General features: G+C 62.2%; 60 protein-coding genes (1 of these 60 cut by a window edge). 28 read left to right on the forward strand and 32 right to left on the reverse strand.

The features are described from left to right. A partial coding sequence (locus tag BLV45_RS21665; RefSeq protein WP_208647884.1) for an electron transfer flavoprotein subunit alpha/FixB family protein occupies positions 1–213 on the forward strand: 213 nt, incomplete at its 5' end. Between the two features lie 103 nt (positions 214–316). After that, positions 317–1744, forward strand: coding sequence for a purine-cytosine permease family protein (locus BLV45_RS21670; RefSeq protein WP_090536376.1), 1428 nt, complete (start codon positions 317–319; stop codon positions 1742–1744). A gap of 556 nt (positions 1745–2300) precedes the next feature. On the opposite strand, the gene BLV45_RS27275 is transcribed toward BLV45_RS21670, so the two are convergent. The 9 genes from BLV45_RS27275 to BLV45_RS21710 all read right to left on the reverse strand — a co-directional run bounded on the left by BLV45_RS27275 (position 2301) and on the right by BLV45_RS21710 (position 12157). Continuing rightward, on the reverse strand, positions 2301–3038 hold the full coding sequence (locus tag BLV45_RS27275) for a DUF6875 domain-containing protein (RefSeq protein ID WP_143130462.1): 738 nt from the start codon (positions 3036–3038) through the stop codon (positions 2301–2303). Positions 3039–3227: 189 nt separating this feature from the next. Next, positions 3228–5081 carry a serine aminopeptidase domain-containing protein gene (locus tag BLV45_RS21675; RefSeq protein WP_245753467.1) on the reverse strand — a complete coding sequence of 618 codons (1854 nt, stop codon included), beginning with the start codon at positions 5079–5081 and terminating at the stop codon, positions 3228–3230. Between the two features lie 2 nt (positions 5082–5083). Further along, positions 5084–5341 carry an acyl carrier protein gene (locus BLV45_RS21680; RefSeq protein ID WP_090536380.1) on the reverse strand — a complete coding sequence of 86 codons (258 nt, stop codon included), beginning with the start codon at positions 5339–5341 and terminating at the stop codon, positions 5084–5086. An 8-nt stretch (positions 5342–5349) separates the two neighbouring features. After that, on the reverse strand, positions 5350–7014 hold the full coding sequence (locus BLV45_RS21685) for an amino acid adenylation domain-containing protein (RefSeq protein ID WP_090536383.1): 1665 nt from the start codon (positions 7012–7014) through the stop codon (positions 5350–5352). A gap of 1273 nt (positions 7015–8287) precedes the next feature. Further along, positions 8288–9049, reverse strand: a complete 762-nt coding sequence (locus BLV45_RS21690; protein WP_090536385.1) for an IclR family transcriptional regulator — start codon at positions 9047–9049, stop codon at positions 8288–8290. Positions 9050–9144: 95 nt separating this feature from the next. Continuing rightward, entirely contained in the window at positions 9145–9897 is a 753-nt protein-coding gene (locus tag BLV45_RS21695) for an amino acid ABC transporter ATP-binding protein (RefSeq protein WP_090536387.1), read from the reverse strand. Continuing rightward, positions 9894–10544, reverse strand: a complete 651-nt coding sequence (locus BLV45_RS21700; protein ID WP_090536389.1) for an amino acid ABC transporter permease — start codon at positions 10542–10544, stop codon at positions 9894–9896. The genes BLV45_RS21695 and BLV45_RS21700 overlap by 4 nt, the downstream gene beginning before the upstream one ends. Positions 10545–10566: 22 nt before the next feature. Next, positions 10567–11283, reverse strand: a complete 717-nt coding sequence (locus tag BLV45_RS21705) for an amino acid ABC transporter permease (RefSeq protein WP_090536390.1) — start codon at positions 11281–11283, stop codon at positions 10567–10569. Positions 11284–11323: 40 nt separating this feature from the next. Next, a complete protein-coding gene (locus BLV45_RS21710) occupies positions 11324–12157 on the reverse strand; it encodes an ABC transporter substrate-binding protein (RefSeq protein ID WP_090536392.1) in 834 nt (277 codons plus the stop codon). Positions 12158–12285: 128 nt separating this feature from the next. On the opposite strand from BLV45_RS21710, the gene BLV45_RS27280 reads away from it, so the two are divergent. Both BLV45_RS27280 and BLV45_RS27990 read left to right on the forward strand, forming a co-directional pair. Then, complete coding sequence (locus BLV45_RS27280; RefSeq protein WP_143130463.1) at positions 12286–12543, forward strand: hypothetical protein; 258 nt, start codon at positions 12286–12288, stop codon at positions 12541–12543. A 134-nt stretch (positions 12544–12677) separates the two neighbouring features. Beyond that, on the forward strand, positions 12678–13103 hold the full coding sequence (locus BLV45_RS27990) for a sugar ABC transporter ATPase (RefSeq protein WP_245753469.1): 426 nt from the start codon (positions 12678–12680) through the stop codon (positions 13101–13103). 131 nt (positions 13104–13234) lie between these two features. Here BLV45_RS27990 and BLV45_RS21720 read toward each other — a convergent pair whose 3' ends face one another. Next, positions 13235–13654, reverse strand: coding sequence for a winged helix-turn-helix transcriptional regulator (locus tag BLV45_RS21720; RefSeq protein ID WP_090536394.1), 420 nt, complete (start codon positions 13652–13654; stop codon positions 13235–13237). 288 nt (positions 13655–13942) lie between these two features. On the opposite strand from BLV45_RS21720, the gene BLV45_RS21725 reads away from it, so the two are divergent. Both BLV45_RS21725 and BLV45_RS21730 read left to right on the forward strand, forming a co-directional pair. Next, positions 13943–14815, forward strand: a complete 873-nt coding sequence (locus tag BLV45_RS21725; RefSeq protein ID WP_090536396.1) for an NmrA family NAD(P)-binding protein — start codon at positions 13943–13945, stop codon at positions 14813–14815. A gap of 116 nt (positions 14816–14931) precedes the next feature. Continuing rightward, positions 14932–15297: a DoxX family protein gene (locus BLV45_RS21730; protein WP_090536398.1), complete on the forward strand. Its 366-nt coding sequence runs from the start codon at positions 14932–14934 to the stop codon at positions 15295–15297. A gap of 142 nt (positions 15298–15439) precedes the next feature. Here the strand turns inward: BLV45_RS21730 and BLV45_RS21735 are convergent, their stop codons facing one another. Further along, entirely contained in the window at positions 15440–16183 is a 744-nt protein-coding gene (locus tag BLV45_RS21735; protein ID WP_090536400.1) for an SDR family oxidoreductase, read from the reverse strand. Between the two features lie 103 nt (positions 16184–16286). Here BLV45_RS21735 and BLV45_RS21740 point away from each other — a divergent pair, with 103 nt between their 5' ends. Then, positions 16287–17210: a LysR family transcriptional regulator gene (locus BLV45_RS21740; protein ID WP_090536402.1), complete on the forward strand. Its 924-nt coding sequence runs from the start codon at positions 16287–16289 to the stop codon at positions 17208–17210. 237 nt (positions 17211–17447) lie between these two features. Beyond that, complete coding sequence (locus BLV45_RS21745) at positions 17448–17846, forward strand: RcnB family protein (protein ID WP_090536404.1); 399 nt, start codon at positions 17448–17450, stop codon at positions 17844–17846. Positions 17847–17996: 150 nt separating this feature from the next. Here the strand turns inward: BLV45_RS21745 and BLV45_RS21750 are convergent, their stop codons facing one another. Continuing rightward, positions 17997–18905: an alpha/beta fold hydrolase gene (locus BLV45_RS21750; RefSeq protein WP_090536407.1), complete on the reverse strand. Its 909-nt coding sequence runs from the start codon at positions 18903–18905 to the stop codon at positions 17997–17999. A gap of 96 nt (positions 18906–19001) precedes the next feature. Between BLV45_RS21750 and BLV45_RS21755 the strand changes: the two genes are divergently transcribed. Next, the gene (locus tag BLV45_RS21755; protein ID WP_090536409.1) at positions 19002–19592 is read left to right on the forward strand and encodes a CGNR zinc finger domain-containing protein; all 591 of its coding nucleotides are present in this window, start codon (positions 19002–19004) and stop codon (positions 19590–19592) included. Positions 19593–19770: 178 nt separating this feature from the next. Further along, positions 19771–20172: a hypothetical protein gene (locus tag BLV45_RS21760; RefSeq protein WP_090536411.1), complete on the forward strand. Its 402-nt coding sequence runs from the start codon at positions 19771–19773 to the stop codon at positions 20170–20172. Between the two features lie 240 nt (positions 20173–20412). On the opposite strand, the gene BLV45_RS21765 is transcribed toward BLV45_RS21760, so the two are convergent. Continuing rightward, positions 20413–20967: a TetR/AcrR family transcriptional regulator gene (locus tag BLV45_RS21765; protein ID WP_090536413.1), complete on the reverse strand. Its 555-nt coding sequence runs from the start codon at positions 20965–20967 to the stop codon at positions 20413–20415. 210 nt (positions 20968–21177) lie between these two features. Here BLV45_RS21765 and BLV45_RS21770 point away from each other — a divergent pair, with 210 nt between their 5' ends. After that, a complete protein-coding gene (locus tag BLV45_RS21770) occupies positions 21178–22041 on the forward strand; it encodes an NmrA family NAD(P)-binding protein (protein ID WP_090536415.1) in 864 nt (287 codons plus the stop codon). Positions 22042–22361: 320 nt separating this feature from the next. Next, a complete protein-coding gene (locus BLV45_RS21775; protein WP_090536417.1) occupies positions 22362–22649 on the forward strand; it encodes a hypothetical protein in 288 nt (95 codons plus the stop codon). 47 nt (positions 22650–22696) lie between these two features. Here the strand turns inward: BLV45_RS21775 and BLV45_RS21780 are convergent, their stop codons facing one another. Further along, a complete protein-coding gene (locus BLV45_RS21780) occupies positions 22697–23086 on the reverse strand; it encodes a hypothetical protein (RefSeq protein ID WP_090536419.1) in 390 nt (129 codons plus the stop codon). Positions 23087–23356: 270 nt separating this feature from the next. On the opposite strand from BLV45_RS21780, the gene BLV45_RS21785 reads away from it, so the two are divergent. Together BLV45_RS21785 and BLV45_RS21790 are read left to right on the forward strand one after the other, a co-directional pair. Beyond that, entirely contained in the window at positions 23357–23932 is a 576-nt protein-coding gene (locus BLV45_RS21785; protein ID WP_090536421.1) for a carboxymuconolactone decarboxylase family protein, read from the forward strand. Between the two features lie 23 nt (positions 23933–23955). Further along, positions 23956–24801 (forward strand): helix-turn-helix transcriptional regulator, encoded by an 846-nt coding sequence (locus BLV45_RS21790; RefSeq protein WP_090536423.1) that lies wholly within the window; start codon positions 23956–23958, stop codon positions 24799–24801. Between the two features lie 107 nt (positions 24802–24908). Here BLV45_RS21790 and BLV45_RS21795 read toward each other — a convergent pair whose 3' ends face one another. The 8 genes from BLV45_RS21795 to BLV45_RS21830 all read right to left on the reverse strand — a co-directional run bounded on the left by BLV45_RS21795 (position 24909) and on the right by BLV45_RS21830 (position 33520). Beyond that, positions 24909–25865 carry a quinone oxidoreductase family protein gene (locus tag BLV45_RS21795; RefSeq protein WP_090536425.1) on the reverse strand — a complete coding sequence of 319 codons (957 nt, stop codon included), beginning with the start codon at positions 25863–25865 and terminating at the stop codon, positions 24909–24911. Between the two features lie 308 nt (positions 25866–26173). After that, a complete protein-coding gene (locus tag BLV45_RS21800; protein ID WP_090536427.1) occupies positions 26174–27607 on the reverse strand; it encodes a DUF1254 domain-containing protein in 1434 nt (477 codons plus the stop codon). A 209-nt stretch (positions 27608–27816) separates the two neighbouring features. Then, a complete protein-coding gene (locus tag BLV45_RS21805; RefSeq protein WP_090536429.1) occupies positions 27817–28182 on the reverse strand; it encodes a response regulator in 366 nt (121 codons plus the stop codon). A 29-nt stretch (positions 28183–28211) separates the two neighbouring features. Then, positions 28212–28751 (reverse strand): hypothetical protein, encoded by a 540-nt coding sequence (locus BLV45_RS21810; RefSeq protein ID WP_090536430.1) that lies wholly within the window; start codon positions 28749–28751, stop codon positions 28212–28214. Beyond that, positions 28748–29482: a methyl-accepting chemotaxis protein gene (locus BLV45_RS21815; RefSeq protein WP_090536432.1), complete on the reverse strand. Its 735-nt coding sequence runs from the start codon at positions 29480–29482 to the stop codon at positions 28748–28750. The genes BLV45_RS21810 and BLV45_RS21815 overlap by 4 nt, the downstream gene beginning before the upstream one ends. A 63-nt stretch (positions 29483–29545) precedes the next feature. Continuing rightward, positions 29546–31927: an ATP-binding protein gene (locus tag BLV45_RS21820; protein WP_090536434.1), complete on the reverse strand. Its 2382-nt coding sequence runs from the start codon at positions 31925–31927 to the stop codon at positions 29546–29548. Positions 31928–32135: 208 nt separating this feature from the next. After that, complete coding sequence (locus BLV45_RS21825) at positions 32136–32429, reverse strand: hypothetical protein (RefSeq protein WP_090536436.1); 294 nt, start codon at positions 32427–32429, stop codon at positions 32136–32138. Between the two features lie 269 nt (positions 32430–32698). After that, positions 32699–33520 carry an alpha/beta fold hydrolase gene (locus BLV45_RS21830; RefSeq protein WP_090536438.1) on the reverse strand — a complete coding sequence of 274 codons (822 nt, stop codon included), beginning with the start codon at positions 33518–33520 and terminating at the stop codon, positions 32699–32701. A gap of 211 nt (positions 33521–33731) precedes the next feature. On the opposite strand from BLV45_RS21830, the gene BLV45_RS21835 reads away from it, so the two are divergent. Continuing rightward, positions 33732–35087 carry a TAXI family TRAP transporter solute-binding subunit gene (locus BLV45_RS21835; protein ID WP_090536440.1) on the forward strand — a complete coding sequence of 452 codons (1356 nt, stop codon included), beginning with the start codon at positions 33732–33734 and terminating at the stop codon, positions 35085–35087. A gap of 73 nt (positions 35088–35160) precedes the next feature. Here the strand turns inward: BLV45_RS21835 and BLV45_RS21840 are convergent, their stop codons facing one another. Then, on the reverse strand, positions 35161–35481 hold the full coding sequence (locus BLV45_RS21840) for a DUF4148 domain-containing protein (RefSeq protein ID WP_090536442.1): 321 nt from the start codon (positions 35479–35481) through the stop codon (positions 35161–35163). A 227-nt stretch (positions 35482–35708) separates the two neighbouring features. After that, positions 35709–36734, reverse strand: a complete 1026-nt coding sequence (locus tag BLV45_RS21845) for a LacI family DNA-binding transcriptional regulator (protein ID WP_090536794.1) — start codon at positions 36732–36734, stop codon at positions 35709–35711. A 232-nt stretch (positions 36735–36966) separates the two neighbouring features. Between BLV45_RS21845 and BLV45_RS21850 the strand changes: the two genes are divergently transcribed. From BLV45_RS21850 to BLV45_RS21875, 6 genes are all read left to right on the forward strand, one after another. Beyond that, the gene (locus BLV45_RS21850) at positions 36967–38115 is read left to right on the forward strand and encodes an ABC transporter ATP-binding protein (RefSeq protein WP_090536444.1); all 1149 of its coding nucleotides are present in this window, start codon (positions 36967–36969) and stop codon (positions 38113–38115) included. Between the two features lie 158 nt (positions 38116–38273). Continuing rightward, positions 38274–39509, forward strand: coding sequence for an ABC transporter substrate-binding protein (locus BLV45_RS21855; protein ID WP_090536796.1), 1236 nt, complete (start codon positions 38274–38276; stop codon positions 39507–39509). A gap of 92 nt (positions 39510–39601) precedes the next feature. Next, a complete protein-coding gene (locus BLV45_RS21860) occupies positions 39602–40507 on the forward strand; it encodes a carbohydrate ABC transporter permease (RefSeq protein ID WP_090536445.1) in 906 nt (301 codons plus the stop codon). 18 nt (positions 40508–40525) lie between these two features. Further along, positions 40526–41377: a carbohydrate ABC transporter permease gene (locus BLV45_RS21865; RefSeq protein ID WP_090536446.1), complete on the forward strand. Its 852-nt coding sequence runs from the start codon at positions 40526–40528 to the stop codon at positions 41375–41377. A 28-nt stretch (positions 41378–41405) separates the two neighbouring features. Beyond that, the gene (locus tag BLV45_RS21870; RefSeq protein WP_090536448.1) at positions 41406–43370 is read left to right on the forward strand and encodes a beta-galactosidase; all 1965 of its coding nucleotides are present in this window, start codon (positions 41406–41408) and stop codon (positions 43368–43370) included. 97 nt (positions 43371–43467) lie between these two features. Further along, on the forward strand, positions 43468–43785 hold the full coding sequence (locus tag BLV45_RS21875; RefSeq protein ID WP_090536798.1) for a hypothetical protein: 318 nt from the start codon (positions 43468–43470) through the stop codon (positions 43783–43785). A gap of 153 nt (positions 43786–43938) precedes the next feature. Here BLV45_RS21875 and BLV45_RS21880 read toward each other — a convergent pair whose 3' ends face one another. Together BLV45_RS21880 and BLV45_RS21885 are read right to left on the reverse strand one after the other, a co-directional pair. Beyond that, positions 43939–44217, reverse strand: coding sequence for an HU family DNA-binding protein (locus tag BLV45_RS21880; protein ID WP_090536450.1), 279 nt, complete (start codon positions 44215–44217; stop codon positions 43939–43941). 340 nt (positions 44218–44557) lie between these two features. Further along, positions 44558–45262, reverse strand: a complete 705-nt coding sequence (locus BLV45_RS21885; protein ID WP_090536452.1) for a YceH family protein — start codon at positions 45260–45262, stop codon at positions 44558–44560. Between the two features lie 123 nt (positions 45263–45385). Here BLV45_RS21885 and BLV45_RS21890 point away from each other — a divergent pair, with 123 nt between their 5' ends. Both BLV45_RS21890 and BLV45_RS21895 read left to right on the forward strand, forming a co-directional pair. Further along, positions 45386–45775 (forward strand): cytidine deaminase, encoded by a 390-nt coding sequence (locus tag BLV45_RS21890; protein ID WP_090536454.1) that lies wholly within the window; start codon positions 45386–45388, stop codon positions 45773–45775. After that, positions 45772–46743 (forward strand): nucleoside hydrolase, encoded by a 972-nt coding sequence (locus BLV45_RS21895; protein ID WP_090536455.1) that lies wholly within the window; start codon positions 45772–45774, stop codon positions 46741–46743. The genes BLV45_RS21890 and BLV45_RS21895 overlap by 4 nt, the downstream gene beginning before the upstream one ends. A 35-nt stretch (positions 46744–46778) precedes the next feature. Here BLV45_RS21895 and BLV45_RS21900 read toward each other — a convergent pair whose 3' ends face one another. The 4 genes from BLV45_RS21900 to BLV45_RS21915 form a co-directional block, all read right to left on the reverse strand. Continuing rightward, complete coding sequence (locus BLV45_RS21900; RefSeq protein WP_090536457.1) at positions 46779–47462, reverse strand: alpha/beta hydrolase; 684 nt, start codon at positions 47460–47462, stop codon at positions 46779–46781. 19 nt (positions 47463–47481) lie between these two features. Beyond that, positions 47482–48123, reverse strand: a complete 642-nt coding sequence (locus BLV45_RS21905) for a DNA-3-methyladenine glycosylase I (RefSeq protein ID WP_176954227.1) — start codon at positions 48121–48123, stop codon at positions 47482–47484. Between the two features lie 105 nt (positions 48124–48228). Beyond that, positions 48229–49674 (reverse strand): NAD-dependent succinate-semialdehyde dehydrogenase, encoded by a 1446-nt coding sequence (locus BLV45_RS21910; protein ID WP_090536460.1) that lies wholly within the window; start codon positions 49672–49674, stop codon positions 48229–48231. A gap of 198 nt (positions 49675–49872) precedes the next feature. After that, complete coding sequence (locus BLV45_RS21915; RefSeq protein ID WP_090536462.1) at positions 49873–50829, reverse strand: LysR family transcriptional regulator; 957 nt, start codon at positions 50827–50829, stop codon at positions 49873–49875. 105 nt (positions 50830–50934) lie between these two features. On the opposite strand from BLV45_RS21915, the gene BLV45_RS21920 reads away from it, so the two are divergent. Both BLV45_RS21920 and aroQ read left to right on the forward strand, forming a co-directional pair. Next, on the forward strand, positions 50935–51990 hold the full coding sequence (locus tag BLV45_RS21920; protein ID WP_090536464.1) for a Gfo/Idh/MocA family protein: 1056 nt from the start codon (positions 50935–50937) through the stop codon (positions 51988–51990). 29 nt (positions 51991–52019) lie between these two features. Beyond that, a complete protein-coding gene (gene aroQ / locus BLV45_RS21925; RefSeq protein ID WP_090536466.1) occupies positions 52020–52460 on the forward strand; it encodes a type II 3-dehydroquinate dehydratase in 441 nt (146 codons plus the stop codon). Between the two features lie 22 nt (positions 52461–52482). On the opposite strand, the gene BLV45_RS21930 is transcribed toward aroQ, so the two are convergent. Continuing rightward, entirely contained in the window at positions 52483–53277 is a 795-nt protein-coding gene (locus BLV45_RS21930) for a hypothetical protein (protein ID WP_090536469.1), read from the reverse strand. Between the two features lie 132 nt (positions 53278–53409). On the opposite strand from BLV45_RS21930, the gene BLV45_RS21935 reads away from it, so the two are divergent. Beyond that, the gene (locus BLV45_RS21935) at positions 53410–54000 is read left to right on the forward strand and encodes a thiamine phosphate synthase (protein ID WP_090536471.1); all 591 of its coding nucleotides are present in this window, start codon (positions 53410–53412) and stop codon (positions 53998–54000) included. A 130-nt stretch (positions 54001–54130) separates the two neighbouring features. Beyond that, on the forward strand, positions 54131–54394 hold the full coding sequence (locus BLV45_RS21940; protein ID WP_090536473.1) for a DUF4148 domain-containing protein: 264 nt from the start codon (positions 54131–54133) through the stop codon (positions 54392–54394). Between the two features lie 77 nt (positions 54395–54471). On the opposite strand, the gene BLV45_RS21945 is transcribed toward BLV45_RS21940, so the two are convergent. Beyond that, complete coding sequence (locus BLV45_RS21945; protein ID WP_090536476.1) at positions 54472–54666, reverse strand: hypothetical protein; 195 nt, start codon at positions 54664–54666, stop codon at positions 54472–54474. Between the two features lie 361 nt (positions 54667–55027). Between BLV45_RS21945 and BLV45_RS21950 the strand changes: the two genes are divergently transcribed. Continuing rightward, a protein-coding gene (locus tag BLV45_RS21950) for a purine-nucleoside phosphorylase (RefSeq protein ID WP_245753471.1) crosses the window boundary here: on the forward strand, positions 55028–55129 show its start. The gene runs 1029 nt beyond the window's last position; the window shows 102 of its 1131 coding nt (coding positions 1–102); its start codon is at positions 55028–55030; its stop codon lies off the right edge, out of view.

Below are 55129 nucleotides of genomic sequence, written 5' to 3' on the forward strand. Positions count from 1 at the left end.
TACCAGGTGGGCCAGACGGGCAAGATCGTGGCGCCCCAACTGTACGTGGCGGTGGGCATCTCGGGGGCGATCCAGCATCTGGCGGGCATGAAGGACTCGAAGGTGATCGTCGCGATCAACAAGGATCCGGAAGCGCCGATCTTCAGCGTCGCGGATTATGGTCTCGTCGGCGATCTTCATGACATCGTGCCGTCGCTTGCGGCACAGATTTGAACGGCGCAAGCCGGTTTGTTCAACGCCTCGTGCGCCGCACCGCGATTCGCGGCGCGCATGGGCACGACCCCGCAGCAGTTCCCTTTCCGAGAGGAGCGCAACAATGGCCCGTACCGCATCACATAGTGGAAGAACCGCTCTGGTAGAGCGGCGTTCGATCGACTACATTCCCGACGCCGAGCGTCACGGCAACTTGTTTAGCCAGTTTACGCTCTGGTTCGGGGCGAACCTGCAGATCACAGCCGTGGTGGTCGGCGCGCTCGCCGTAGTGCTGGGCGGCGACGTATTCTGGTCACTGGTCGGGCTTCTGCTCGGGCAGATTCTCGGCGGCTCGGTCATGGCCTTGCACGGCGCGCAGGGCCCGCAACTCGGCCTGCCACAGATGATTTCGAGCCGCGTGCAGTTCGGCGTCTATGGCGCAATCATTCCGCTCGTGCTGGTCTGCGTGATGTACGTGGGTTTCTCAGCAGGTGGCACGGTGCTTGCCGGTCAGGCCATCGGTGAACTGCTGGAAGTGAACAATACCGTCGCGATCCTGATCTTTGCCGCCGTGGTGATCCTGCTCACCGGGCTAGGCTATCGAATCATTCATGCAATGGGTCGCGTATCGAGCGTCATCGGCACACTGGCTTTCCTGTATCTCTTCGCCACTCTCCTGAGCGGCCACGCATGGAGCACGCTCCTCGCCCACCGGCATTTCACCGTCGCCTCGTTCCTGCTCGCCGTTTCGCTTTCGGCGTCCTGGCAGATCGCGTACGGTCCCTATGTGGCCGACTATTCACGCTATCTGCCGAAGTCCACCTCGGCGCTCACGACCTTCTTCGCCGTATTCAGCGGCACAGTAATCGGTGCGCAGGTTTCGATGACGTTTGGCGTGCTCGCCGCCTCGCTCGCGGGCGACCGCTTCGCCGGGCACGAAGTAGCGTTCATCGTCGGTCTCGGCGCAACAGGTACCATCGCCGCGATCCTTTACTTTGCAATTGCGCTCGGCAAGCTCACCATCACGACGCTTAATGCCTATGGCAGTGTGATGTCAGTGGCGACGATCGTCACCGGCCTCGGTCAGCGCCGCGAAGTTTCCCCCCGTACCCGCCTCGTTTTCGTGATTCTCTCGGTGAGCGTATCGAGCGCTCTTGCGCTCGCCGGGCAGCATTCATTTCTGAAGGCGTTCTCGTCATTTCTGCTGTTCTTGCTGGTGTTCTTCACGCCGTGGAGTGCGATCAACCTCGTCGACTACTATTGGGTGACGCGTGAGCGCTACGACGTGCCCGCGCTCTTCGACGCGAATGGCCGCTACGGGCGCTGGAATCCCGTGGGCATAGCCGTCTATGTGGTGGGCGTGTTGGTGCAGATGCCGTTCGTCGCCACTGGTTTTTATACAGGGCGGTGGGTCGGATATCTTGGCGGCGTGGATATATCGTGGATCATCGGCATCATCGTGCCCGGCACGCTGTACTACATGGTGACCCGCTTCACGCCCTCACGCCTGCCAGACCAGCTCATCCTGCCAGATACGCTCGGCGACGCCTGAGAACACGAGCGCTTCGACATACGGGTTGTGTGTTCGACCGTCAACGATGACAAATCAAATGTCCGTTGTGCGGAAAGCTGGATGACCGCTCAGGGTCGGGTGCGGCCTCACGTATCGGGTAAAAATCGGCCAGTTGCGATCGCTCGTTGTTCCCAGGCAATGGACGTTCGCGCGTCCGTTCCACCTCCGAACCGGTCACTCAGTCGGCAGCGTATCAAGAGGCAGTGTTGAGGGACTCCAGCCGTCCGCATCAAGCCAAAGTTGGCAAGCCAGCCAGGCGCCGCCGATACTAACGACGAAAGTCGCCGCATGCGGGACATCGCGGTATGCGCCGGCTTACGCTCTGGCGATTGCTTCACCGTTTGGGCGAAACGTTGCTTCGCCAGCATGCGCATCGCCGCAGAACGCAGCGGCCGACGCGGCAGAGCCTGTACCTCACGAGCATCTTCCAGGCCAGAGCGACGACCACTGCTTCAACGGCACTCAATAGGTCGTCCAGCAACATCGAATGACGACCTCCGGCTAGGCTGGCCCGCTATTGGTACTGCCAGCGTGATCAACTTCGTCCTGCTATCGCCAGTCTCAGTTCTGCGATCCGTTTCTCAATTCTCAGGACGTCGTCTTTGGGCAGCGCGTCTCCAACCCATAATTTATAGTTCAATAGTTCGCGAAGACGTACTTCTGCGGGACTATCGTCTCTATCAATGAATATTGCATCATGAGGCGTTATCGCTCGCACAACAAAAGCTGGCCGGCTACTACGCATTGGCCGGAATGATTTTGAATGAACCCCTTTCGTCACGCTTAAAGGATGAAATTCACCAATCATCAATCCTGCCTCCATAAAAACGGGCTTCGACACCGAATGCGCCTCGTCTATATATTTCGAATATTGCTCTTCTTTCAGGCCATTCACGAATATGCACACCGAAAAAAGTCGCGATTTTCCATGCGTGCAGGCAAACAACCGATGGTAAAAAGCGGGCAGCCTGTTTAATACCGAGAGGAAAATTTCGAATGGTAGTTCTTTGACATCCCAGGCACAAAAGACCAACGATCCTTCGTCATGAACTGGCCTGGCAAAAGGGCAAACCGCCCCACGACGGCCCAGTTCAGCATGAGGCCTCATGATAAAGCCCGCAAGCCAGTCGAGACCCGATTCGAATACCTCTCTGGTGAATTCGTCCGGGACGGATTCGATGTCTGTAGACAGGCATGCCGATCGCTCTATTTTTTTAATTTCGGAATCAACAATCGAGAGCAAAGATTCACACACGTCAATATCGGTCACCATGATCTAAACCGTCGATTTATCTAGAAGAAAAAATGCATGATGTGCAGGCGGCGCGTGTCAGGATATCTGTCGCCTCAGTCATGCAACGAAGGGCTGTTTATTGCATGAGAATGCAAATTTCAGTCTCTTGCGTCCGGTCCGGTAGTCCGTGTTGCTGCGCGTCTTCGATGCAGGGGCGGAACTACGCCGTCATCGGACAGCTTTGCGCGGACCGGTCTGGATCCACATCCGTCGCAACGAACTCATGTGTAAAACCGCAGCGTCCAGGACGTCGGCGCGCCCGGCATCGAGAGTCCTCTCGCGCAAAAATTCCTCGAAATGAGCCATCACAACATCACGCGCTGTACGCGAGAACAACGAGTGATCCACTTTCTCCAGTATCTTCGCCGTAACGTTCGTCAGCTTTCCAAGTTCGCTGCCGTTCGGTCCAAAACGGATCGCCAGTTCATCGAGCCCCGCGTCGACCGGGCCGTATACCAGTGACGTTTGCACGCCCCTTCGCTCGAGGTCCATCAAGAGTTGGCGGATTGCACCTGTCGAAGTGTTGACGCCCAACCTGCCTTCGAACGGAGTGCTGGCGAGCGAAGTCAGGCGCACGTACCAGCGGCGTCCCAGTTCCACGGCGATCGCTCGCCCATTTGCCCGGCCGGTCAGCAGCCGGAGCCACTTACGGGGGTTGCGGATCGAACGCCAGTACACCTGACTGGATTCGATATGGTGGGCGCCCGGCTTCGTTTGCGGGCCCTCCCACAAGAAAAACGGCAGGTTGACCGACATGCAGCCCACCACGTGAGGATGCGCTAACGCCGTATGAAAACTGACGTATGCGCCCGTGCAGACGCCGAACGTGACAACCTGCGGATATCCGGCCGCGATCAGCCATTCCACTCCCGCCGTCGCGTCGATAACCGAATGACGGGCGTACACGGCTTCAAGTGTCGGCGAATCTTCGTAATGCAGACTATCGCCAAGGCCGCCCAGGTCCATGCGTAACGAAGCGATGCCTTGCCCCGCGAGCCGTCGCGCCATCAGTACGGCAAGCCGTCCGTCGCCGACGCGATGAGCACCGCCCGTATTGACGAACAGCACAGCGGGGGCGTGCTCCTGCGCGCAGCGAGGCCGGCAGAATACGCCGACATAGCGCCCGCCACCAAACACGACGGGCGTCTCATGACCTGCTGCAAAATCGATCCGGGCATCGGCGGCAGGTGCAAGTATCCTGGCCGCCGGCGTCGCCGGCGCGCCGGACTGAAAGCCGAGCCACTCGAGCACACTGTCGAAGGCTCGTCGCGGCGGCACGCTAAACCGTGGGTCGACCAGGAACTTGTCATACTCGGTAAAAATCTGCACATCCACGCTCGCGCCATGACCGCGATAACACTCGACCAGCTGGCTCATGGGTACGCTCTCGCAACTATCATGCAGCAGCACACGACGCGCGGCGGGCCGCCCGCGTTGTACGAGGTCGACGGCAGCGAGTTGCTCGAGCGTGTCGGCATACAGCTGGAATCCGAACGCGCCCACGGCTCGACCGTCGTCATCCGCCTGCGCGCTTTCACGGCCGTTTGCGGTCTTGAGCCAGCTCTTGTGCTGCATGCCCAGTTCCCGTATATAACGCTTGCCCGCTATGACGGGCGCCATCAAAACCAGGCTATCGACGCCACCCAGTTCTTCGGCCGCCAGGACTGCCAGCGTCGCCCCCAGACGCAAGCCGCACAGGATCAGGCGTGTCACACCGGTAGCGGCCCGCAGATACGCCGCCGCAGCCTTGATGCTGTCGATCCATGCGCGAAAGCGCTGCGGATCCTCCTCGTTGCCCTCCGAATCTCCCGCTCCCGGATAGTCGAAGCGCAGAACGGGAATACCGCCGGTCACCGTCACTCTTTCTGCAAAGTCGCGCCAGCCGCGATGCACGCATAGCGCGTCGTAGCCGAACGGGTTGCACAGCAACATACCCGTCGCGGCCCCGCCGCGTGCCGGCAGGTGCAGCGACCCGTAACAGCCAGCAAAGGTAACTGGCCTCATTGAAGGTTTCCCTTTCATGGCTATCCCCGCGTCACCGGCTCGTCCTGTACGAACGGTGCGAGCGCGCTCACGAACGAATCGATACATCGAAACAGGTCGAACGTAATCAACTCGCCCGGTATCTCGATGCCCAACGCGTCTTCAACGGCCAGCATCACACGAAACGTGCCGAGCGAGGACAATCCAGCGGCGTAAAGATTGTCGAAATCGCTCAAGGTTTCGACCGGCACGTCGAGGCATGCGGTTTCCGAAAGAATGCGGCGCAAATCGGCTTTCATTTGCTCCCCTATAACGCCTGCTTTTCCAGGCATGACATCAATGCATTCATGCGCGACGATGGCTGGCTATTCGTTGCTGGGGTCTGGCACAAATCTCGGGTAGAAAAAGTGCCACGTGCGCACTGTCCGGCGAGGGCCATTCTGTCGATCTTGCCGTTCACGTTAAGCGGGAACGCATCGATGGCAACGATCCGCTGCGGCACCGCATAGACCGGCAAGCGCTGCCGGCACGCCCGCAGAACCAGCGCGATCTCAACCTGCGCGTTCGTCACAAAGGCGACGAGACCGGTGGCTCGCCCGGCTTCATCAAGTGGCCATGGGATCACCGCGCACAGCGCAGCATGGCTGCACGTTTGCACGACGTGTTCGACTTCTTCCAGCTCGACCCGGTTGCCGAGAATCTTGACCTGCGTATCGAGACGTCCCTGAAACACGATGCCGTGTTGCGTCGTTGCACGCGCGGCATCGCAGCTTCGATACCAGCGTTGCTCGCGCCGGCCCGGATAAGTTTTCGCAACGAACCTGCCATTACCGGCTTCGTCAGGCGACAGATAGCCGCCGGCAAGCTGCGGGCCACCGATCAGCAACTCGCCCGTCTGCTCCGCGGCGACCGGTTCGAGCTCGGCATCCACGATCATCAGTTCCACCCCAGGAAGGGCCCAGCCGAGCGGCATGACCGTGTGCTGCGGATCGTCGAGGAATCCGGCGGTGACCTCGAAGCATGTGCAGGCGATGGTCGCTTCGGTCGGCCCGTACATATTCAGGACCCGGCTGTTCGGCGCGGCCTGCATCCACGCCAGAGCCAGCGAGCGAGGCAACGGCTCGCCACCGAACAGTGACAGTCGAACACTTGGGAAGGCACCCGGCGTCAGCTTGCGCATTTGCTGCATGAAGCCGGCCACGGAAGGCACGCTATTCCAGTGTGTGATCTCGTGACGCTTGATGAAGTCGGCGTTATAGACAGGATCGACGGTGTCAGGCACGTACAGGCAGCCGCCGTTGGCCCAGCAGACGAACATGTCGTGTACGGACGGATCGAAGCTCAGCTCGCAAAACTGCACATAACGCGCATCGCGCACTTTCCCGGCCAGCTGTAATTGCCCCGTGACATAGGCATCGGCATTCGCATGCGTGATCGGCACACCCTTCGGCGCTCCCGTCGAGCCAGACGTAAAAAGTATGTACGCGAGGTCATGCACGGTACCCTGGTGCCGCGCATACGGCGCGGCTGGCAGTAGCGGTGGAGCGGCGGCAACGGAGGGCAGGTGCGGTTCATCCGCGTCTTCGTCGAGCAGGAAGATCCGCGGACGTTCGTCGAGCAAGGACGGCACTTCATCAAGCGATGCGGCACAACGCCGGTCGACCAGCATCAACGGCGCACCGGACTGCTCGATGATGGCTGCGATCCGCGCAGCCGGCATCTTTGGGTTGAGCGGCACATAGGCCATACCGGCGTCGAGAATTCCCAGCACGCCAACATAGGCGGCGACGCTGCGATGCCCAAACAGCAAGCATCGGCGTGCGTCGCCGGTCCGTGCAACCGCTGCCAGTCCCGCAGACACGCGACGTGCCCTGGTTTCGATTTCGCCGTAGCTGTAAAGACGCTCATCGACCCATAACGCCGGGCTGTGCGACTGGCTCGCGGCAGAATCGAAGAAGAAGGTTTGCAACATCTGACTCCCTCCGTCATTCCCGGGAAGACCGGAACCGCCGCAATCACGGCACCAACGGTGTCTTCAGCATGCCACCCTGTCATCCGTCGACGAACCTCGCAGGTAAACTTCGCTGCCGACAGCCGGGCGGATCAATTGCTACGCATTAAGCATAGGGTCAAGCGGATATCATGGTCAAGACAGAGTCTTGTAACGAGATGTGAGTTGATTTATTACGGATTACGAAGCATATGCCCATACCTGCGTCAGCCGCCATTGCGCCACGCACTTTGAACGGGCCGTCTAGCTGGGACTCCGCCCCTTCGGCCAAGAGGGACGAACAAAGTGAACGCCACGATATAAGGGGACACGTGGAGTCTGGGTAAGATCGGCGGTTCAGCGTGCATCTGTCATCCGGCGTTCATGCACTTAAGCTCGCGGACGTGCCGTGCCGTTTGAGATGCTGCAGCCTCAAACGGCGGCAGTGGATCGGCAACGAGCGAGACCGCTCTGGTCACGCAGACACCTCTTGCACGACAGGGGTGTCGCACTCATGCTCAGTACGTTAGTACACCGATTGTTTACCCCAACGGCCCATTTTTTTTGAGGCGTTCCCTGGCGCCCTATGATTGATGTCTCCAGCCCAGCGCTTTCCCACTGCTGATCCGGTGCAACATGAGCGCCAGCATCGACATGGAAATCAGCATCAACCGACAGGCAAGCCGCATGCTGATTCCATCAACACGGCGAGCGCGATGCCGAGCCCCTGCACCCGATTTTTCGAACGCTGAGCAGTCGTTGTTCGAAATCGTTCGGATCGAGCGGCTTCAGATGAGCGTCAACTGTCCTCGTCCCGTAGCTTTCCTACGATGAAAGCGGGTTATTTTGCGGTCCAACCGGACCTGCGGCAAATACACCATAGCAGCGAAAAAATGAAAAAAAAGTCCTCAAATATTCCCCCGTGTTCTGTCTGCGCTGGGCGATTTAATTTTCTGGAAGATGAATTATTCATCGGTCGGACAATGCAAACCAGGGTACACCCGCAGCAACCAGATGAAGATAGCGGTGTACAACGGCGCGAGCGTGCCGACGCGTCGTGAGACAGGAAAGATGCCCGTCGCAATCGACATCCATGGCATCGCGTGGCCGGGAGGAAAGGAACGCCATGTGCGCACAACGGCGTCATTCAGGCCGACAGAGGGAAAATTCAGGTGCAGTTCCGGGTTGTAGCGCGGCCGCCGGAACGGCGAGCACCAGGCGGGAAGCCTGCCGCTCGCCCTATGAAATCCGCCACCTACAACCGGACATAAGGTTGCGACAACGCCTTCGACGACCTGATGAGATCTTCCAGCATCATCGCGCGCTTGTCCGGATCCGTGTCCCGGCTTGTCATGAAGCAGAGCGCCGCGGCGGGAAGACCCGTGCGGTCGCAGATAGGCGCCGCCATGCACAGCCGAAAAGTGTGGGATAAACCTTCGGTGCAACAGTACCCCTGGTCAGCGGCCCGTTCGACATCGGAAAGAAAGTCCTGAAATTCAATGCGCCTGCCGTTGTCGAGGATAAAGTCCTCGTCCGGGATCAAGCTGCGAATTTCCTCTGCCCGCATATGGGCGAGCAGCAGGCGGCCCGATGCGGTCCACGGAATCGGCACCTTCACGCCGATGTCGGAACTGATGTTGAAGGGTCGCGCGCTGTTCTCCGACAGCACCACGGTGTACTTGTTGCCTTCGAGCATGCACAACTGCGCGGTTTCGTCGTGCGTCCGGACAAGCGCAAGGATCGCCTGGTGGGCGCGGCTGATCAGATCGTTATGGACGGCATAATCGGAGCCGTAGTAGTGCATCTCGCGGCCGAAAAACACGTTCCCTTCCGCTGTTGTCTCGAGCCATCCGGCTTCAGTGAGCATGGTGACCAGTTCGTAGATACTCGAGCGCGGCGCGCCAGTCGCTTCGATCAGTTCGCGCATCGTCATCGGACGCCGCGCAATATGCAACTGCTTGAGAATGCCGATAACGCGATCAACTCCCCGGGCCCTCGATGATTCTGGTGCAGACATTCCTTCAACTCCGTCGACGATAGGAATCGCGATTTATTTTTTTGGGTGACGCGAGTTTAGCGCGTAAAGAGCGACGCTTCGACATTCCGGGATGCTCAATGATCGAGCACACGATGCAGGAACTGGCGCGTACGTTCGTTCCGCGGGTCCACGAAGATCTGCTCGGGTGCGCCCTGCTCCGCAATCACACCCTTGTCCATAAACACGACGCGGTCGGCGGTTTTGCGCGCGAAGCCCATCTCGTGTGTCACGACGACCATGGTCATTCCGTCGCGCGCCAGTCCGCGCATGACTTCGGTCACCTCGCCGACGAGTTCCGGATCGAGCGCGGACGTCGCTTCGTCGAAGAACATGATGCCAGGCTCGACGGCCAACGCCCTTGCGATCGCGACACGCTGCTGCTGGCCGCCGGAAAGCTGGCTGGGATAGTGCTCCGCCCGGTCAGCAAGACCCACGCGGTCGAGCGCGTCCATCGCACGCTTGCGCGCATCGGCCGCGTTCATCTTGCGTGCCTTGATCAGGGCAAGCGTCACATTGCCCAGCGCGCTCTTGTGCGGAAACAGGTTGAATTGCTGGAACACCATGCCGACGTGGCCCCGGATATCCTTCGCCCGGCGTGCATCGTGCAGCGGCACTTCGTTGACCCAGACCTCGCCTGTATCGGCTGTTTCCAGACCGCTCATGATGCGCAACACCGTGCTCTTTCCGGAGCCCGATGCACCGATCAGCACGAGCACTTCGCCCGACCGCACATCAAGGTTGATCTCCCTCAGGACCTGCGTGGCGCCGAACGACTTGCTGACGCCAGTGAGGTTGATGATGGGCTTCGACGTGGTGACAGTGGTCATGACAGCAGGCTCCTTCTTCGGTCATGGTGGCGCACCCACTGCGACAGTGGAAAGCACACGATGAAATAAAGCACGGCAACGAGTCCATAGATCTCCACCGGTTTGCCGACCCGGTCGACGATGGCCTGTCCTCCGTGCATCAATTCCGACATGCCGATCATGCTGACGATCGACGTGTCCTTGATCAGCGAAAGATACTGGCCGATGAGCGGCGGCATCACGATCTTTCCGGTCTGTGGCAGGACCACGGAAAAGAACGCCTGGGTCTTGCTGAGCCCGAGAATCTGCGACACCTCCCACTGGCCTTTCGGCACGGCTTCGATGCCTGAGCGGAATACTTCGGCGATGTAGGCACCTTGATAGACGCTCAAGCCCACCACACCCGCCGCGAACACATCGATCGCGTAGCCGAAGTACGACACGCCGAAATAAATGAACATCAGCGTGATCAGCACCGGCGTGCCGCGAAACAGTTCGGTGTAGAGCCTGGCGATACGCGGCGTACCCCATGGCCCAAATGAGCGCAACACGGCTGCCAGCAGTCCGATCAATGTGCCGCCAACGATCGACGCCGCAGACAGAAGCAGTGTCGCCAGCAGTCCCTGAAACAGGATCGCCAGGCTGGTCATTAACAATTCGCTCGACATGTTCGGTCTCCGGTTTGAGCGCCTAGATACGATCGGCCTGTCGCGCGAAGAGGAACGACCGGCGCGTGCGTTTCTTCATGACGAGGGGTGGATGAAAAACACGCACGCCGATCTGGCCCGCCAGCCACGACAGCAGATTGCTCAGGAACAGATAGGCAATCAGCGTGATGGTGAAGGTCTGGATATAGAGGAGCGTGCGCGCGTTGATCACCGTCGCCGTTCCGCTCAGCTCCGGCAGCGCGATCGCCGAGAGGAGCGACGTGCCGAGCAACAGCTGGATCAGGTTGTTGACGATCGCCGGATAAACCGCGCGTGCAGCCTGCGGCAGAATCACCTCGATGAAGATCTGCGAACGTTCCAGACCAAGGATCGACGCCGCTTCAAGCTGGCCGCGCGGCACCGACTGGATGCCCGCGCGAAACACTTCGGCGAGATACGCACCGACGTTCACCCCCAGGGCAATAACGCCGGCCGTATAGGCGTCGAGGGTAATGCCAAGAGATGGCAACCCGAAGAACACGATGAATATCTGCAGCAGGACTGGCGTATTGCGGATCGCTTCGACATACGCCCTCGCGATCGCCCGCAGCAGCCCGACGCGCGATGAGCTCGCAAGTGCGGTGAGCAGGCCGAGCAGCATCGCGAGAACGAAGGACAGCAGCGTGATCTGGAGCGTCAGCCACGACGCGCGAACGAAATCGCTCCAGTAACCCGCAAGGGTCACCCATTCATAGCTCATGGTTCCTCCGTCGGTCGGGCAGCGCGGCGCCAGCGTGGCTTCAGTACTGCGGATTCAGCGGGAAGCGCGGCTCGGCGCCAAACCACTTCTTGTACAGCTGCGCGTTCAGCTTCGATGCGTTGATGTTGAACAGGAACAGGTTCAGGTAGTTGAGCCACACCTGATCGCCCGCCTTCACGCCGAACGCGTTGTATTCGAGCGGAACCAGCGCCTCGTTGGTGACAGTCAGCTCCGGATCGAGCGATGCCTGATAGGCGAGAAAGTTGTTGTCCTCGATCATCGCGTCGGCCTGGCCCTGCTTCACGGCGAGGATTGCAGCCTGCGAGCTGTCGAACTCCTGGATCTTGACCTGCATGTTCAGCGAGCGCACTTCGTCGCCGTTCGTCGAGCCCTTGACCGTCGCAATCGTGCGGTTCGACATGTCGTTGATGGACTTGATGCCGCTGCTCTTCTTCACCAGTAGCGCCTCACTCGCGACCACATAGGGATTCGTGAACGCAATTTCCTTTGCCCGCTCGAGGTTGCGGGTGAAGTTGCAGAACACCACGTCAACCTTGCTGGTTTGCAGATTTGGAATGCGGTTGGCGCTCGTCGTGTTCACGACTTCGAGCTTGACGCCCATCTCTTTCGCCAGTTCTTTCGCGAGGTCGACGTCGTAACCATCGGGCTGGCCGTCCTTGTTGTAGAAACCGAACGGCGCGAAGGTCAAACAGTCTCCCACCCGCAGCGTGCCGCGTTGCAGGACCTGCTTGAGCGTCGAGTCAGCCGCGGCACCCTGCTCTGGCGGGGCCACCTTTGTGCAGCCGGCGAGCATCAGCAGACCGGCTACGGCGAATAAACAAGTGAACTTTGCGCTTTCCTTTACAAATTTCATTTTTCAGTCCCGATCTGTGTGAGGAGTCCATGGGCGTGCGGAAACGACGATCAACAAGACCTTCGCGGCACGCTCCGGGCAATGAAATGAAGCGACCGCGCCAATCGATTGTCTGGAATATCGGAATCATGTCCGACACAGCAGATGATGCGCAGTGTTTCACGGGAAAAAAATCGTTGCAATGGGGTATACGCGGGCACGATTGCAGCATTGCCTTAGGGATGCGCAATGCTTTCAGCCCGAAAGAATTGATGCGGCGTACGGGATCTGCCCTCAGTCGAGCCGACCGGTCATTGATGCTTCCTCGCAAACTCTTCTTCGATCAATCTGGAATGCAAACTGTTTTCTGGTTTCGTTTTTTCGCTGCACCGGATGTCATCGAATGAATGAGGAGCGCGAATTGGCCCCGCGCTCAAGTTGGCTTTGAGTTCGGTGCGTACTATGATTGTTTGCCTGACGAATCCTTCGCGCGGTCATCCAACGGTTTCTCGAACGCCGCCGCATTGACGAGAGGACAGCAGTGAAGCAATCGATCGTAATCGCGGCAGCAACGTTCGGATTGCTCGTCGCATGCGCGAGCCCGGCGCAGGAGATCGCCTCGCCGGGTGCGTCGACGCCCACGCACAACGCTAGCGCTCAGTCCACCGCACCGAAATCGCATTTGCAGGACTTTCTCTCTTCCGGCAACGGCAACCCCATGACGCTGACGCCCCCGGTTACCGCGGTACACAGCTACTCGTCGCCGGGCCGTGGCGGAGCGGTATTGAGAGGGGCAAACGGAACGGCGCGCGTGGGCAGCGACACGATCGAGTTGAAGAACGGTGCCGTCTACGTCAACGGCGTTTCATACGGCGTGGTAACGCCCGCGCAAACCGTCGTGTACACCGTTACCGAAGGCAAACACACGTTGCAGGTAGACGGACAGGACCGCTTGCCACTACGTTGATGTCCCGGCCTGATCGCGTCTTCGTAGCGCGCCATACGAATGCCTTACGTCTTTCCACGCCATCTGCAAAACCTGGACATCTGAACTGCCCGCGTCAGGCTTTTGCCACCACACCACATTGGACTGGGCATCTAGCGCGGGACGTCACCGCGTGCGCCATCAAAGCGGACGCGCGCGGCATGGATGTCGGAATAACGACGATCGGCCCAATCGATGAGGGCCGCCATCGGGTCCAGCAGGGATTGGCCTAGCGGGGCCAGACGATATTCGACGGTCGGCGGCCTGGTCGGAAAAACATGGCGGGTGATGAGTCCGTCGCGCTCCAGATCGCGGAGTGTCTGGGTCAGCATGCGTTTGGAAATGTCGGGGATGGCCCGGTGAAGCTCGCTGAAGCGCTGCGATCGCATCGCGAGCTCCATGATCATGAGCATGCTCCATTTGTCGCCGATGCGGTCGAGCACGTCGCGAATCGCGCAGTGCGCGGACTGGTCGTCGCCCAATTGACGTTGATATCGGCTGAATCTCTCGATCGCATTCTGCGCGGTGCTCATTCGGGTTCCCTTTAACTCTGCTGGTAACAAAAAACTGCCTCCTTACGGCGCGAGGCATTGGTCTCTATGATAGACCTGCTCTAAAACATAGACCCGTTCTCAAGGAGCGGTCATGTCAGATCCTGTTCCCGTCCGCCTTCCATACCGAGGCTCCGGCGGGCATCAGGGGTGCCGTGTGGTGAAGTTACTGATCGAAGCCGGCGATTCCAATATCGCCGCATCCAGCCGCACCCCTCAGAAATTGTCGCGGGTTGGCTTTAAAGGCAGTACTAATTTCAGGAGAAACGCATGTTTTTGGTAATGGGAATGACAGGACGCGTGGGCGGTGCAACGGCCCGGCATCTGTTGGCACAAGGCAGGACAGTACGCGCAATGGTCCGCAATCGCGAGCAGGCGACGAAATGGGCGGATCAAGGTGTGGAACTGGTCGACGGTGACTGGAATGATGCGGCCGCCGTCGAGCGGGCGCTCGACGGAGTCGAAGGTGCATTTGTCATGCTGCCGGCTGTCTGGACACCCTCGGCTGATTTCAGGGAAGCAAAGAGCGTGATCGCGAACTATGTCGAGGCGCTGACGAGCGCAGCGCCGCCGCGGGTGGTTGCGCTCTCGTCGATGGGTGCGGACAGAATCAGCGGGCTGGGGATGATCACGGCCCTGTCGCTTCTGGAGCAGGGACTTCGCCACCTGACAGTGCCGGTCGCCTGTGTGCGCGCCGGCGGGTTTTTCGAAAACTTCCTTTACGGCCTGCACGTCGCCCAGGGGGGCACGCTACCCGTCTACTACAACCCGACGAACCGGAAATCGACCATGGTCGCGACCGACGACATCGGCGCCGAAGTGGCGAAGCTGCTGAGCGGGCCGGCGTGGTCCGGGCATCGCGTCGTCGAGCTTGGCTCGATGGTCAGCGCGGATGAAGTCGCGACCCAACTGGGCGAAGTCATGCAGCGCGACGTCAAGGCCTTTGCCGTCCCGCGTGCCGGGTGGGCGGCAGCGTTCGAACAGTTCGGCATCCCGAAGGGCCAGACCGGATCGGCCGAAGCGATGTACGAGGCCGTCAACGCGGGCTGGATGGACCTCGGCGTCGAAGGTACGGAGCATGTCGCGGGCACGACGTCCCCCCGCGACGTCTTTGCGGCGGCCCACAAGGCCGCTACGGCATGACGTGGTGAACGGTGGTCTCGCAGACCACCTTTTCGAGCCGCATCTATCAGCGGAGGCCGGCCGGCCACGCTGGTCCCCGGCGGCACCCTCTCATCAGACCAGACAAGGAAGGACGTATGTCCAGGATTTCATGGCGCCAGGTATTACCTTGGGTTCTTGCCGCTTTTTTCGTCGTGGGATCGCTCAGCAACATCGTCGCCCCGCGATCCATCTTTGAGGAATACCTGAAGTGGGGATATCCACACTGGTTCCATTTCGTGACCGGTTCGCTGGAACTCACGACCGCCGTTCTGCTGGCGCGGGCACGGACGCGGCTGTGGGGCGCGATGCTCGGCTGCGCCGTGATGCTGGCTGCGCTCGCGACCGTCACACTCCACGGCGAGTACGGGCATGGTGTGGCGCCACTTGTCGCGGCGGCACTATCGACTGTTGTCGGCTGGATCACCTGGCGAACGTTCAACGAACGTTCCCGAAATGCCTGATCCCGGTATCAACGGCAGCAGCTACGCAAGCACGCTTTTTTCCCGGGCGGATTCAGGCAATCCAGCAACCGACGCCGGCACACGCGACATCGACGAATACCGCGTGTGCCGCACGACAGGACCTCCTCAAACGCTTACGCGCTCAAGCGTTAAATCCCCCGTCGATGGTCAGGCTCGCACCGGTGACGAATCCGGCTTCCGGGCTGACGACATAGGCGACCATGCCGGCGACTTCGTCGGGGTGCGCGTGGCGCTGAATCGCCATCAGGCCATGCAGCATCGAGGCAAAATCGCTGGACTCGGGATTCATGTCCGTATCGGTGGGGCCTGGCTGCACGTTGTTGACCGTGATTCCCCTCGGCCCGAGATCGCGAGCCATTCCCTGTACCAGTCCCCGCAGGGCGGACTTGCTCATCGCGTAGGCCGCGCCGCCTGCGAACGGCATGCGCTCGGCATTGCAGCTACCAATGTTCACGATCCGGCCACCCTCGCCCATATGCGGCAAAACAGCCTTGACGGCGACGAACACCGCGCGGACGTTGACTTGAAGCGTGGCGTCGAAGTCCTCCAGCGAGAAGGTCTCCACCGCGCCCATCCGGAGGACGCCTGCGTTGTTGACCAGGATATCGATCTTGCCGAGCTGCGCGGCCGCGTCGTCAATGGCGCGGGTCAAGGCGGCGGCGTCGCCGGCATCCGCCTGAAGCGCAATGGCGCGACCGCCGTTCTCCGCGATGCTGCTGGCGAGCGCGCTGGCGGTCGCCGTCGACCCTTTGTACGTAAATGCCACCGCGGCGCCATCGCGCGCCAGGCGACGCACGACGGCCGCACCAATCCCGCGACCGCCACCGGTCACGAACGCTACCTTGCCAGTCAGATTCGAAGTCATGATGTGCCCTCAGGTGAATGGAAACAGAAGTATCGTCTTCACATTCCAGCCTGAGTAGACGGTGATTTAGACTATCTCTTTCAACCGTTTGTATCGAATGGCCATGGAAGCGCTCAATCTGGTTGAATCATTTCTCCTTAGCGCGGAGCACGGGAGTTTTTCCGTGGCGGCTCGCCGGCTTGGTCTGACGCCCGCCGCCGTGAGCAAAAACATCGCAAGACTGGAGGCAACGCTTGGACTGCGCCTGTTCCAGCGCAGCACGCGCAGTCTCACGCTGACCACGGCGGGCGAGCAGTTTCTGCGTGAGGTCAGCGAGCCCTTCACGGCCTTGCAGGACGCGTTCGCGGGTGCCACGACACAGGAAGGAAAGCCGGCTGGGACGCTCAAGGTCAGCCTGGCGCTTGCGTTTGGCCGGGAGTATCTCGTGCCGCTGCTCGGCGACTTCCTCGAACAATATCCGGCCATCGTTCCGGACTGGCACTTTGATAACCGGCCTGTCGATTTGATTGCTGACGGCTTCGACGTCGCGATCGGCGGTGGCATCGAACTGACGCCTGGGATCGTGGCACGCGAACTGGCCCGGACGCACGTGATCGTCGCGGCGTCGCCGTCCTATATGTCGACGCGGAAGATGCCTGAACACCCGTCTGAACTGAGCCAGTACGACGGGATTGTTCGCCGTTCGACCACGACGGGTCGCTTGAGGGCGTGGACACTCAAGAATCCGCTCGGCGAACAGTGCCAGGCGGAGTGCCGTACACGCATCATCTTCGACGACCCCGAGGCGATTGCGCATGCCGCGATGCTGGGTCAGGGCATCGCATTCCTGCCGATGCCTCATGCAGCCCCCTGGCTATCGAGCGGCGCGCTGGTACGGCTGCTGCCAGCGTGGTATGCCGAGCAGGGCTCGATTTCGCTTTACTACCCCAACAAGAAGTTGCTTCCGGCCAGGACGAGAGTGTTCATCGAATTTGTGGTTGAGGCTTTTAGAAAGGAAAGGTATGCCGCGCGGTTTGACGCGCGCTAGCGCAGCCAATGTGGCGCGGCAGGAATGCTTTCATGCCGGCGAACGGCTGACACCCATCTTTTGGCGACCAGGTGTTTTCGTGCCATTATCCTCACCGCTGGCTCTTGTCGACCTTCACCAGCAAAGGCCGCTTTGCAACGTCGATCAGATGAGGCACACGGGTTACAGATGTCGTGATGCATACAGGTCATTGAACACCAACGCGTCGTCCCTGCAACTTTCCCCTGGGGTATAGCCATGAAATCAAGACTCGTCACGCAGCTTGCGATTGTTTCCCTGCTCGGCACCTCTGTTACCGTTTTCGCCCAGTCTCACGATGACAAACATCATGGGCCCCCTACTTCTCACGACAAAAAGGGATCGGAGCACCAGGCACAGCATAATAATGGCCGCAGACCTGCGCCGCACGACGCCTATGTCGGTCGCGAGGGCGGGCCCATTCCTCACAATGACTGGCACAAAGGCGACCGGCTTCCGCCGGAATACCGTGACCGCAACTACGTAGTCGACGACTGGCACGGTCACGGACTGCAGGCGCCGCCGCGCGGTTATCAATGGGTGGGCGTCAATGGGGATTACGTGCTCGTTGCCGTGGCAACCGGCTTGATCGCAAACGTCCTGCTCTCCGGGCACTAACCCGACAGATCGATGTCGGCAGCCCGACGAGCTGCCGACATGCTTCTACTGGGAACGATCCACGACAACCTGCGGATCGTGACTGAAGAGTCTGGTCGCTGGTGCATAAAGCAGCGATCGTATTGATCCAGCCAGACGGCACTCGGCCAGCTAGAGACGTTCGGCCTTCGACCCAGGATTGTCGGCAATCTGGTGTTGTTCTCCCAACCGCAGAAAATTCATCAACTCGCCGACGATCGCTTCGGGAGCGTCTTCCTGCATCAAATGCCCCGAGCCAGAAACCCGCGTAAAGCGTGCTCCAGGGATCATCTCCGAGAGTTCCACGCCTCGATCGACTGGAATCCACTGATCCTCCTCGCCCCACAAGATGGAAACCGGGCAGCGAAGTTGTCCGTAGCGCGGTTGGACCTCATCGGTATAGCGCTGGTCCATCTGGGCGATTTGCCTGTAGAACGCCGCCTGGCCAGGTTCGCCAATCCATGGCGATGTGTAGATACGCAATGCATCTGCCGCGAGCGCACGGTTCGCAGCGCTCTGTAGATATGCGGTGATCATCGCCTCATGAATGTATGCGGGCACGTTTGCGAACGCGGCCTCGTGCGCGCGCACATGACGAACAAACGCTGAGCCCCATGGAGCAACCGCCACTGGATCAATCAGAAGCAGGGACCGATACTCGCATCGGTCCAGCAACGCTGCCCTGATCGCTGTGGCGCCGCCGAAATCGTGGGCAACGACGTCGGGCGACTCGAGCCGCCAATGCTTGAGCAACGCCGCAAACAGGCGATTCTGGACGCCCAGTGAGACATCCTGATCCGCGCGCTGCTCTGACATTCCATAACCAAGGAGATCGAAGTAGAAGACCCGTCGGAAGCGAGCTGCGATCGGCGCGACGCGGCGCCAGACCTGCGAAGAAAACGGCGTTCCATGTATCAGTACCAGCGGCTCGCCCGTGCCGATCACGCCATAGCGTACCGACTGACCATCGAAGTCAAAAGAATGCGCCAAAGGTAGCGCTCGAGAAACCAGCTGCCGGGATGCCCGCGAAGTATCCGCCATGAATCGCCTCGTGGATTGGACTGTAGCGAGGAACAAGCATAAAACTAACCACCAAACTCACGCAAGGAGGTTATTTTGGGTGTAAAAGAATCACGTTTGCACGCAGACACCGGTGTGGGCGGTCACCTTGTCCTTGACTTTATGAATACGTGCGGCGGCGCGGGTAAGGTGCGTGACGTCGAGCGACTGGTCGACTGGCAAGACGCCATCGGCTGGGCAACGGCGAGCGGAGTCGTTGATCCGGCTGACAGCCGTCTGATCGAGAAGACGCGGTCGGGCTCAGGGCACCTTCTGAAAGAGTTGACCGGACTCCGGGAAGCCATGCATGCAGTGTTCTCTGCGATCGCCGGCGGCGTCCCGCCTCCGGAGACAGCCCGGCTGAGGCTGGAACGCGATATCGTCAAGGCAATGAGCCACTCGACGATGTGCTTCGAAGGACAAGCACCCATGCGCTGGACGGTATGCCCCGAGAAGGCGGGTAGCGCGCTCATCAAGGACCGACTTGCTATCGCCGCAAGCGAACTGCTTTCGCAGCCGGTCCTTGCGAATGTCCGGGCGTGTGCCGCGTGCTCGTGGTTGTTCCTCGATCTCTCGCGCAGCAGGTCCCGACGATGGTGCTCAATGGCCACTTGTGGGAATCGCGCAAAGGCGCAACGCCACTACCATGCGATGAAAGCGACACCTTAAACGGCAGTCCAGACACGATGTACTATTTCACCATGCCGCGTTGTTGCCCGGTCTCGACGGCACGCAGATCTGACGTATCCTCGACGAAGACGGCAAGCTGGTTAAACGGCCTGGAAGCCACTCCAACCATATCCATGATGGCGCCGGCCCAGTCAACGGCATCGATGGGAAATGCATCATGTCAACTGAGTGGAAGCGCCGCGTCAGACTGTTTATCCAGCGTTTCTGGCAGCCGACCAGTGCTTGCATGACCTGCATGCCCGGGAGTTGGGGCAACGTCATGAGCCTCGCCCACTGGACGATCGCACTCCATACCGGTCTGCTCACCGGCCTCCTGGCCGTATTGTTGACTTTCACGCCTGCAGCGAAGCTTTACGGGCATCGATTCGGCAATGCGCTGGTCGTCGGCATTCTGACAGCAACAGGCGACGCCTACTCGCATGCGAGCCATTACCGCATCCCCTATGTCGAACACATCGCGACGGGCGCTATTTCAGCTCTCTTGACGCTGGCCGCCTCCTATCTCTTCGAAGACCGCGCACGACGCCTTCGGGCGGCATGGGCTCGGGTTTTCGGATAGCTTGTCGGCTGACCTTCTGAACCCTCCTGGTTGCGCTGAAAGAGGCTTCCCGCTCCTGGTGCGCATCATGGCTGGGGAGCGTTGCGGGCCATCATTCATGGGGCCGTCCGGGAATGTCTTCCGGCGAACACGCGATCGGCAGTGAGAATTATCCAGGCCGTGGCTGGCGTGGTGTCGTCAAAGTCTCGTTGGGCTGCAGGGACAATCGCGTGGTCGTGCGCATCGCCCGACAGGCGCGCATTAGTCCAGAGCCGCTCGCGTTTCACGAAGAATCTCTTCTGACAGTTCAGGGTTATCAACCGCGCGAGCCAAAATGAGGGCTCCCACGATGCTCGAAAGCGTATGAACCGCATGGCGACGGGCATTTTTCTTTTTTGCCTTTGCAAGTGATTCAGTGAAGCCCTTGAGCATACCCTCCACATGCTGCGTGAATGCGGGTCGAGCCGCGGGTTCACGCGCAATCTCACCCGCCAATCCTGCCATCACGCATCCGTTTCCCCTGTCGTCGCGATGTTGCCCGGTGAGATATCCATCAACGTATAGAGCCGTTGGCTCACCCGAAGCCGCACCTTCCCTCATGGAATCGAGCGCTTTGGCCGATGCGTCTTCGATGCTCTTCGAGATCAGATCTTCTTTTGACTCGAAATGATTGTAGAAGGCTCCGTGTGTAAGACCGGTTGCCTTCATGATTTCGCTTACGCTGACCCCGGAAAATCCGCGTTCGCGAAACAGAATGGAAGCTTGTTCGAGGATGCGGGCATGCTTCTCTGCCGTCTCCTCTGGCGGGTAACGCATACGTCCTCCGAACACTGACAAGAAAATAGTTGACGCCAAACAGTATAACCATCATGCTTCGCAAACGAAAGCATGATGACCGTCATGTTTGACGGGTTGCATTTCAGGGCTCCCGTCTATGCATGTCTTATAACATGATGATCATACTGCTTCGCCTGTGGTCACGGCGCGCGAGCTTTGGCCTGGTTTCCTTAATCTCCGGAGGTCTATATGAAGAAGTTTCTCGTCACGGGTTCCACTGGCGCTACGGGCGCTCCCACTGTTCGCTTTCTGCGGGCACACGGCCACAACGTCATGGCTTTCGTTCGCCGTGAAGACGACCGCTCCGAGGCGCTGAAGGAACTCGGCGCGGAAATCGTGACCGGCGACATGCTGAAGATCGAAGATGTCCGCCGCGCGATGAACGGTGTCGACGGCGCCTACTTCTGCTATCCGCTGACTCAGGGCGCGGTAGAAGCAACGGCGATCTTCGCTCAGGCAGCAAGCGAGCACAACGTGAAGCAGATCGTGTACATGTCGCAACGACAGTCGCGCCCGCACGCACGCAGCCCGGCAACGATGAATCACTGGCTTTCGGAGCAGATCCTCGACCGCTCGGGCGTTCCGACCGCGCATCTTCGGGTCAACTTCTTTTCAGAATGGATGTTGTACGCGGCGGCTGAGATTCGCGCCGGCCGCTATCTGACCCCGTTCGACCCGGAGAGCCGCTTCGCGCCCATCGCCGCAGTCGATATCGCACGTGTCGTTGTAAAGATTCTTGAGAAGCCCGAAGCGTTCGGTAGCAGGGTCATTCCGGTCACGGGCCCGGTTGAAGTCAGCCACATCGAACTCACGGGCATTCTCGCGAGGACGCTCGGAAAGGAGGTGCGCTTCGAGCAGGTCGCGCCGGACGAATTCGTAAAGGTCCTTGGCCTGGACGGCGATCCTTCGTTCGCAGCCCACTTCACGGCGGTCAAGGTCGATCAACAGGAACAGCTGCTTGCCGGCGTCGACAGCAGCGCGGCAGAAATCGTCGGTCAGCCGCTGATGACGCCCGGGCAGTTCATAGAAGCGCATCGCGATCTCCTGGCGTAGATGTCACTACGCCCTCAGACGACCGGGGTGGCTACCGCGTCGTCATGAGCTGGACGAGCGTTATCCGTGGGAGGATGCAGGCATTTGTGGGAGGGCGTCTTCCCGGATCGAATGACCGGGCGCGAGGTGTGCGGCGAATGTGTTCCGCTCATTGAACCCGCCGCGCAAACATGTCGAGACATGGTGCGCACGGATGCCCGTTCGGAACAGGAAAGCGGCCGTTGCGGACTGGGTGACCCGAAAGACGGCAACGGATCGATACCGGTCCGCTTCGATCAGTCACACCGGGCCACAACCACTGCTTCAACCCACCCGGACGAATGGTCGGCAATCCGACAGCAGGCCTTGTCGACAACAGCACCTCTACCGTCCTGTATGGGACAGTGCCGGACCTGGCGTCCGTAGCGGGTACTGAGCGGGCATTCGCGCTGTTTTATCCCGGCACCATCGCGTCGGGCGCGATCTCGCCGGTGATCTATGGATTTCCCGGCGACTGGATCGGCATACACGGCGCTACGTTCGCCACGACTCCGACGACGCTCCCCGTCTTCCCGCGGGAAATTGCACTGCGCGCGTATCTGGCACCCGAGGAGAAAACGCGAGCATAGGCCGCACGGCCCTGCGAAATCGTTAGCGGTCAGCACTGTGAGGACCTTCAGTTCTCGCAGTGCAAATCCTGTTTCGGCACAACAATGATCACCGGGTATGTCCCCCGGTCGAGTTCGACGCGCGCGACTACGGCGATCGTCGCGCTGTCCGCGTCGTCATACACGCTGGCCTGTTCATGTTTAAGCGTTGTGATGCCGGTACAGGCTGACGCGCGCCCCTCGTCGGAGATGTGGCACTGGATCGGGTTGTCCGCAAGGTAGCGATATTTGTCCCTGTCGGGGGTCGCAAGATATTCACGAACGCTCTGCGCCGATCCACCGACGCCAGTGACATACCCCATCGCGCACTGCTGCCTGGATGGATCGCTGCCGCCGGATGTCTGGGCGTTCGCGGTTGCGGCGACCACTGCGAGTGTCAATGCAAGAAGATGTCTCATGGTGCTAATCACGGTTTCCGGATCGAAGTGCTGAATTGTAAAGGCACTCGGCCCATGGGGTCGGACAACCGAAGAACGGCTGCTATCGCGAGACTCGAACCACCGCTATACCCCCAGTTCAGGCAACGCCAGCACGAGAAAGCCGACGACACTCGCGGTAGCAGTGCAGCACGACGATTACATCCCATGTAATTGGCGGGCCGCGCAACCGCCCCTACTCTCTGGTTGTCGCGTCATCAATCCGGTGGCGCTCACCACCAGGGAAATATCATGTCCAGCTACCCCGTTCACACGATCGAGTCCGCCCCCGCGCAATCGAAGCCCGTGCTCCAGCAACTGCAACAGACGTTTGGCCTGATCCCGAACATCGCGGCCGCGATGGCCACTTCACCGGTGCTGATCAACGGGTTCATCGGCCTGTTCGAGCGCGTGCATGCGAGCAGTCTGACGGAGCCGCAAATCCAGACGCTGCTGCTGACCAACGCAGTCACGAACGCCAGCGAGTGGGCAGTCGCGTTTCACTCCGCGCTCGCATTGAAGCAAGGCGTGCATCCCGCCGATGTCGACGCAATCCGTCACGCCGGCCTGCCGGATGACGCCGGACTGGCCGCGCTGTCAACGCTCGCGCGCACGCTGATCGAAAAGCGCGGCCGCCTCGCTGAACCGGACCAGAAACGCTTCCTCGACGCGGGGTTCAGCGCCGAACAGATACTCGAGGTCATTGCCGTGGTTGCCGCCTCTACCATCACGAACTACACCGGCAGCGTGACCCGGCCGGCGCTCGAAGCGCCGTTCGAGGAATTCGTCTGGCATGCGCCGCACCCTGAGTCCGATATATTCAGCTAACTTGATTTGATCAGGAAAATCCGATGAACGTCACCGGTCTCGATCTGAACGTGCCGCCGGGCGAACTGGGCGATTTGTTACGCTATTGGCGAGACGTGCGTGGCGTGAGTCAGCTCGATCTGTCGCTGGAGGCCGGTGTCTCGCAGCGCCAGATCAGCTTCATTGAAAGCGGACGCAGCGTGCCGGGCCGGCACACGATCCTGATCCTCGCGCAGACGCTCGACGTGCCGCTGCGCGAGCGCAACGCGCTGCTGCTCGCCGCCGGCTACGCACCCATGTATTCGGAGGCACCGTGGAACGCACAGGAAATGCACAGCGTCATCCGAGCGCTCGAGCGGGTCGTTCGCCAGCACGAACCGTTTCCGGCGATCGTGATGGACCGTCACTGGAACGTGCTGATGACCAACGATGCCGCGCCCCGCTTTTTCAACCACTTCATCGACATGGCTTCGCGCGAGGGACCGCGCAACATGCTGCATCTGATCTTCGATCCGCAGGGTATGCGTCCGTTCGTGGCCGACTGGGACAACGTCTCGCGAAGCCTGTTGCAACGGGTGTATCGCGAATCGATCGGTCACATGATCGACGACGACACAAGGCGTCTGCTCGACGAGCTCCTGGCGTATCCCGATGTGCCGCGCGACTGGAAGGCACATCACGCGCCGTCCGCCACGCCCACGATGCCGGTCATTCCGCTTGGCTTTGTCAGCGAGGGCGTGGTGCTTCGTTATTTTTCGATGGTGACGAGCGTTGGAACACCGCAAACCGTTGCCGCGCAGGAACTGCGCCTGGAATGCATGTTCCCCGCCGATGATGCAACCGAAGCACGCCACCAGCAATTGTTCGCAACGCATTCAAAGGAACGCTGAACGGTTTGCCGACTGCAACCGGGTTGACCTGAAGAATCGAAGTCGCATATCGACCATGGCGACCGCGTATTGCCCGGCGGATCGAAAGCACTCGTGCGTGCTGTGCATCAGACCGTAAACACAGTCCGTGCAGACGCTTCACCGGTCCATGCGCTTTCGACATCGGTCAGCGGCACGGCGTCGGCTTCGATCGAAAATCCGCCGCTCACGACCGCCTTCAGCAAGCCGCCGATCGCGCCGAGCAGCCGCTCGTTCGACACGCTGCCCAGCCCGCTGCCCATCATCTCCAGCCCCGAGCTGCGCAGAGCCGAGGCCGGAACATTGATCGTGTTGCCGGCCAGCGAGCCGATCTGCACGAAGCGGATCCGCGGCTCGGCTTCGCCGCTGTGTCCACCCAAGGCGCCCAGCAGACTTTCCGCGGACGGCCCGTACAGGTAATCCAGGATCACGTCCACGCGGTGACTTCGAATGGTGTCGCGGAACGTTTCGATGAGCGCGCCGGTGGGCGCATCGAGCGGAATCAGCACGTCGGCGCCCAGTGCGGCAAGGCCTTCGATACTCTTCGCGTTGCGCCCCGTCACGATCACCTTGTTCGCGCCGAGATGCCGCGCGATCTGGATCGCCAGCCGGCCGGAGACGCCGGTCGCGCCGTTGATCAGCACGTTCTCGCCGCGCTGGAAATGCGCGCGCTCGGTCAGCGCGGCCCACGACGACATGCCCGGATTGCCGATCGCCGCGGCCGTGACGTCATTGACGTCGTCCGGCACCGGCACGCAGTACGTTGTCTTCACGACCGTCGTTTGCGCCATCGCGCCGAATGGCCCGCGCGGAAACGCGAAGTACACGCGCCGCCCGTCCGGCAGGAGCCCCACGCCATCGACGCCCGGCACGAGCGGCAGTGTCTTCCCGCTGCTGTAGTGACGCCCGGACGCCTGGCTCTTCACGAGCTGGCTGAGCGCCGCCGCGCGGACCTGCACGAGCGTCTCGCCGGGTTCGGCAACCGGATCGGCAAAGTCGCCGTAACGCGGCGACGCGTTGAAATCGTGAACGACCGCAGCTTTCATTTCAGGCTCCCTGATTCAAACGACGACCGGACGGCCTTGCGTCCACACCAAATGGACCGACTCTGCATTCTACGGAGTTCGCGCCGCCCACGCGCAGGATGGATTCTGGCTGGGGAGTGTCGCGACGAAGCCGGATTGCGCCGACGCATCGTCGAGTCAAAAAGCGTCGTGCTGGAATGCGGGTGAAACGGATAACGGATAACCGACAAAGCAGGCACAAACAAAAACCGCCCGCAGCCCCTTAATCCTTAAAGGGCACCGGGCGGTTCAAACTTCCGTACACACGGAAGCCACCTTCAACGCATCGCTTATTTCGCGGGCTGGATCTTCGGCGAAACCCACTCGTTTTTCAGGAGCGCCGGCTTCGGCCAGTAGTAGCGCATCGCGATCATGAACTTGCCTTGCGGCGCGGGCAGCCAGTTCGATTCCTTGTCCTTGCCCGGCGATTCGTTCTGGATGTAGATCGTGTATCCGCCGTCCGGGTCGGTCTTCAGATCGGGCAGCATCGGCGAATTGATCAGATAGCGGTTGATCGGGTTCTTGACAAGAAGTTGTTCCGGCAGGTTATACATCGTCATCGACCAGAACGCGTTGACGGGCGGCAGCTGACCCTTCGCGAAATGCAGCGTGTAATGCTTGCTGCCATCCAGCGGCTGGCCGGTCGCATCCTTCTCCAGAATCGGATACAGCGCTTCGTCACGCGAATTCGCGCCGATGCCGACCTGCGTGCCCGTGGCGCGCGCCACATAGTCGTTCTTCAGAAACTTGCGGGTGCCGAACAACGTGTCGCTCCGGCCGCCAAGCGTTGCCCGGCGCGCATCGATCGCCTTCTGCCCGTCTTCCATGCCGGCCTTCAGCGCGGCCTGCGTGGCGGCCGGAAGCGCGGACACATCGAGCGGCTTGCCCGGCACGATTCCGATCTGCTCGAAGCGGTGACGCAACGCCACCTCCGTCGGATTCACCGGCGCGAACTGCAGCACGAACGCAAGCTGGTTGAAGAATTCGAGCGACGTGTGTTCCGCGCCCGGCGGCAGCGGCTTGATCCAGTCGATAGCGGGCGCCGGCGGCGGCGCGGGCTGGCCTTCGAACGCCGAGAGCGGCTCGACCTTGTAGCCGGCCTGGATCTTCTTCACGTTGTCGAGATCGGCGGGATTGAAGAGCTGCGTGCGGCCCACCACGTTCACCATTTCGGTTTCCGCATGGATGACCTTGCTGATGCCCTTCGGCGTCGCGCCCTTCCAGCCGGGACCGGCGATCAGGTAATGGCCGCCCTGGTTACCCGTCGTGCGGCTGCCGATGTAGTCGAAGTTGAACGTGTACAGATCCATCAGCTGGAATACGAAGTACCGGTTCTTCTCCATCGGCGGAATCGTGATGACGACCGGCTCCGCGCGCAGGTCCAGCCCGGCGAACGTGTACGGCGTATCGGAATTGGGCGTGACGAACGCGGTGTCATCAGGCGTGAAGACGCGCGCGATATTCAGGATCGAATTGAACGGCCCCTTGTACTGCGAGCCGGTCTTGTCGATGGAGAACGCGTACATCGTGCGGTACATATCGACCATCGGCGTGCCGAAAATGTAGGCTTCCTTTGCAATGGACTCGATCTGTGCCGGTTTCAACGTGGCGGCTCCCGCGGAAGGGTGTGACGCGCTATCGCTGGTCGCGGCCTGGGCCGTGGCCATGGGAATCATCGTAACGGGCAACAGCAGGGAGAGACAGACGATCTTCTTTTTGAGCATGGACAATCCTGTGCGAGTCTGGAGATGACCGCGTCGACGGCGTTCGCGGATCAACGCATTCTAGCGCGCGGATGCACGCCTTCGATCAAACAGATTCGCACTCCATGCATTGTGCATGACATAACGCAGAGATGCGGCGTCCTGAAGCGGCGTTCGTGATCGTTCCAGTGCGGCGGATACGAACCCTTCTGAAGGAACGCGCCCAGCGCTCAGCCCGCCAGCTTCCTGAACGTTTCCAGCACGGCGTCACCCTTGAACGGCTTCACGATCCAGCCCTTCACGCCCGCCGCCTTGCCGCGTTCCTTCATCGCGGGGCTGCTTTCCGTGGTCAGCATGATCACGTTCACGGCATGATTCGCCAGTTCGCCGCGGATCTTCTCGACCATCGTCAGGCCGTCCATGTTCGGCATGTTGACGTCGCTGATCACGAGCCGGATACCCGGGCTTGCCTTCAGGCGCGCGAGGCCGTCCTTGCCATCGACGGCCGTATCGACGTCGAGACCGTTCTTGCGCAGAAAGCCGGCGACCTCGTCGCGCACGGTGCCCGAGTCGTCCACCACCAGAATCTTCGACATGTTTTTTCCTGTGACGTCAGTTGCAAAATTCAGAACAATTCGAGTTCGCCGCTGGTTTCCTCGACTGCGCTCACTTCCGCGGCGAAATCCAGCGGCGCGTGCGCGCAGACGCAGACCGTCGCGCCAAGCCGGACCGAACCGTTGATCGTGATGGCGAACGTCGCGAGATAACCGGGTTTCAGCTCTTCCAGATACGGCAGGCAGCGCGCGCTCAGCACGTAAGGCGTCGACATGCCGAGGTCCGGAAAGTGCTCCAGCAACGCCTGGTTCATCGCGCCACTACAGAGATTACAGGTCTCGAGAAACACTTCGCGAAACGTCGCGCCGTCTTCGTTCCTCACGAAGTACTCGCGCGTGGCGGCGTCTTCGTCGAAATGCAGCACGAGCAGCATCCTGAAGACGATCGACGAGATCGTCAGAACCACGACGTTTTCGGCGCGTTCAGGCCCGGTGGCGCCCTCGCCGGCCGGCACGATCTCGCAGCTGTCGCCCGCCTGCACCGGCAATCGCGCGCGCGCCGCCTTTTGAAAAATGCGCTCGAAGCTTTCCTTTGCGTGCTGACTGATCACGTCGGCGCCTGCTCGAAGCGGGACTGGAACTGGCTCGCGAGCGCCGCGACGCTGCCAAGCGACGCAGTAATCATTTTTCCGCCGGCCTGGATGTCCTGGAACGTGCCCGTTGTCGTGAGGTCGCTGCGGTGCAGGCTGTCGCGATAGCTCTTCGACAGTTCTTCCGAGCGTGCCGCGAGCGAGCGCACCTCGCTCGCCACGACCGCGAAGCCGCGTCCAGCCGTGCCGGCGCGCGCGGCCTCGATCGACGCGTTCAGCGAGACGATCACCACGTGCCTCACGATCGACGAAAGCTCCTGATTCTTCGCGTGCATGTCCTGGTTCTGCGCCATCAGCGAGATCATCTGTTCGTGCCAGCGCTCGAACGTCGCGCCAAGGCTCTTCAGACGCGACGCTTCGCCCACGATCTGCTCTGCAAGCGCGGCCCATTGATGCCGGTCCTCCGTCGCGGCGTTCATCAAGGCGCGGATGTTTTCCGCCGCGTCGGCCTCGCTCGCGAGGGCCTCGCGCAGCGCGGCCATCTGCGTCTCGAGCTGTTGCTTTTCCTGCTCGGCCTGCTCGATCAACGCGCGCTGCGTGGCGCTCCCCAGAGCCTGCGCCTCGATGTGCGCCTGCGCTTCGGATCGCTGCCGCCTGCGTGCGCGGACGACGTAAAAGCGGTGCGCCGCGAACGCGAGCACGCCGCTCACCGCGCCGCCAGCGAGCGCCGCCAGACAATACTGTTCAATCACAACCTGTCCTTCTGGAGATCCATCGGGCGATGGGGAAGAAATTCGCGCGACTGGCGTTTCAGTTCAGCCGACGAGCGCGCCAGCCCGCGACGCGTTGACGTCGCTACGCGCGTCCGTGCCGAGGCTGTCGACCGCCACGCTGTCCGGCAGGCAGACGACCGTCTGAAACTGCCGGAAGTCGGCGCCATGACGATCGTCGGTGAAACGCAGCTCGATGCGGCCGTGTTCGCGCGCGAGGAAATCCCTCACCGCGTCCATGCCGACGCCACGCCCCGACACTTCGGTGATCGCGTGAGCCGTCGAAAAACCCGGCCGGAAAATCAGCTGCGCGACGGCGTCGTCGTCCAGCTTTTCGCCAGCGGCAATCCAGCCGCGTTCGATCGCGATGCCCCGGATGCGCGCCAGTGCAAGGCCGCGTCCGTCGTCGCTGAGCGTGACCTGAAGCATGTCGTGATCGACGCCCACTTCGATGTCAATCGCACCGGCCGCCGGCTTGCCGTTCGCGATGCGTTCATCGCTGCTCTCAATGCCGTGGTCGATCGAATTGCGCAGCAGGTGCATGAACACGTTGCGCAACGTGCCGGCGGCGTGGCTGCGCAGGCGGTAGCCGTTGTCGTCGATGCGCACCGCCGGCACCGCCTTGCCCAGTTCCTGCGCAAGCGACGGCAACGATTCGAGCACGCCCGCGAGCGATTCGCCAACGCTCTCGGTCCCCACCAGACGCAGCGTCCGATGCACCGCGTCGCGCATTGCAACCAGTTCGTCGAGACTCGCGACGTTCGCGGTTTCGAGCAGTTGCAGGCTCTCGCGGATGTGCGCGCGATCAACCATCAGATAGTGCTCGACGTGACCGCCACGCGACGCGCCCTTGCGTCCGAGGCTGACTTCGTTGATCGTCGCGTAGCTTTCGATCGCTTCGCGGACACGCGCAAGTTCCTGCATCAGGTCGTCCTGATCCCACGCGCGATCGGCGTCGGCCTGGCGCAGCTCGTGATAGCGCTGCTCCGTCTCGTGTACGACGTTGGTCAGATACTGAAGGTTGTAGGTGCGCGCGTTGCCCTTGATCGTGTGCATGTTGCGGAAGAGTTCGGCGATCGCCGCGCCGTCGGCCTGCGAATGCTTGCGGATGATCCGCTCGTTCTCGCTGACGAAGCCCGCTGAACTCTCGATGAACTGCTGGAATTTTTCCTCGCTCACCGCAAGAATCTCGCCGATCATCTCCAGCCGGCGCTGCTGCTCGCTCGCCTGCGCCGCGAGCTCGCGCAACTCGGTGACGTCGCGCACGCACAGCATCAGGCGCACGACCGTGTCGCTTTCGTCGGTGATCGCGGACCAGCTGAGATCGAGCGTCTTCTCGCGGCCGTCAGGCATGCGCCGCGTGATTTCGTTCACGAGCAGATGCTGGTTGAACGCGAAGTTGATGCAGTCTTCGCCAAGGCATGCATGCACGGCGGCGTCGATCTGCGAGAGCACGTCAGCGCCAGGGTCCGTGTCGGCGAACACCAGTTCCATCAGGCCGCGACCCGCGATGTCGCGCGTTTCGAAGATCGCTTCCAGATACGCCGAATACTCGGCGTGAATCACCGCGCCATCGACGACCGTCAGGATGCCCTGCTGCATGTTCTGCAACATCGCCTGAATATCGGCGGTTTTCTGCTTGAGCAGCGCCGAGCTTTCCTGGATCCTCGCGATCATGCCGTTGAACGCGACGATCGAATGACCAATCTCGTCCATGCGCCCAACCGGCACGCGACGCGTGAAATCCTGGCTCGATGCGATCTCGCTCATCATCGCCTGCATGCGGCTCAGCGGTCGCGTGATCTGCCGGTACAGCAGCGCGCCGATCAGCGTGAGCAGCAGCACCGCGATGCCCGTCACGATCGCAATCGCCGTTGTCGTGGTGGACAGCGTCGCGTTGAGCGAGGTGATGGCGTCGTCTTTCTCGCGGTTTTTCTCGACGCGCAGCGTTTCGACGATCCCTTCGAGTTCGTCGCGATACTGCGCGACGTTGGCGAACAGAAACGCCTGCGCGAGTTCGTTCTTGCCGGCGGCTTTCATCGTCGCCGTTTCGTTGATCGCCGCGAAGTAGTTTTCGACGCTGTCGCGCGCCTGCGCGACCAGCCCTTTCTGCGCGTGGCTCGCGGCCGCGCGGTCCTGCAACGCGAGCGCGCGTTGCAGCGAGGCTTTCTTCGTCTTGAGTTCTTCCTCGGCCTGCGCGACCACGTTGCCATCGGGCGCGTAGACGAGTGTCATCGTGGCGAGCTGCACGTCCTTGACCTGCGAGACGAGATCGGCGGAAGCCAGCGTGCCGGGCACGACGCCTTCGGTCACCTGACGGACTTCGGCCGCGCTGCGCCGTGTCTGGTAGACGGCGTAACCGCCAATGGCCGAGAGCGCGACGAACATCAGAACAACGAGCAGCGTAATGCGATGACGGATAGTCATGTACAACCCCCGGGGTCAACCAGCGTATCGGGCCTGCGTGACAGACCGATCGCCTTTTAAGATGTTTCGAATGGTCGAGCGCGGTGATTATTCGGGAGGGATGTGACGGACCGATGACGCATCGCGATTCTTCGATGCGTGGTGAAGGCGAAAGCGAAGGTGAAGGCGCGACGGGATGCGCCGCGCGCCCGGTTGAAGGCGCGCGTACTCAGGCGAAATCGGGGACGAGAACGAGCGGCGGTTCGAACGCGGCCCAGTGGGTCCAGCCCGGCGCCTGACCGGACGACTTGATCCGCACGGCGCGCGAGCCGTCGACGAAAACCAGCGACTCGATGTCGAGTCCGCTTTCGTCAGCGGCATTACTCACGTCGACGCGGCCCTGTTGATGGGTAAAGTCGAGGTTGCCCTCGCGCAACAGGTTGAGGTACGTATCGTTCCCGGCGAGAGCCGGCTTGCGGTCCCAGCGGTTTAAAAGTGTGACTGCAATTTCGGCATCGAACATGTGATCTCTCCTTGCCTGTGCGTCATGGCCACGCGGAAGGCATATGCCCAGGCGCTCCGTCGGGCGCCTCGAGCAGTCTGGAAGACACCATTGATCCGGCCACTATACTGGAAAAACAAATAAATGGTGCGACGCACAATGCGTGTCACATCACGCCCGCTGTCTTTTTCCGGCGCAACCGCCCTGCACCCGCCACGCCAGAAACGGTGACGGTGCAGGCGGTTGCGGGTACAACGGCCCGAAAGAAAGCTTGCGTCAAACAGGCCGCGTCACGACTCGAGAAACGCCAGCAGGTCGGCGTTGACCTGGTCGGCCATCGTGATGCACATGCCGTGCGGGCCGCCGGCGTAGACCTTCAGCGTCGCGTCGGGGATGATTTTCGCGGACAGACGACCCGCTTCGTCGATCGGCACGATCTGGTCGTCGTCGCCGTGCAGCACGAGCGCGGGCACGTCGATCTTTCTCAGGTCTTCGGTGTAGTCGACTTCGGAAAACTGCCTGATGCAGTCGTACTGGCCGCTGATCGAGCCCTGCATGCCCTGCGCCCAGAATGAATCGATCACACCCTGCGACACCTTCGCGTCCGGCCGGTTGTAGCCATGAAACGGGACCGCCAGATCCTGGTAAAACTGCGAGCGGTTGTCGGCCACGCTCTTGCGGATACCATCGAACACGTCGATCGGCACGCCGTTAGGATGCGCGGCGGTCTTCGCCATCAGTGGCGGCACCGCGCCGATCAGCACGACTTTCGCGACGCGCATCGTCCCGTGCCGGCCGATGTAGTGCGCGACTTCGCCGCCGCCCGTGGAATGACCGACGAGCATGGCGTCCTTCAGGTCGAGATGCACGATGAGGGCAGCGAGATCGTCGGCGTAGGTGTCCATGTCGTTGCCGCTCCACGTCTGGCTGGAACGGCCATGACCGCGCCGGTCGTGCGCGATGACCCGGTAACCCTTCTGGACGAGAAACAGCATCTGCGCGTCCCACGCGTCGGCGCTCAACGGCCAGCCGTGCGAGAAGACGACGGGGCGCCCCGTGCCCCAGTCCTTGTAAAAAATCTCCGTGCCGTCTTTCGTCGTGATCGTGCTCATGGAATCATCTCCTGGGTAGATGGATGGATCGGACTGCCCGACTGCTGTCTTGCGCGGTAAGCTTCCAGCAGATACTAGACCATCATCGTGACACCGTCGCACTCGTGGTCAGCTGGCGCGTGCGGTCATGAAAGCATTCCGGGCTGTCGTGCGCGTCGCGCTGCGGGCGATGCGACGCGCGGGCCCACAACAGCCATCCGGGGAACGACGTATGAGCGAGCGTCACGAGCAGGACACGCCGCGCCGACGCTACGGCCATGCCGCGACGGAATGGCACGATCACCTTCTCGTCTGGGGGCCGGCCACCCTGCTGTGCGCGCTGGCGCTCGGGCTCTTCATCTGGCTCGTCGATCCCGCGCCGCCGAAAGTGATCGTCATGAGCGCGGGGCCGGCGGACAGCACGTTGCTGCCCGCCGCCGAGGCGTACCGCGAGATTCTCGCGCGCAACGGCATCACGCTGAAGGTGCTGACGTCCGCTGGTTCGGTGCAGAACCTGCAACGCCTGCTCGATCCGAAACAGCACGTGGACCTCGCGCTCGTGCAGGGCGGCATCGCCCAGGGCGTGGATACGTCGTCGCTGATGTCACTCGGCAGCGTGTTCTACGCGCCGGTCGTGGTGTTCTATCGGGGCCACGGCATGGACCGGCTTTCGCAGTTCGCGGGCAAGCGCATCGCGATCGGCCGGGAAGGCAGCGGCACGCGCCTGCTCTCGCTTGCGCTCCTGAGCGCGAACGGAATCGAGCCGGGCGGCACCACGACGCTCCTGCCCAGCGACGGTGCCGAAGCCGCCAGACAGGTCGTGACGGGACAGGCGGACGCCGCCATTTTCAACGGCGATTCGGCCACGCGCGCGATGATGCTGCGGCTGTTGCAGGTGCCCGGCGTGTCGGTGCTGGACTTCTCGGAGGCGGCGGCCTACACGCGGCGCTTTCCTTACCTGAATGAAATCGACCTGCCGCCGGGGCTCCTGGATCTCGGGCACAAGATTCCGCCCGACACCATTCATCTGATCAGTCCGACGGTCGAAATCGTCGCGCGTTCGACCCTGCATCCGGCCATTTCCGATCTGCTCATCGAAGCGGCGCAACAGGTTCACGGCACGGCCGGCCTGTTGCAGCATGCCGGCGAGTTTCCGAGTCCGATTGCGCACGAATACCGGATCAGCGAAGACGCGATACGCTATTACCGGTCCGGCAAGAGCTTCTTCTATCGCAACCTGCCGTTCTGGCTGGCGAGTCTCGCCGACCGCTTGCTGGTGGTGCTGCTGCCCGCGCTGGTGCTGCTCGTTCCCGCGTTGCGCACGATCCCGGCGCTGTATCGCTGGCGCGTGCGCTCGCGGATCTATCGCTGGTACGGTTCGCTGATCGCGATCGAACGCGGCGCGCTGGCAAAGGCATCGGGCGAAGAGCGCGACGCGCTGCTCAGGGAACTCGATCACATCGAAGAAGGCATCAACCGGATGAAGATGCCGCTCGCTCATGCCGACGCGTTCTATGTGCTGCGCGAACACGTCGGCTTCGTGCGTTTCCGGCTAACGGGAGAACGACGCCCGCCATCGAACACGTAACGCGTGCGCCAGAAACAACGAAAGCCCGCCAATGCGGGCTTTCGACATTTACAACGGGTACAGCGCGTGCGTTTTAGTGCGCGATGTAGACCGGCGGCGAGTATGAGCTCGCGGTGAATTCACCGCGGACACCCGCCTGCGACGAGCCATTCGTCGACGCACCGTAGCCGCTATTCTGCACGGCGCTCTTTTGCGCGGAGACGCGGGCTTCGGCGGCCTGCAGGTTTTCCGGATAGTCGATCGAGTCGATGTTCGGGTTGTAACCGGCCTTTTCCAGTTGAGCGAGCTCGGCGCGAACCTGGGCGCGGGTCACGGGGCCATTCGATTGGGCGAACGAAACAACCGGAGCGGCGAGCACTACAGCGAGAGCAACAGCCTTGATGAGCGACTTCATGGTAACTACCTCCGAATAACCTGTCTTGACCGGGTCTGCAAAGCGGTTTGTTTGCAGCGATTGAGGCCAGTGTAGGAGCAGGCATACCTCGGGATAAATACCGGAAAGGCGAAATCACTGTTTGGAAATCCCGGCCAATTGCAAAGCCTTGTCGGACGGGGGTTTCAAGCCTGCCGGGCGTGCTTTCCATTTCCGTTGCAAGTCCCGTTTTCGCGAGGCGGTCTGCATCAACCGGCTCGCCTCGGTGGACAGGTCGACTGGCGCACCATCAGGTTCGGCGGCGGTCCTTGCAACATCGGCGGCGATGCGTCGACGCGCCCTTTTTCCATGAGCTGGATCAGCAGATCGATGGACAGCCCGGCGATCGAACTCGTGTTGATCGCAACCGTCGTGAGCGCCGGACGCACCTGGTGCGCGAGCTGGATATCGGTGATGCCGATCACGGACACGTCTTCGGGCACCTGACGGCCGAGCGACGCAAGCGCCTGCATCGCGCCGATCGCGAGCAGATCGTTCGTGGCGAAAATGGCCGTGAGGCCCGGCGTATTCGACATGAGCTGGATGCACGCCTCGTAGCCCGCATCGATCGTGTCGCGAATCTGCAGCACCGCGGCGGCGTCCGGTTCGATACGTGCGGCGCGCATCACCTCGCGAAACCCGTTGGCGCGCGCGTCCTGCAAACCGCCGCAGCCGTCGCCGACCAGCATGCCGATGTTGCGATGGCCAAGCTCCAGCAGATGCGTCGCGGCCAGCGCCCCGGCGCGCGCGAAATCGACGGCGACGCACGGCAACCCCGGCGGCGACTCGGGATGCTCCCACAGGCTCAACACGATCGGCGCGCCAATCGCCGCCGAAGCGCACAGCTCGTTGATCTCGATATCAGTATTGAGCACGATCACGCCTTCGGCGAGCGTGCCGGCGACCTGCGTGAGATACGCACGGCCGGTTTCCGCGTCGTCGTCGGTGTTGCAGACCATCAGGAAATAGCCCGCGCGGCGCGCGGCGCGCTCGGCCGCGAGCACGAACTCCGGATAGAACGGATTGGCGATGTTCCCGAGCATCAGCGCGAGCGTCGACGAGCGCCCCTCGGCCAGCGCCCGCGCGTTCAGATTCGGCCGGTAGCCGAGTTCGCGAATCGCGCTCAGCACGCGTTCGGCGGTTTCCGGGCGCACCTTCTCGCGATTGCGCAACACGTTCGACACAGTGGCCGCCGTGACCCGCGCGCGGCGCGCGACTTCCGTCAACGTGACCATGACGACCCGATCCGCGAGGTCGCGCCGCCGGACCATCCCATATTCAGGGAACAGCAACCAGATGTTGCACAGCCGGCGCAGGCTTTGTTAAGTTTCATGGAAATACTCCGGAGACAGACATCGTGATTTCAAATCCCAGCTACGAATTTAAGCGCTTAAATGCACGCAGCGCAAGCGTTTCGCCGATTTTTTTCCAGCGAAATTTAAGCGCTTAAATCTCAGGGAGGCGAGTATGTCGGCAATCAGTCTCACGCAGGTCGAGAAGTCGTACGGCAACAATCCGCCGGTGATCCGGCGTCTGAATCTGGACATCGGCGAACACGAGTTCTGCGTCTTCCTCGGGCCGTCGGGCTGCGGCAAATCCACGTTGCTGCGGATCATCGCCGGTCTCGAGGACATGAGCGAAGGCGATCTCCACATCGGCGGCAAGCTGATGAACAGCGTCCCGTCCGCCGCGCGCGGCGTCGCGATGGTGTTCCAGAGCTACGCGCTCTTTCCGCACATGACCGTGTTCGAGAACATGGCGTTCGGGCTGCGACTCGCGAAGACGCCGAAGGATGTCATCGACCGCAAGGTGCGCGAGGCCGCGCGGATTCTTCAACTCGACGCGCTGCTGGAGCGTCAGCCGAAAGCGCTCTCGGGCGGGCAGCGGCAGCGCGTCGCGATTGGCCGCGCGATCGTGCGCGAGCCCGGCGTGTTCCTGTTCGACGAACCGCTCTCCAATCTCGACGCCGCGCTGCGCGGCCAGACGCGCATCGAAATCGCCCGCCTGCATCAGCGTTTTGCGCAGGCGAGCGTGGTGTACGTGACGCACGACCAGGTCGAAGCGATGACGCTCGCCGATCGCATCGTGCTGCTGCATGCGGGCGCGGATACACAGCGCTTTGGCAGCATCGCGCAGGTTGGCGCGCCGCTCGAGCTTTATCATCGTCCGCGCTCGCGTTTCGTCGCGGGTTTCATCGGCTCGCCGCGCATGAACTTTATCGACGCCCGCGTCGATTCGATCGCGCCAGGCCGCGTGACGGTGAAGCTCACCCAGGGCGACGAAAAACTGGCGGTCTGTGTCGACGGCACGCGCCTCGTGCGCGATCAGCCGGTGACGCTCGGCATCCGCCCCGAACACATTCGCACCGATGGCGAGGACCAGTCGCTGCGTGGCGTCGCGACACTCACGGAGCAACTCGGCGAACACAGCTATATCCACGCCGATTACGCGGGTGGTGCGCTGGTCTTCAAGGCACCAGGCGATACGTCGACGCAACCTGGCGAGCACATCGCGCTGCGCACGCCCGCCGAAGCGTGTCATCTGTTCGACGCCGACGGCATCGCGCTCGAACGCACGGTCGCGGGTTCCGCCCTGCCCGCGCTTCAGGTTGCATGAGGGTTGCCTGAAAGCTGTACTGCAAGCGCCGGCCGCAGAGCCGGCAGGATCGACCGGCCGCGCAGTGCGTGCCGGTTACAAGGTAGACAACGTAGTCAAGGAGACAGCAGATGAAAACCAGTGGCATCAATCACACAAGGCTCGCGGGTCGCCGTACGATGCGTCTTTCCAGCGCCGTCGCCGCGGTCGCGATGGCCGCCGCGTTGCTGGCCGGCGTGAGCGCGCAGGCAGGCGAGCTGAACGTCAACGTGTCGGCGCGCGGCAACCAGCGCTCGACCTGGCAGGACGCATTCGACAAGTTCAAGAAGGCGAACCCCGACGTCGACCTGAAAGTGACGTACGTCACCGAGGAAGCGTACAAGGTGCAGATGGGCGGCTGGCTCGCCACCGATCCGCCTGATGTCGTGTCGTGGCACGACGGCGAACGCATGGCGTATTACGCGCAGCGCGGACTGCTCGCAGACCTCTCGTCCGACTGGAGCAAGAACGGCTGGGACCAGCAATATGCATCGGTGAAGGAAGCCTCGACGTACAAGGGCAAGCAGTACGCGGCGCCGCTCGGTTACGACGCGTACGGCTTCTTCTATCGCAAGGATCTCTTCGAAAAAGCCGGCATCAAGGGCGAGCCGAAAACGTGGGATGAATTTCTCGACGCCTGCAAGAAACTGAAGGCAAGCGGCGTCGCACCGATCGCCGTCGCCGCGCGCGACAGCTGGACGCTTGCCGCGTGGTTCGACTATCTCGACCTGCGCATCAACGGCAACGCGTTCCACCAGAAACTGATGGCGGGTGAAGTGCCATACACGGACGCACGCGTGAAGAAGGTCTACATGGCATGGAAGACGCTGATCGACGACCACTACTTCATCGACAACGCGCTCTCCTACGATCTCGATTCAATCGCGCCGTTCCTCGTGAACGGCAAGGCATCGATGATGCTGATGGGCACGTTCTTCTCGGCCAGCATTCCGGCGTCGGTCAAGCCTGATACGGGCTTCTTCCGTTTCCCGATCGTCGACGCGAACGTGCCGACCGCCGAGGACGGCCCGGTCAACGTGCTGCTCGTACCGGCGAAGGCGAAGAACAAGGCCGACGCGCGGCGTCTGCTCGCCTTCATGGAAACGCCGCAGATCAACGCCGATCTCGCACGCGGCTGGGGCCAGTTGCCGTCGAACAGCAAGGCGGCGGAACCGGACGATCCGATCTCGAAGGTCGGCTTCCAGACGCTGGCGAGCACGACCGGCGGCATCGCGCAGTTCTACGACCGCGACATGACGAAGGAAATGGCCGACGAAGGCATGAAGGCGATGCAGCAGTTCTATAGCGATCCGTCGCAACTCGACTCGCTGCTCGCGCGGCTCGAAGCGACCCGCAAGCGCATCTACAAGAAGTAACGCCCGGTACAGGCGCTCCGATGCAGTGAACGCATCGGGGCGTGGACTCAAGGCTCATCCGCATTTCCCGCGGACTTTACGAGGCCACTCGAATGTCTGATTCAGCAGCCCGCCCGCTGGCGACGGCTCGGGGCCGCCGCACGCCCGCAACCCTGAAACGCCAGCACCGCGCAGCGTTTTTCTTCCTGCTGCCCGCCTGTGCGCTCTTCAGCCTGTGCGTGATCTGGCCCATCATCGACAGCATCGGGCTCAGCTTTTACGACTGGGATGGCATGACGCCGAAGGTCTTCGTCGGCTTCGCGAACTACATCGAGCTGTTTCATGCCGACGTGTTCTACGTCGCGCTGAAGAACAACCTGATCTGGCTTGCCGTCTTCCTGCTCGCGCCACCGCTCGGGCTCGTGTTCGCGCTGTATCTGAACCAGCAGATCAGGGGCATGCGGATCGTGAAGTCGCTGTTCTTCGCGCCGTTCGTGCTCTCGGGCGTCGTGGTCGGGCTCGTGTTCAGCTGGTTCTACGATCCGACGTTCGGTCTGCTCAAGCTCATCGTCGGACACGGCATTCCCGTGCTGGGCGATCCGCACACCGTCACGTTCGGCATCGTCTTCGCCGCGCTGTGGCCGCAGACGCCGTACTGCATGGTGCTGTATCTCACGGGGCTGACCGCCATCAATCCGGAAGTCGTCGAGGCCGCGCGCATGGAAGGCGCGAAAGGCGTGCGGCTCCTGTGGCACGTGATCCTGCCGCAGCTGCGACCCGCGACGTTCATGGCCGTCGTGCTGACCGTGATCGGCGCGTTGCGCAGCTTCGACCTGATTTCGGTGATGAGCGGCGGCGGTCCGTTCGACAGCTCCACCGTGCTCGCCTATTACATGTACGACCAGGCGATCAAGTACTACCGCGAAGGCTATTCGGCTTCGATCGCGGTCGTGCTGTTCGCGATCATGCTCGTCTACATCGTGTTCCACCTGCGCCGGATGTTGCGCGAAGAACGCTGATTCACGGAGACCGTCCTCATGTACCCGCTTCCCGTCGATCGATGGAAACCGCTCAACCGCGCGCTATACAAGGCCTCTTTGCCGCTCGCGCTCCTCGTCTGGCTGCTGCCGATGCTGGCCGTTCTCGTGACGTCGATACGCTCGTCCGAAGAGCTTTCGCAAGGCAACTACTGGACCTGGCCGAAGCACTTCGCGCTGTGGGACAACTACAGCGCGGCGCTCACGCAGACGCCGATGCTGCACTACTTCGCGAACAGCGTGCTGATTACCGTGCCTTCGGTGCTCGGCGCGATGCTGCTCGCCTCGATGGCGGGCTTCGCGCTGGCGACGTACCGCTTTCGCGGCAACACGGCCGTGCTGTTCGCATTCGTCGCGGGCAACTTCGTGCCCGTGCAGATCCTGATGATTCCGGTGCGCGACATGGCGCTCAAGGTCGGCCTGTACAACACCGTGTGGGCGCTCGTGATCTTTCACGTCGCGTTTCAGACCGGGTTTTGCACGCTGTTCCTGCGCAACTTCATCAAGCAGTTGCCGTTCGAGCTGATCGAAGCCGCCCGTGTGGAAGGCGCGAGCGAATGGACCGTCTATGCGCGCATCGTCCTGCCGCTGATCCGCCCTGCGCTCGCCGCGCTCGGCATTCTCGTTTTCACGTTCGTCTGGAACGACTACTTCTGGGCGCTCTGTCTCACGCAGGGCGACGAGGCCGCGCCGATCACCGTCGGCGTCGCCGCGCTCAAGGGCCAGTGGACGACCGCGTGGAATCTCGTCGCGGCGGGGTCGGTGCTGGCCGCGCTGCCTTCCGTGCTGATGTTCTTTGCGATGCAAAAGCATTTCGTTGCGGGCCTGACGTTCGGCGCAAGCAAAGGCTGACCCATTACTTTTACCAGAGAGAATCCTGATGCAGCTAGGTGTCTGCTATTACCCGGAACAGTGGCCACGATCGATGTGGGCCAACGACGCAAAGCGGATGGTCGAACTCGGCATTTCGCACGTACGTATCGCCGAATTCGCGTGGAGCCGCATGGAGCCGCGCGCCCACGAATATGACTGGACCTGGCTCGACGAAGCGGTCTCGACGCTGGCCGGTGCCGGCCTCAAGATCGTTCTCGGCACGCCGACCGCGTCGCCGCCCAGATGGCTCATCGACGCATATCCCGACATCCTGCCCTTGCGCGCGGATGGCACGCGCTGGAACTTCGGTTCGCGCCGTCATTACGACGTGTCGAGCGAACGCTATCGCGAGGAGTGCGTGCGCATCGTCACGGCAATGGCGCGGCGCTATGGCAAGCATCCTTCCGTGATCGCATGGCAGACCGACAACGAACTCGGCTGCCACGACACGATACCGAGCTACTCGACGGCGGCACTCACGCGTTTCAGAACCTGGCTCGCACGCCGCTACGAAACCATCGACGCGTTGAACCGCGCGTGGGGCAACGTGTTCTGGAGCATGGAGTACCCGTCGTTCGACACCATCGGACTGCCGAACCTCACGCCCACCGACGCGAATCCCATTCACCTGCTCGATTTTCGTCGCTTCATGTCGGATGAGGTCGCGAGCTTTCATCGCGAGCAGGCCGACGTGCTGCGCGAATTCGCACCCGGCGCGGACGTGCTGCACAACTTCATGGGCTTCTTCACGACGTTCGACCACTACCGTTTCGTGGAGAACGGCGCCGTCGATGTCGCCGCATGGGACAGCTATCCGCTCGCGCGCACCGAGGTCATCGCGCTGCCCGAGGAAGACAAGGCCCGCTACGCGCGCACAGGACACCCCGACGTGTCCGCCTTCGATCACGACCGCTATCGCGCGATCGGCGCGGGCCGCTTCTGGATCATGGAACAGGAAGCCGGTCCGGTGAACTGGGCGCCGTGGAATCCGGTGCCGGCGCCGGGCATGGTCCGGCTGTGGGCGTACGAGGCGTTCGCGCACGGCGCGGAACTGGTGTCGTATTTCCGCTGGCGCCAGTGTCCGTATGCGCAGGAGCAGATGCATTCCGGACTCAACCTGCCCGACAACCAGCTCTCGCAAGGCGGCCTCGAAGTGGCGCGTGCGGCGCAGGAAATCGCGGCGTCTTCCGTGCTGTCCGGCCTGCCGCCCGCTTCGCGCGCGAAGGTCGCGCTCGTGTTCGACTATGAGACGCAATGGATGTTCGAGATTCAGCGTCACGGCAAGACGTTCGACTATCAGACGCTCGCGTTCGACTACTACCAGGCGTTGCGCGAAATGTCACTGGACGTCGATATCGTTTCGCGCAACGCGGATTTTTCGCAGTACAGCCTGGTGGTCGTTCCAAGTCTCGCCGTCATGTCGGACGATCTCGTGCGGGCGATTGAAAACTCTTCGGCACAATGGGTGTTCGGACCGCGCAGCGGATCGCGCACGCCGGAATTCTCGATTCCGTTGACGTTGCCGCCGGGCCTGCTTCAGTCGGCGTTGCCGGTTCGCGTGCTGGAAGCGGAATCGCTGCGTCCGACGCTCACGCCCGCGACGTCCCTGCACGGCGTCGAAGGCAACGCGATTCACTGGCGCGAGCATCTGCAACCCGGCGCCGGCACCGAAGTGCTGGCGCGCTTCGACGACGGCTGGCCCGCGGTCGTGTCACATGGACGCGTGCGTTATGCGGGTGCGTGGTTCGATCACGCGCTGCATCGCGCGCTACTCGATGACGCCGCGCGCGCCGCCGGGCTCGCCATCGGCACGCTGCCTGAAGGCCTGCGCGTGCGCCGTCGCGGCGACGTGACGTTCGCGTTCAATTTCGGGCCGGACGTCGTCGCGGCGCCCGCGCCCGCGAACGCGCGCTTCGTACTCGGCACACGCGAACTGCGCACCGCCGATCTCTGCGCATGGCTCGAAGCGTGACGCCGTGACGCCGGCCGGTGTCTGGTAGCGCTGCGCAGGCTGCCAGCGCCGGCGTATCATCACGGCTTCATTCCAGCGAAGAGGTGTGGCGGTGAAGATGAAATCGTGCAGGTCGTTTCTGGCGGCCAGTGTGCTGGTAGCGGTATTGCCACTCGTCGCGTGCTCCCATGCACGGCCTCTTGAATTTTCGACAGGCGGCGGCGGCACGAGCGACCCCGATTTCGCCGCGATGGACCGCTCGATGGCCGAGTGCAAGGCGATCTCGCGCAACGCCGCGACGAATCAGTGCTCGAAGATCCGTGCGTACGAGTCGTGCATGAAATCGAGAGGCTATATCACGGTACTCGGACCGGAAAATCCCAAGGGTTGCGGCGACCCCGCATGGGAAAGCGACGTGCGCAAATGGCTCAATTGAAGGCAGGCATGAAGACCGTCGGCCTGCGGTGCGGCATGCGCGGGTGCGATGAGCCGCGCACTGGCCTGACCCGCTATCGCGAAGTTTTCCGCGGATAAAACGGGTCAGCCAGAAGCTGGCGCTGACTTGCGACACAGCGCCACGAACGGTCGATCAGGACGCGTTCACCACTTCCTTGAACGACTTGCCTGCCACGAACTTGACCGTCTTCGCGGCGGCGATCTGGATCTCCGCACCCGTCGACGGGTTGCGGCCCACGCGCGCGGCGCGTGCGCCCGTCGAGAACGAGCCGAAGCCGATCAACTGGACGGTGTCGCCCTTTGCAACGGCGGAGGTCACTGCTGCGATGATCGCGTCGATCGTGCTGCCGGTCGCTGCCTTGCTTTCGCCCGTCGCTGCTGCGACGGCATCAATCAGTTCCTGTTTGTTCATTACTCATCCCGTTCGGTGATTGTGATTCGAGCGCACGCAAAATGGCGCCCGGACCGACACCCTAACCCATCCGGGCGCGTCTGCGCAAATCCGTAATGAGGTGATCGAACCCGCCAGACGCCCCGAACGGCGGGCTCCGGCAGCCGCCAGCAGGGTCGATCCACCCCGAAAATGCGCTAAAACGATCTGAAAGCGCCCCTTTCACGGGTGCTTAAGCCCGTTCAGGCGATTCGTGCCGGCCTGGAAACGCCGCCGAACGGTGATGTAAACAAGCGACGCGTTCGCCGGCCAACGCGGCCTGCCGGGCCGGATCGAACCTTACACTCCAGCACGACGCGGCTTACGGCTGGTCCACGGATTTGCCGACGCTGATGCCCAGTTCGGCCGCCATTTTTTCGACCATCGTTCGCAGTTGATCCAGTTCTTCGCGAAGCTGCTTCTGTTCCGCCTTCAGGCTTTCGAAGGCCGAGGGCGACACGGATTCGTCCAGCGCGCCCGCTTCGGACGTCTCCGGCATCACGACTTCGCCGCACAACAGATGCATCCAGCGGCTTTCGCGCTCGCCTGGCGTGCGCGGCAGTTTGATCACGCGTGCAGGTTCGCCGGTCGCCAGTTCATCGAGAAAAACTTCCACCGACGAGATATCCGCGAAACCATGCAGACGCGCGCTGTTCAGGCGCAGTTCAGCGGCTGTTTGCGGCCCACGCAAGATCAATGTTGTCAGTAACGCGGCCGACTGGCTCGGCACGCCAAGTACGCGCGGCATGTTGTGCTCGAAACGCGGCACGCGGCTGCTGCTGCCCTCGGACACGAGGCTCAGGCGCTTGAGGTTATCGAGCGTGGTGAGCACTTCGGCCTCGGTGACGTTCATCACGGGGTTACGCGCGGTTTTCTGGTTGCAGCCAGACGTGAGCGCGTTCAGCGAAAGCGGATACGTGTCCGGAACGGTGTGCTGCTTTTCGAGCAGTACACCCAGCACGCGTGCTTCGAGCGGCGTCAGCGAACGCAGCGGCGGGCGCGTAAAAGACTCAGTCGTGGAATTCATTGTGTGTTGACGGGCGGGAGCGGATACCTTACGGCGAGCCCTATGATATCCCGCGCGTGCATTGCGACATGTAAGGGTCTGCCTGGTTTAGCATCGCAGGCATGTCCAACTGAGGAATCGGCCATGACCATGGAAGAACTGCTGAAGCGCGCGGGTCTCGCGCGCGAGAAGGCGTACGCCCCCTATTCGAAGTTCAAGGTCGGCGCGGCGCTCCTGACAGGCGACGGCCGCGTGTTCGAAGGCTGCAACGTCGAGAACGCAGCGTACGGCCTGTGCAACTGCGCGGAACGTACCGCATTTTTCAGCGCGATTGCAGCGGGTTACCAGCGCGACCAGTTCGCGGCGCTTGCCGTGACCGGCGACGCCGATGGCCCGATCGCGCCATGTGGCGCGTGCCGCCAGGTCATCATCGAGCTGGGCGGCCCCGACCTGCCGATCCGTCTGGGCAACCTGCGCGGCGCGACCCGCGATACCACCGCGCGCGAACAACTGCCGGATGCGTTCTATCTATGAGCAAGCACAAGGTCATCTACGATACCGATCCCGGCGTCGACGACGCGATGGCGCTCGTCTTTCAGGCGCTGCATCCCGACATCGAACTGCTGGGTCTCACGAGCGTGTTCGGCAACGGCACCATCGAAACCACGACGCGCAACGCGCGCTATCTGGCCGCGAAATTCGCGCCGGGTACGCCCGTCGCACGCGGTGCCGCCGCGCCGCTCAGGCGCGCGGCACCCGAGCCGCTCGCGTGGATTCACGGCGACAACGGTCTGGGCAACATCAGACTCGATACGCACGCTGCAACCGAAGGCGCGCTCGACCCGCGCCCGGCGCATCGCTTCATCATCGAAACGGTGCGTGCGCAACCCGGTGAGGTCACTCTGATCGCGGTCGGACCGCTGACGAATCTCGCGCTCGCGCTCGCCGAAGACCCGCAGGTTGCGACGCTCGTGAAGCAGGTGGTGATCATGGGCGGCGCGTTCGGCACCGATGGTTTTTTCGGCAACGTCACGCCTGCCGCCGAAGCGAATATCCTCGGCGACCCGGATGCAGCCGATGTGGTGCTGGACGCCGCGTGGCCGGTGACGATCGTCGGTCTCGACGTGACGCAGAACACCATCATGTCGACGGCGTACCTCGCTTCAATTCGCGACCGCGCGGGCGACGCCGGGCGTTTCGTGTGGGACGTGTCGCGTCATTACGAAGATTTTCATCTGAAGAGCGCGCAGCTGGCGGGCATCTATGTGCATGATTCGTCGGCGGTTGCGTATGTGCTCGCGCCGCATCTGTACACCACGCGCAGCGGCCCCGTGCGTGTGCTGACGGAAGGCATCGCCGCCGGCATGACCCTCCAGAAGCCAGCGACGATGCCCGTGCCGGCGCCCGACTGGGACCGCCGGCCGGCATGCAAGGTTTGCATCCGCGTCGACGCGCCCGCGATGCTGTCGCTCTACGAAAGGACGCTCTGCGGGACGCTTTAGCGCGCTTCCCGTGGCAACGCCCCGGGTTTCACGCTTCAGGCCGCGAGCGTCGCGATGCGCGCGCCAAGCCATGCACGCATCGCGTCGATCTCTTCCGCGCACACGGAATGCGGCATCAGGTACGCGTGCCAGTCGACCTTGCAGCCCTGCGCGATCGCGAAGTCGCGGCCCTGTTCACCGAGCGCGAGCGGCAGCACGTCGTCGTGGATGCCGTGCGCGGCGAAAATCGGCGTGTCGCGATTCACGGCGCCGAGGCCGCGCTCGATGAAGCCCGGCGAAGGCACATAACCCGACATCACGATCAGCCCCGCGAGCGGTTCGCCATGCGTCAGTCCCGCTGAATACGTCATCGCCCCGCCCTGCGAAAATCCGGCGAGAAAAATTTTCGACGTCGGGATGCCACGCGCATTCTGCACGGCGATCAGTTCGCGCACCGTCGCGCACGAAGCCTCGATACCGGCTTCGTCGACCTGCCGGTTGACGCCCTGAAACGACAGGATGTCGTACCACGCACGCATCACATAACCGTTGTTCGCCGTGACGGCGATCTCGGGCGCGTTCGGAAACACGAAGCGCACTGCCGGCAAGCCAGCCAGGCGCAGTTCGGGGACAAGTGGAACGAAGTCGTTCGCGTCGGCGCCCAGGCCGTGCAGCAGAATGACGGCGAACTCGGGGTTCGGCGCGGTTTCGATTTCGATCGTCGATGAAAGACCGGTCATGTTGAGTCGCTCCGCAGGTTCAGGATGATCGTGGCCAGACGCCGGAACTGCCGCGGCGGTGGCTGTCGAGCAAATGTGTGTCGATGATGCCCGTCGCTTCCATCAGCGCGTGCATCGTGGTCGGGCCGACAAATGAGAAGCCCCGCTTGCGCAACGCCTTGCTCAACGCAACGGATGCATCGGAGGTTGTCGGGATCTCCGCGATGGTACGCGGCTCGGGCGTCGTGCGCGGCTTGAACGACCAGATGAAATCCGCAAGCCCGCCATCCGCGCGCAGCGCGACGGTTGCGGCCGCGTTGCCGATCGTCGCCAGAATCTTCGCACGATTGCGGATGATGCCACTGTCGGCCAGCAGCCTTTCGACATCGTCCTGCGTGAAAGCAGCCACCGTGTCGGGTTCGAAGTCGCGAAACGCGGCGCGAAACGCATCGCGCCTGCGCAGGATCGTGAGCCACGAGAGACCGGACTGAAAACCTTCCAGCGCGAGACGCTCGAAGAGTCCCCGCTCGTCGCGCACCGGCATGCCCCACTCGGTGTCGTAATAGCGCTGCAACAGCGGATCGACCGCGGCCCACGGCGGACGCGCAAGACCGTCTTCGCCGATGACGACGCCGTCCGGTTCCGCCACTACCGCCGCTACCGTTTCTGGATTCGAACGCATGATTTCAGGGCTTTGCCGCATGTTTAGACGGGCAATAAAAACGCCGCCCTTCGCTTTGCTTTTCAGGCAAGACGAAGGGCGGCGGCGTTACAGCTCAAATGTGAATCAGACTGCCATCACCGAGACGGCCTTCGTCACGAGATAGGCTTCCATCGCTTCCGGGCCGCCTTCCGAACCGTAACCCGAATCCTTCACGCCGCCAAACGGCATTTCCGGCGAAGGCGTGGCGGGCTGGTTGATCCACAGCATGCCGACTTCCATCTGCTGTGACAGCAGATGCACGTTGCGGAATGACTTCGTGAACGCATAGCCGGCGAGGCCGAACGGCAGACGATTCGCTTCGGCAATCGCGTCTTCGAGCCTGTCGAAACCACGGATAGCCGCGATCGGGCCGAACGGCTCGTTGTTGAACACATCGGCTTCGAGCGACACGTTCGTCAGCACCGTCGGCGAGAAGAAGTTGCCTTCCGCGCCGACGCGTTCACCACCGGTCGCGACCGTGGCGCCCGTGGCGCGTGCGTTGTCGACCACCTTGCTCATCGCCGTCAGGCGACGCGCGTTGGCGAGCGGCCCGAGCGTCGTGCCTTCGGCAAGGCCGTCGCCGAGCTTCAGGCTTTCGGCGTGCTTGACCAGCGCGGCGGCAAACTCTTCGCGGATGCTGTTGTGTACGAGAAAGCGCGTCGGCGAAATGCAGACCTGGCCGGCGTTACGGAATTTCGCGCCGCCCGACGCTTTCACGGCGAGCGCCACGTCGGCGTCTTCAGCCACGATCACGGGCGCGTGACCGCCCAGCTCCATCGTCGCGCGTTTCATGTGCTGGCCGGCGAGCGCCGCCAGTTGCTTGCCGACCGGCGTCGAACCGGTGAACGTCACCTTGCGGATGACCGGGTGCGGAATCAGGTAGCTGGAAATTTCAGCCGGATCGCCAAAGACGAGACCGACCGTGCCCGGCGGCACGCCTGCATCGACGAAAGCCTGCAGCAGGCCCGCCGGCGAAGCGGGGGTTTCTTCCGGCGCCTTCACGAGGAACGAGCAGCCGCTCGCGAGCGCCGCGCTCAGCTTGCGCACGATCTGGTTGACCGGGAAATTCCACGGCGTGAACGCGGCGACCGGGCCGATCGGCTCCTTGATCACCAGCTGCTGCGCCGACAGGTTGCGCGACGGCACGATCCGGCCATACACGCGGCGACCTTCGTCGGCGAACCATTCGATGATGTCGGCGGCGGCCAGCACTTCGCCGCGCGCTTCCGGGAACGGCTTGCCCTGTTCCTGCGTCATCAGGCGGGCGATGTCCGAGGCGCGCTCGCGCACCAGGCTCGCGGCCTTGCGCATCGTAGTCGCGCGCTCGTTGGCGGGGATCTTGCGCCACGCCTCGAATCCGCTTTGCGCGGCGGCGAGCGCCCGGTCGAGGTCGGGAATCCCGGCGTGCGCCACCTTGCCGATGGGCTTGCCGGTCGCCGGATTGATGACGTCGAGCGTCTTGCCGCTTGCGGCGTCGCACCATGCGTTGTTGATCAGGAGTCGGGTATCGGTATAGGTCGAGGTCACGATGTCGGGTTCCAGATGAGTGAGGAATGTCAGGCTGCACTACGCGCGCGCCGGTCAGAAGCATGGCGCTGAACTGTCAATGGTATCCGAATGCGCCACCGTGCGTTGGTGGCGCGGGAGTGTGGGCCGCCAACGGAATTCGCCGGCACGCCGGTCCGACTGGTCTCACGGACGCCGCCGCGTGGACCATCTCCGTTGCGCTCACAACCCGCCGACGCCCCGCGTGACGAGCGCGTACGGCCCGTGCGTCAGCTGTTCCCTGAGGAAGTCGATGCACACCTGGATTTTCGCGGAAGACGACAGCCGTTCCGACGTCACCGCCCACACATCCGCCGGCTGCGCGTAGTCCGGCAGCACGCGCACCAGTTCGCCCGAGCGCAGGCTCTCCGCGACGTCCCACACCGACACCATGACGATGCCGAAGCCGTCACGCGCCCATTGCACGACGATGTCGCTGTGATTGGACGCGACCGTGCCGGTCACCTTCACGCTCTTTTCGCCTTGCGGCCCGGTGAGGCGCCACACGCCGAAACGGTCGTCGCGTCCCCGAAACACCAGACAGTTGTGCGCGACCAGATCGTTCAGCGCGACCGGCGTGCCCCTGCGTTCGAGATACGCGGGCGCCGCGCACAGAATGCGCGTGCTCTCCACGATCCTGTGCGCGATCAGGTGCGGCTCCTGCACTTCTCCCACGCGAATGTCGATGTCGAAGTTTTCGCCGATGAGGTCGGCCCGCCGGTCGAGCAGTTCCAGCCAGACTTCGAGATCCGGATGCTGCGTGTGCAGCATCGCAAGAACCGGCGAGACGTGGTTGCGCCCCAGCCGCAGGCTCGTGCTGATACGCAGCAGGCCGTGGAGCGCGCTGCGGCGGTCGGCAAACGTGTCGGCCATGCCCTGCACGTCGTCGAGAATTTTCTGCGCCCATTGCAGCGCGGCCTCGCCGTCGCTCGTCAGGCTGACCCTGCGCGTGGTGCGCTGAAAGAGCTTCACGCCGAGGCTCGCCTCCATCATCGCAATGCGCTTGCTGACATGCGAAGGCGAAAGCCCCATTTCCGTCGAGGCGGCGACGAAACTGCCCTTTCTGGCGATGTGGCAGAAGAGCTGCAGATCGCGCAGAAAGGAATCATTCGTGGCTGTGAGCGCATTCTGACTTTCCATCTGGCCGCATTGTGTCCTGTGAGTTGCACATTACCCTAGCCGTAACCCGCCGGTCACGCAAGCAAACGGCTCGTATTGACAGACACAGACTCAGGAAAAGGCGCAATGGAAAAGACCCGGATTGCGGTCGCGGGCGCGGGCTATATCGGCCTCGCACATATGGCCGCCGCGCGACAGAGCGGTACCTGCACGTTGTCGGCGATCGTCGACCCGTCGCCTGCCGCACAGGCGGTTGCCGCGAAGGAAGGCGTGCCGCTCTACCCGTCGCTCGACGCGCTGTTCGAGAAGGAACGTCCTGACGGCGTCATTCTCGCGACACCGAACCCGCTGCATCTCGAACACGCGCTGACGTGCCTCCAGGCGCGCGTGCCGACGTTGCTCGAAAAACCGGTGACGCCCACCGTCGCCGAAGCCGAGAAGCTCGTCAACGAAGTGGATCGCGCGGGCGTGAAAGTGCTGATCGGTCATCACCGCGCGCACAGTCCGATCATGGCGCGCGCGAAACAGGTGATCGACGAAGGGCACCTCGGCGCGCTGGTCGCCGTCATGGGCAGCGCGGTGTTTTTCAAGCCGGATCAATACTTCGCCGATGCGCCGTGGCGTCGGCAACCGGGTGGGGGTCCCGTCCTGCTCAACATGATCCACGAAGTACACAACCTGCGGATGCTGTGCGGCGACATCGTCGCGGTCCAGGCGTTCGCATCGCGGGCGACGCGCGGCTTTCCCGTCGAGGACACGGTGGCCATCAACCTGCGTTTTGCAAATGGCGCGCTCGGCAGCTTCATGCTGTCCGATACCGCGGCAAGCGCGCGCAGCTGGGAGCAGACATCGCAGGAAAACAAGGCGTATCCGACGTATCCTGACGAAGATTGCTATATGATCGCCGGCACGTTCGGCTCGCTCAGTGTGCCGACGATGCGCATGAAAAGCTGGCGCAACGCCGAAGACCGCTCGTGGTGGAAGCCCTTCGAAACCAGCGTTGCCGATTTGACGCGCGACGACCCGCTCAGGCTTCAGATCGAGCATTTCGCGCGCGTCATTCGCGGCGAAGCCGAGCCGCTGGTCAGCGTGCGCGACGGTTTGCAGAACCTGAAAATCACCGAGGCGATCGTGCAGGCCGCCCGCACCGGCTCGATCGTCGACACGACACCGGCCCATTGACGCCCACGACATCCCCTGAAGGAAGATCCATGAAAACGTTCGTCATGCTTCACGGCATCAATCACAACATGTTCGGCAAGCGCGACCCGGCGCAGTACGGCACGATCACGCTCGATGAAATCGACAGCAGGCTGCAGGCGCTCGGCAAGGAACTCGGCGTGACGGTCGAGAGTTTCCAGACCAACAGCGAAGGCGACATGTGCGAGCGCATCCACCAGGCGTTCACCGACAAGGCCGACGGCGTGCTCATCAACGCGGGTGCGTGGACGCACTATAGCTACGGTATCCGCGATGCGCTCGCGATCCTCACCGTGCCCATCGTCGAAATTCACATGTCCAACATCCATGCACGCGAAGCATTCCGGCACCAGTCGGTATTCGCCGAAATCGTCAAAGGACAGATCTGCGGCTTCGGCGTCGACAGCTATCTGCTAGGCCTGAGAGCCGCGGTTTCAGCGGCTGCGGCTTAAGGCGCAGCCCGCCCGGCAATCGTTACTCCATCCCGGCTGCACTGTTAGCTTGAGCCCGCGCACCCGCGGTCACTGTCAGGCGTCGGGTACACCATTGCACGAACATGGCCAGTGCCGCCGCCTCGATAAACGAGGGGGTGGCTGCCTGATACGGAAGCACAAGCGAAAGAAACAGGCAGAACGCCGCGAACGAAAAGCGGCCCAGCACCATTCCGCGCAGCAGCGACACCACGAACGCGGGCCCATGCGCGCGATGCGACGAGACCGACAGTACGCTCGTCAGTAACGGGAAGACGGCGAGCAATCCGCTCCATGTCGCGCCGACGCGGGCTGAAACCGCAGTAACGACCAGCGTAAGCACCGCGCCGGCGAGCATTCTGCCGGCCAGATCCGCGCGACCAAGCGGCGCCCCGGCGGCGACAGCGGCACTGCGCGGCAGGAACGACTGACCGAAGAGAACAGCCGTCAACGCCACGCACACGGCCCACACCAGCGAAACAGGCAGCAACGACAGAAGGCATGCGGCGACAAACCAGGTGCCCAACGCGGCCGCCAGCGCGATCGGCCATGAACGGGAACGGCATATCCAGGCGTAGGCAAAATTGAACGCTTCGGATGCGAGGATCGCGGACAGAGACAGCGTCGCGGCCCGCGCACCAAACTCGGGGCCATGTGCCAGGACAAGCAGATAAAGAATGGGACCGGCGACGACGGGGAGTCCAGCAAGCCATCCGGCGATCGATGGACCCCACCATTTACCGGACATCGAGACGCCCAGCAGAAAGAAGGGAACCAGCGTGAGCTTGAGTGCAAGCATGGCAAAACCGCGCGGATGTAAAGCCAGATACTACCAAAGCACCGCGTCATATAAAGCCGCGCGCGGTAAGCGGCGCTCGTCATGTGCGATCTGCCTTTACACTGTGTACCCGGAAAACCAGCCGACGCCCTGATGAAAAACACGCTTTCACTGCCGGACCGCTATCTGGTCACGCCCGAGCCGGACGCAATGAGTCAGGACGTCTTTCTCGATTGCATCAAAGAGGCGCTCAAAGCAGGTATTGCGCTCGTCCAGCTGCGCAGCAAGACGATGAGCGCCGACCACTACGCGCTGCTCGCGAGGCAGGCGCTCGATCTCTGTCACGCATTCAATGCGAGGCTGATCGTGAATCATGCGGCGTTCACGTTCGACACGCTCGGCGCCGACGGCGTGCATATGAGCAGCCAGCTTCTGATGACGCAGACCCGCCGCCCCGTGTCGCTCGACGTTCTGTTTTCCGCCAGCTGTCATGACGCTGCGCAGTTGTCCCAGGCTCAGGCACTCGATGCGGATTTCGTCACGCTCTCGCCGGTATTGCGGACACGCACGCATCCTGACGCATCGCCGCTGGGATGGGACGCCTTCGCCGCGCTGGTTTCGCTGACGGATACGCCCGTGTATGCGCTCGGCGGCATGGAACGCGTCCATATTGCCCAGGCGCAGTCGGCGGGCGCGACCGGCATCGCGGCCATCGGCAGCCTGTGGCCTGGGCCTCGCGATTAACACGCATTCACACTGCGAGATTGCTGACGGTTGTAATGCAAGGCACCGCTCAAGCACGACCTCGACCCTTTGTTCCGTTCAACGCATCACCTAACATAAAAGAGCGGCTCTCACCGCTTGAGGTGTTGCCATGACAACCGTTATTCGTATTACGGCAGGTGTGCTGGCTGGTGCGTTCTGCGTGGGATCGGCGATTGCCCACACTGGCGCTTCGCGACCGTATGATCCGTCCGCCCCGCTTACCCGTGCCGACGTGCGCGCGGATCTCCTCGCGTGGCGCGCGGCCGGCTACGATCCGCTGGACTGGCTCGACTATCCAGAGAACGCGCAACGCGCAGGCCGTATCGTTGCAGCGCAGCGCGCGCAAGCGGCGGGCTCGGACTGCATGCAATAAGGCGGGCACGCGCGTGGCATCACTGCCGCGCAGGCTGCGCCCCCAGGAAGTCGACGTTCCATCGATATCCAGACGCTTCAGATAGCGAGGGGGACGGCTTGCCGCCATGCCACCATGCCGCCAATCGACGTCGACGCGCCCACGGGCGCGGCGGCCGGGCCACCCGAACTGCCTGAACTGTCCGAGCCGCCCCCACAGCCTGCCAGCAATGTCATCGCCAGCATGCCCGTGCCCAGGCACGCAAACACGCCCGTCCTTACCCAATCGTTCATGATGAGCCCCGTGATGGTTGTGTAACCGGCATCCTGCGTGATGCGGGCCGCGATCTCTGCCTGGCCAGGGCGAATACGGTGTCCTCTCCGTACTATGCATGCCGCATCGGGGCGTATCCATGGGCAGAATTGACTATGCGCGAACGGATTTCCTCGAAGACGGGTTGTGACGCGTGGCGTGGCGGACAGCTTCGATATTTGATGTGCCAAAGCGGCAAGGCGCGTGTCGCATCATCACGTCCTGAGTGCCGGAAAGATCTTTTGCGCCTTATACTGCTGTGAACCGGGACCCATGGACAAAGCGTCCCGGACACACATCGCCCGCTCATGCCCTGGCCTTCCAACCTGAGGGAGCCGCCCGATGAACGTGATAGCGCAGCTTAAGCAAGTCCTGAACCGCCGCACGCGGCGCAACCTGCCCGTCGCTCGCACTGCCCTCTCCATCGCGTTTGCTGCAACCTGT

Origin of the sequence: Paraburkholderia sartisoli, assembly GCF_900107685.1 — a bacterium.
GTDB classification, from domain to species: domain Bacteria; phylum Pseudomonadota; class Gammaproteobacteria; order Burkholderiales; family Burkholderiaceae; genus Paraburkholderia; species Paraburkholderia sartisoli.

What these genes read in the sequence shown, in the direction of transcription:
- BLV45_RS21905 (WP_176954227.1), bottom strand. Translation starts at nt 48,123, where the DNA reads ATGCGTTCGAATCCAGAAACGGTAGCGGCGGTAGTGGCGGAACCGGAC.
- BLV45_RS21745 (WP_090536404.1), top strand. Translation starts at nt 17,448, where the DNA reads ATGAAATCAAGACTCGTCACGCAGCTTGCGATTGTTTCCCTGCTCGGC.
- BLV45_RS21705 (WP_090536390.1), bottom strand. Translation starts at nt 11,283, where the DNA reads ATGAGCTATGAATGGGTGACCCTTGCGGGTTACTGGAGCGATTTCGTT.
- BLV45_RS21735 (WP_090536400.1), bottom strand. Translation starts at nt 16,183, where the DNA reads ATGACTTCGAATCTGACTGGCAAGGTAGCGTTCGTGACCGGTGGCGGT.
- BLV45_RS21710 (WP_090536392.1), bottom strand. Translation starts at nt 12,157, where the DNA reads ATGAAATTTGTAAAGGAAAGCGCAAAGTTCACTTGTTTATTCGCCGTA.
- BLV45_RS21870 (WP_090536448.1), top strand. Translation starts at nt 41,406, where the DNA reads ATGCAGCTAGGTGTCTGCTATTACCCGGAACAGTGGCCACGATCGATG.
- BLV45_RS21850 (WP_090536444.1), top strand. Translation starts at nt 36,967, where the DNA reads ATGTCGGCAATCAGTCTCACGCAGGTCGAGAAGTCGTACGGCAACAAT.
- BLV45_RS21920 (WP_090536464.1), top strand. Translation starts at nt 50,935, where the DNA reads ATGGAAAAGACCCGGATTGCGGTCGCGGGCGCGGGCTATATCGGCCTC.
- BLV45_RS21940 (WP_090536473.1), top strand. Translation starts at nt 54,131, where the DNA reads ATGACAACCGTTATTCGTATTACGGCAGGTGTGCTGGCTGGTGCGTTC.
- BLV45_RS21765 (WP_090536413.1), bottom strand. Translation starts at nt 20,967, where the DNA reads ATGCGTTACCCGCCAGAGGAGACGGCAGAGAAGCATGCCCGCATCCTC.
- BLV45_RS21730 (WP_090536398.1), top strand. Translation starts at nt 14,932, where the DNA reads ATGTCCAGGATTTCATGGCGCCAGGTATTACCTTGGGTTCTTGCCGCT.
- BLV45_RS21785 (WP_090536421.1), top strand. Translation starts at nt 23,357, where the DNA reads ATGTCCAGCTACCCCGTTCACACGATCGAGTCCGCCCCCGCGCAATCG.
- BLV45_RS21885 (WP_090536452.1), bottom strand. Translation starts at nt 45,262, where the DNA reads ATGAATTCCACGACTGAGTCTTTTACGCGCCCGCCGCTGCGTTCGCTG.
- BLV45_RS21670 (WP_090536376.1), top strand. Translation starts at nt 317, where the DNA reads ATGGCCCGTACCGCATCACATAGTGGAAGAACCGCTCTGGTAGAGCGG.
- BLV45_RS21875 (WP_090536798.1), top strand. Translation starts at nt 43,468, where the DNA reads ATGAAATCGTGCAGGTCGTTTCTGGCGGCCAGTGTGCTGGTAGCGGTA.
- BLV45_RS21780 (WP_090536419.1), bottom strand. Translation starts at nt 23,086, where the DNA reads ATGAGACATCTTCTTGCATTGACACTCGCAGTGGTCGCCGCAACCGCG.
- BLV45_RS21845 (WP_090536794.1), bottom strand. Translation starts at nt 36,734, where the DNA reads ATGGTCACGTTGACGGAAGTCGCGCGCCGCGCGCGGGTCACGGCGGCC.
- BLV45_RS21855 (WP_090536796.1), top strand. Translation starts at nt 38,274, where the DNA reads ATGCGTCTTTCCAGCGCCGTCGCCGCGGTCGCGATGGCCGCCGCGTTG.
- BLV45_RS27280 (WP_143130463.1), top strand. Translation starts at nt 12,286, where the DNA reads ATGTCCGACACAGCAGATGATGCGCAGTGTTTCACGGGAAAAAAATCG.
- BLV45_RS21895 (WP_090536455.1), top strand. Translation starts at nt 45,772, where the DNA reads ATGAGCAAGCACAAGGTCATCTACGATACCGATCCCGGCGTCGACGAC.
- BLV45_RS21695 (WP_090536387.1), bottom strand. Translation starts at nt 9,897, where the DNA reads ATGACCACTGTCACCACGTCGAAGCCCATCATCAACCTCACTGGCGTC.
- BLV45_RS21720 (WP_090536394.1), bottom strand. Translation starts at nt 13,654, where the DNA reads ATGAGCACCGCGCAGAATGCGATCGAGAGATTCAGCCGATATCAACGT.
- BLV45_RS21775 (WP_090536417.1), top strand. Translation starts at nt 22,362, where the DNA reads ATGGTCGGCAATCCGACAGCAGGCCTTGTCGACAACAGCACCTCTACC.
- BLV45_RS21865 (WP_090536446.1), top strand. Translation starts at nt 40,526, where the DNA reads ATGTACCCGCTTCCCGTCGATCGATGGAAACCGCTCAACCGCGCGCTA.
- BLV45_RS21820 (WP_090536434.1), bottom strand. Translation starts at nt 31,927, where the DNA reads ATGACTATCCGTCATCGCATTACGCTGCTCGTTGTTCTGATGTTCGTC.
- BLV45_RS27275 (WP_143130462.1), bottom strand. Translation starts at nt 3,038, where the DNA reads ATGGTGACCGATATTGACGTGTGTGAATCTTTGCTCTCGATTGTTGAT.
- BLV45_RS21915 (WP_090536462.1), bottom strand. Translation starts at nt 50,829, where the DNA reads ATGGAAAGTCAGAATGCGCTCACAGCCACGAATGATTCCTTTCTGCGC.
- BLV45_RS21930 (WP_090536469.1), bottom strand. Translation starts at nt 53,277, where the DNA reads ATGCTTGCACTCAAGCTCACGCTGGTTCCCTTCTTTCTGCTGGGCGTC.
- BLV45_RS21825 (WP_090536436.1), bottom strand. Translation starts at nt 32,429, where the DNA reads ATGTTCGATGCCGAAATTGCAGTCACACTTTTAAACCGCTGGGACCGC.
- BLV45_RS21835 (WP_090536440.1), top strand. Translation starts at nt 33,732, where the DNA reads ATGAGCGAGCGTCACGAGCAGGACACGCCGCGCCGACGCTACGGCCAT.
- BLV45_RS21935 (WP_090536471.1), top strand. Translation starts at nt 53,410, where the DNA reads ATGAAAAACACGCTTTCACTGCCGGACCGCTATCTGGTCACGCCCGAG.
- BLV45_RS21800 (WP_090536427.1), bottom strand. Translation starts at nt 27,607, where the DNA reads ATGCTCAAAAAGAAGATCGTCTGTCTCTCCCTGCTGTTGCCCGTTACG.
- BLV45_RS21790 (WP_090536423.1), top strand. Translation starts at nt 23,956, where the DNA reads ATGAACGTCACCGGTCTCGATCTGAACGTGCCGCCGGGCGAACTGGGC.
- BLV45_RS21945 (WP_090536476.1), bottom strand. Translation starts at nt 54,666, where the DNA reads ATGAACGATTGGGTAAGGACGGGCGTGTTTGCGTGCCTGGGCACGGGC.
- BLV45_RS21805 (WP_090536429.1), bottom strand. Translation starts at nt 28,182, where the DNA reads ATGTCGAAGATTCTGGTGGTGGACGACTCGGGCACCGTGCGCGACGAG.
- BLV45_RS21770 (WP_090536415.1), top strand. Translation starts at nt 21,178, where the DNA reads ATGAAGAAGTTTCTCGTCACGGGTTCCACTGGCGCTACGGGCGCTCCC.
- BLV45_RS21680 (WP_090536380.1), bottom strand. Translation starts at nt 5,341, where the DNA reads ATGAAAGCCGATTTGCGCCGCATTCTTTCGGAAACCGCATGCCTCGAC.
- BLV45_RS21690 (WP_090536385.1), bottom strand. Translation starts at nt 9,049, where the DNA reads ATGTCTGCACCAGAATCATCGAGGGCCCGGGGAGTTGATCGCGTTATC.
- BLV45_RS21890 (WP_090536454.1), top strand. Translation starts at nt 45,386, where the DNA reads ATGACCATGGAAGAACTGCTGAAGCGCGCGGGTCTCGCGCGCGAGAAG.
- aroQ (WP_090536466.1), top strand. Translation starts at nt 52,020, where the DNA reads ATGAAAACGTTCGTCATGCTTCACGGCATCAATCACAACATGTTCGGC.
- BLV45_RS21900 (WP_090536457.1), bottom strand. Translation starts at nt 47,462, where the DNA reads ATGACCGGTCTTTCATCGACGATCGAAATCGAAACCGCGCCGAACCCC.
- BLV45_RS21760 (WP_090536411.1), top strand. Translation starts at nt 19,771, where the DNA reads ATGTCAACTGAGTGGAAGCGCCGCGTCAGACTGTTTATCCAGCGTTTC.
- BLV45_RS21725 (WP_090536396.1), top strand. Translation starts at nt 13,943, where the DNA reads ATGTTTTTGGTAATGGGAATGACAGGACGCGTGGGCGGTGCAACGGCC.
- BLV45_RS21675 (WP_245753467.1), bottom strand. Translation starts at nt 5,081, where the DNA reads ATGAAAGGGAAACCTTCAATGAGGCCAGTTACCTTTGCTGGCTGTTAC.
- BLV45_RS21830 (WP_090536438.1), bottom strand. Translation starts at nt 33,520, where the DNA reads ATGAGCACGATCACGACGAAAGACGGCACGGAGATTTTTTACAAGGAC.
- BLV45_RS21700 (WP_090536389.1), bottom strand. Translation starts at nt 10,544, where the DNA reads ATGTCGAGCGAATTGTTAATGACCAGCCTGGCGATCCTGTTTCAGGGA.
- BLV45_RS21750 (WP_090536407.1), bottom strand. Translation starts at nt 18,905, where the DNA reads ATGGCGGATACTTCGCGGGCATCCCGGCAGCTGGTTTCTCGAGCGCTA.
- BLV45_RS21685 (WP_090536383.1), bottom strand. Translation starts at nt 7,014, where the DNA reads ATGTTGCAAACCTTCTTCTTCGATTCTGCCGCGAGCCAGTCGCACAGC.
- BLV45_RS21840 (WP_090536442.1), bottom strand. Translation starts at nt 35,481, where the DNA reads ATGAAGTCGCTCATCAAGGCTGTTGCTCTCGCTGTAGTGCTCGCCGCT.
- BLV45_RS21740 (WP_090536402.1), top strand. Translation starts at nt 16,287, where the DNA reads ATGGAAGCGCTCAATCTGGTTGAATCATTTCTCCTTAGCGCGGAGCAC.
- BLV45_RS21880 (WP_090536450.1), bottom strand. Translation starts at nt 44,217, where the DNA reads ATGAACAAACAGGAACTGATTGATGCCGTCGCAGCAGCGACGGGCGAA.
- BLV45_RS21860 (WP_090536445.1), top strand. Translation starts at nt 39,602, where the DNA reads ATGTCTGATTCAGCAGCCCGCCCGCTGGCGACGGCTCGGGGCCGCCGC.
- BLV45_RS21795 (WP_090536425.1), bottom strand. Translation starts at nt 25,865, where the DNA reads ATGAAAGCTGCGGTCGTTCACGATTTCAACGCGTCGCCGCGTTACGGC.